Raw genomic sequence first — 47786 nt, 5'->3', positions numbered from 1 at the left:
ACCCGCACCGACATCACCGACCCAGCTGACTAAACTGCCAGCAACCGTTCACAATTCGAACGCCGAAACCGTTCAGTTTTCGAGCGCCGCCGACAGTGTTCATCGGCGATACCGACATCACCGAGCTCTCCCTAGATGCTGTCACGCGGTTCCGCCGGCGCCACGTCGGCTTCGTGTTCCAGTCTTACAACCTCATTGGCCACCTGACCGTCGGTGAGAATATCCAGCTGCCGATGCTGCTCGATGGACGACGCCCCGACGTGCAGTGGCAGCAGACTCTCATCGACTCCGTCGGGCTGAGCGGCATGACTGAGCGGATGCCGAGCGAGTTGTCGGGAGGCCAGGCTCAGCGGGTTGCTATCGCTCGCGCGCTCATCACGAGGCCGACCGTCGTCTTCGCCGACGAGCCGACCGGTGCGCTCGACCGCCGCACTGGCGATCAAGTGCTCGAGGTGCTGCGCGGTGCGGCCAAACGGTTCATGCAGACGCTGGTTCTGGTTACCCACGACCCGCATGTCGCCGCCACCGCGGATGAAGTGCTTTTCCTGGCTGACGGACGACTCGCTGGCAAGCTCGTGGCGCCAACCTCGAGTCAGATCGCCGCCCGTCTCGTCGACCTGGGGCGATAGCACCATGTGGTCCTTCGCCCGCTCAGCAGTACGCGCTTATCGTGCAAGCCTCGTCGGTAGCTTCCTTATTGTGGTCTCGGCCGCCGCTCTGCTCACAGCGAATGGTGTGCTCATGGAGACCGGCCTTCGCGGCGACGCCCCTCTGCTCACTACTGCGGCCGCCTCGTTCGCGGGCACGGCGATCCTCGTTGTTCTCCTCGTCGTCGCCTCCACCTTCGCCTCGGCGTTGCGACAGCGGACCGCTCAATTTGCACTTCTCCGCGCCGTGGGTGCCACCCCGCGGCAGGTGCGCTCGATGGTCACGGCGGAGGTCGTCATCGTGTTCGCGCTCGCGGCGCCACTCGGCGCCATCCCGGGACTGTTTGCTGCGAATCTGCTCATGCCAGCATTGGTGTCTGGGGGTGTCGTGGCGGGCGGGCTCGATCTGGTGATCTCGCCACTTCCCGTGATCGGTGCGCTACTGCTGCTGTTTCCGACCGCGCTGATCGCAGGACGGCTCGCGACCCGCAAGACAACGAGGGTTAGCCCGACCGAGGCCGTTCGCGGTGGTTCGGCTGAGTCATCCGATCTTTCTGCCGCACGGCGGATCACGGCGCTCACGCTTCTCGCGTGCGGTCTCGTCGTTGCGGGTACGCCGTTCGTTGTGCCGGGCACGCTGGGTAGTGCTGCCGGAGCGATATCCGCATTCCTGATGCTCGCCGCCGCCGCGCTGGCAGGTCCGGCAATTGTCGGCGCGATCGCCCGACGGGCAGCGCGCGCCACACGCTCGTCGAGCAACGCGGCGGCCATGCTCGCGCTCGTGAATAGTCGCGGTTTCTCGCGTCGACTCACGGCAGCGATCATCCCGCTCGCCCTCTTCATGGCGCTCGGCACTGTGCAGACAGGGGTGAACGGCACTGTGGTGGATGCCGCGGGTATGCAGTTGCGTGCCGGTCTGGGGTCGGATGTCATCATCATCACTTCGCCCGACGGCGTAACAGCCGAGCAGGCAGAGGCCGTCGCATCCACTCCGGGTATCGACGCAGTGGTTGCCAGTTCGACGGTCCTCGCGGAGGTGAAGCTTGAGGGCGGCAACGCACCTGATTCTCTCTCGTGGGAGCAGACTGGCCTGCGCGCCGTGACCGGCAGCACTTCGCGACTGATCGATGTCGGTGTCACGGCCGGCTCGCTGGACGATCTCACCGCTGCCAACACGATCGCCGTGAGCGGCGACAGCCAGTTCGGCACAGGTAAGGGCGTCGGCGACACCGTGCAACTGCGCTTCGATGGAGGCGCCGAGATGTCGCGGACAATCGTGGCCGTCTATGACCGCGGTCTGGGATTCGGCGACTACATCATCAGCGAGTCGTCCGTGCCCGGCCCCAATAGGCCGGCGGTCGCTGATCAGGTGTTCGCGCTGGGGTCGGCAGATGTGTCCTCGCTCGGATTGCAGGCGGTGTCTGTCGACGATTACGTGGATGAAATCGTAAAGGGAGCGGCATCGCAGCAGCAACTGGGGGCGATCCTGTTGTTCGTGCTCATCTTCTTCATCGCGACCGCTGCGGCAAACACCCTCGTGATGCTCACCAGCGCGCGTAGGCCAGAGTTCGCCCTCCTGCGCCGTATCGGCACGACCCGCAGTCAGCTGACCGGGATGATCTCGATTGAGTCAGTGTTCGTCATGGCCACGGCCTTGGTGATCGGCACTCTCTCCGTGGTTCCGGCACTTGTGGGCGTGGCCTACGGCATGCTCGGCATCTTCTCGTTGGCGATCGACTGGCCAGTGTACGGAACACTAGCTGGCGCAGTCGTGCTGATCGCAACAGTGGGGATGCTCGTGCCCGCAATGGTGGGGACTCGAGGCCGGGCATGACCGAAACTGATCCAACACGAAAGCCCCTGGCCTACTGAACTGCTCCTCGGGAGTTGGACTGAGAAATTCAGTTCAACTCCCGAGGAGCAGTTGTATGTGCGTAAGAAGTTCGTTGTCGGTTCAGCAGCGCGAGGCGGCGGCAGCGTGGTTCGAGCGCGATTGGCGACAAAGCTGTCGCGACGAAGTTAGGCATGTCGCGGTGGCCGATCAAGCGCCTGTATCAGTGCTGGCAGATCAACGGTCGAGGAGCAGTGGCAATGAAACCCGCGAAGACGTCCTACTCGTTCGAGTTCAAGCTCGCAGTGGTCGGTCGGTTCTTCGCTGGGGAGGACGCGACCGAACTCGCACAAGCGCTGGCGCTCTTTTCACCGGTTCTGGTCAGGAACTGGGCGTCGACCGGCCGCTCGGAGTTCGAGGCAGGCACACTAAGGGTGACGGTGTGTCTCGCAGCCTCGCCGAGATCGCGAGACTGCCCGTCCGGCCATGGCTCTACGCAGAAGTCTTTACAGATCGAGATGACGTGTAAGGATCTGCCGCATCTTCTTACACGTTCGGGCGCTACTTCGATGCATCATGCTCGGCTGACCGCTTTCAGACCGGGGCGACTCAGTGAGCTCCTCCGTCGTCGGTCCAGACGTTTAGCTCGTTCATGAAGAGCTCGTCGAGCATAGGCGCCTCGTAGCGTCCGTTGGCAACGTCGTGACCGTTGCGGAAACTGAGCCCGGCCACGTGATGGTCTTCAACGATCCACCGCAACTCATAGCAGGCTCGATAGCTCGGCGGCCAGTAGGAGCAGAAGCGTCCCTCGGAATCGACGTGCCACTCTCCTTTAGTCGGTCGGCCTCTCTCGACATATGTGGTCCCGCCAGCGGCATCAAATGTCTGCGTCGATCCGTCTTCGTAGTGGAGTGGCCCCCTGGTCACCGCGTAGGGGATCTCCTTCGGTGAGACGGTGTCCTCATCCTTCATGGTTGGTTCCTCCCATGGTCTGCGGCATGCGACCGCGCTTGCGGGGTCGCATGCGGTTGTCATCAGACGACTGCCTCCTCGATGAGCTGGTAGATGTTCGCGCGGCGCAGGTCGGCAGCGTGGAAGACGAGCCCGTCGCCCCTCTCCGGCGGCTCCACTGCGACATGTCGCACGCACGTTGCGGCGAGATCTCGCTCCCGCTGCGACATGATGACAAGACCGATCACTGTTGTGTCGGAACCGACAGCGTTGGTTGCCGTCCCGCTGATGTCGCGAGTGACGTGTCTCGCGATGCGGTCGACACGTCGTCGAGAAGCGCCGTCGGCGCCTTCGAACGCCATCACAACCGTCCGGGGCATAACCTGGTGTAGGGCAGCAGTGACTTCCTGGCGGATCCGAGCGACCTCGGACCTCCGGGATCGAAAGCCAAGCATTCCTCTGATTCGGTACGCGGCCAGCACCAGCCGCTGGTCCTTGGCTGTGGGCATGTCGGACGCCAACGGGACCAGTGCAAGGAGGGCAGCGTCGTCCCCGATCCGGATCGAGCTCATCTCAGACATCGCGAGATCCGATCTGAGTCATCGGCCACGCCAACGCAAAATTGCTGCGCGAGAACTTAGTTGCAGCAGACAGTACGCCGCTCAGTCCTGCACTTCCGCCAGCATGCATCGTCAACCTTCGCAAAGAATCTTGGGTCACTGCGTCACGCCTTCCCGCGCGATTGGCGACCATGGCCGTCAGCCCGCATGCGGTTCGCGATCCACTGCAGCGACTACGAGTGAACGTGACCAGGCTCGTGCGCGTGGCTGTCGAGCTCGGCCCGGACGTGGTCCATGTCCAGCGCTCGAACCTGAGCGATCAGGTCCTCCAATGCCGGCTTCGGCAGTGCGCCTGCCTGGAAGAACACCCGGATCGAGTCACGGTAGACCGCCACGGTGGGCAGCGCACGGATTCCGGTGACCTGGGAGAGCTGGGTAGCGGCCTCCGTGTCTACCTTGCCGAACACAATGTCCGGATGCTCCTCAGAAGATGCCTCGTACACAGGCGCGAACGCCTTGCACGCCCCGCACCAGGTCGCCCAGAAGTCAAGGATGACGATCCCGTCGCGTCCTGTGATCTCCTGAAAGTTCTCGTCCGTAACTTCGATCGTCGCCATCTTCTAACCTCTCGCGTGACTCAAACATGACTGGACCTGATGGTCCGTTTTCAATCTTCGTCGATCATACGCCGATCCGCAGCTGAAAATGGGGAATGCCAGCACACTAATGGACCTATGGGGCCAGTGCGGATTCTTTGGGATCTCTCTCCTGATCGATAATGGCATCATGACGTCGCCTCTAGCTCCCACACACATCGACGGCCTTGTGCCCGACACGACGCACACGCCGTTTCTCGCGCGGACGGGCAGGGGTCGCAGCCTGAGAGTGATGTGCGGCGCCGTCAGACGTGGCGGCTACTTTGCTGGGCGTGGTTGATGCCGGGGTCATCAGAGGCTGCCGTCGAGGCCCCGGGCGGCGAGGTCTTTGATCAGAAAGCGGTCCGGCTGGCGAAGCGGGAGCGGCTGATCGCTGTCCGGACGGATGCCGCAGGAGGCGCTTACCCGGTGAACGTTCCGGTCACCGACACGATTCCCGAACTGCGTGCGCGGTTTGGAGCTCTTGAGGCCGGTGCAGAGACGGGGGTGACCGCCGCCGTCTCTGGCCGTATTGTTTTCAGTCGCAACACGGGCAAGCTGTGCTTTGCGACCCTGCAGTCCGGTGACGGCAGCCGCATTCAGGCGATGGTGTCGCTCGCGGTCGTCGGCGAGAAGTCGCTGCAGGCGTGGAAGGAGCTCGTCGATCTCGGCGACCATGTCTTCGTGTCGGGTCGGGTCCTCTCGAGCCGCCGCGGCGAGCTGTCGATCATGGTGTCGGAGTGGCGCATCGCGGCGAAGGCGATCCTTCCGCTGCCGAACATGTACTCGGAGCTCAGCGAGGAGAGTCGGGTGCGTAGTCGCTATCTGGATCTCATCGTGCGCGATCAGGCGCGCGTGACCGTGGTAGCCCGCGCCATGGTCAACTCGAGCCTGCGCACCACCCTCGCCGACCGCGGGTATCTCGAGGTTGAGACACCCATGCTGCAGGTGCAGCCGGGTGGCGCCAGCGCCCGCCCGTTTGTAACGCGCTCGAACGCATTCGACACCGACCTCTACCTGCGTATCTCCCCGGAGCTGTTCCTGAAGCGCGCTGTCGTCGGGGGCATCGACCGGGTGTTCGAGATCAACCGTAACTTTCGCAATGAGGGCGCCGACTCGACGCACAGCCCCGAGTTCGCGATGCTTGAGGCGTACGAGGCCTATAGCGACTACCAGAGCATCGCCGACCTTACCCAAGAGCTGATCCAGAACGCCGCGATCGCAGTCGCGGGTTCGACGACTGTGACATGGACGGACGGCACGGAGTTCTACCTCGGAGGTGAATGGGATCGCGTCTCAATGTATGAGTCGCTCTCGCAGGCCGCCGGCCGTGAGATTACGCCCGATACGTCGCTCGCCGAGCTACGTGCCCTCGCCGCGGTCGAAGGCGTCGAGGAGCCGGCGCACGTCATCCATGGCAAGCTCGTCGAGGAGTTGTGGGAGTACTTCGTCAAGGGCAACCTCGAGCGGCCCACGTTTGTGATGGACTTCCCGATCGATACAAGCCCGCTCGTGCGTGAGCACCGCTCGATCGCAGGCGTCGTCGAGAAGTGGGACCTGTATGTGCGAGGCTTTGAGCTCGCGACGGGCTATTCCGAGCTCGTCGACCCGGTCATCCAGCGTGAGCGCTTAGTCGAGCAGGCCAAGCTCTCTGCGCGTGGTGATGCCGAAGCGATGCTGATTGACGAGGAGTTCCTGCGGGCACTGGAGTATGGGATGCCGCCGACAGGCGGGATGGGGATGGGGATCGACCGGCTGCTCATCGCGATCACCGGGCTTGGCATCCGCGACACAGTCCTCTTTCCACTCGTCAAGTAGAGCGCACGCCTGCGCCGCGGGCGCGACGCATGGTTGACGTGTGTACTCGATTCCGGTGGACGCGGGTGGCGTTCGCGTCACGGGTCTGATCCCGCCCTGCGCGCATGCATCAGGCGGCCCTCTTGAGCTCTGGCTTGCAGGGCTCAAGTGCCAGCAAGCGACGCCAGTAGTCCGGCAAGTTCACCGTTACCGAATCATGGTCAAGTCTGGCGATCACGAGGTCTCGAGGACGTTCACCTATCGCGTGACGACAACCTTGCCGACGCTGTGGCCAGACTCCACTAGTTCGTGGGCTCGGCGCAGATTCTCGGGCGTAAAGCCGTCGAATCGGCTCGTAAGGGTGCTGACTATGCGACCGTCGTCAACCAGACGAGCTACGGCTTCCAAGAGTTTTCCCTGCTCGCCCATATCGGGCGTCTCGAACTTGGACCGGGTGAACATCCACTCTTGGTGCCAGGTGATGCTGGTTTGTACGAGCTTCGAGCTCGCAATCTGCGACGAGCTGTCAATCGTGGCGAGTTCGCCGAAGGGGACCAGCAGGTCCACGTAGGCATCGAAGTGGCGAGCGGTCTGCGGCGAGAATATCCAGCGAACTCCGTCAGGTGCGACTTCGCGCACCGCCGCGGCGAGATCGGTGGAGTGGTCGACGACGTGGTGAGCGCCCATCAACGTCGCGTACTCGATGGATTCCGGGCGGGACGCAGTCGCCACTATGGTCACGCCGGTGAGCTGTCGCGCGAGCTGTGTCAGAATCGATCCGACTCCGCCAGCGCCGCTGACCACGAGGAGGACCCCCGCGCTTGATTGGTCGAGGCGTAACTTGTCGAAGAGGGATTCCCAGGCCGTGATGGTCGTGAGGGGGAGGGCTGCCGACGCCGCGAAGTCAAGAGTGACGGGCTTGTGCCCGACGATCCGCTCGTCGACAGCGTGGTAGTCGGCGTCCGTGCCGTCGCGAGTAATGTCGCCGGCGTAGTAAACGTCGTCTCCGACCGCAAAACCAATTACATCGGAGCCCATCGCGACGACCGTGCCGGCCGCGTCGAATCCGAACAGCCCGGTCTGGCCAGCAGGCAGTCCGGCACGTCGCTTAGTGTCGACGGGATTCACGGAGACGGCCTCGACTCGCACGAGGAGGTCACGGGGACGGATCAGCGGAAGGGATCGTTCGACCTCTGTAAAGGCAGAGTCAGCCGCGATAGGGCCGTGCGAGACGATGAGCGCAGACATCCGAGAAGGAAGGTCGGGGGTGGTAGAGGATTGCTGATTCACGGTGTTTCGCTTTCTGAATCGCCTCGGGTTTACATGAGAGCGGGTTCTCCTAGTAGCGGCTGCAATTGAGATCTGATCTCCGGTCCTGCTTTTTCGAATCTCTCGATTGAGACGTCCGACCGGGTCTTGCAGACCACCTCAAAACTGGTCCACAAAGTCCAAAATTGCAGGCTTCTCCAACTAGTCTTGAGCAATGGCCACAATGACATGTTCCCGGATCGTCTCGATCGCCTCGGACTATCTCGACGGCGTACTCCACCCCGAGGAACGGGCAGAGGTTGACGCACACCTGGAAGGCTGCGACGCCTGCCCGCAGCACCTCGCCCAACTGCGGACCACCATCAAGATTCTGGCCGAACGACCAGATGTCGTGGTGCCTGACGAAATACGGCGTGTACTCGCCGAAACGTCTGCCAACGAATCTCTGGCTGATGTGGCAGCTCAGGCTGCAGCTGACCACACCGGGTACCTGCTCAGGCTCGCTCGGGCCTTCCGGCCCGAGGCGCCTCAAGACGCGATCCAGTCCACGTGGCTGCGCGCCCTGAACGAGGGTCCGGAAGCGTTCACCCGCGAACGCCTGACCCAGTTACTGCTAGTCCAAGGCGATAGTGACCCCGAAGTACGGTCCTGGAACGATCACGACGGCGGCGCAGATGCAACCGTCGAGCAACTTGATGCCGATGCCGACGAGGCCGAGTTGTTTTACCCCGCGTTCTACGGCGAGGGCCCCGACGCTGGGGCGTGGATCGACCAGCCCAACGCGTGGCCCGATCAAAACCGGATCCTCAGCCCGGAAACGGATCTGACAACCACCGAGTTGTACGGCGTCGTCGACGATGCGCTTGGCGACCTGAGCCCACTGCAGGCTACGACGGTCAGTTTGGTGGACTTCGAAGGTGTCAGCAGTGAGCGCGCAGCGACGACCCTCGGCGTCGGGGTCGTCGATCTCCGCCGTGCGCTGAACGCGGCCCGCAACCACCTCCGTGGTTCTCTGGACGGCTATTTGGTCACCGACACCTGAGCAAGCACGGGTCAGCTACCGGCTACCAGCACGCGGGGAGCGCACCTGACGGGTGTGACGGTGTCGATCAGGGTGATGACGGCCGGCGGTGGGTACCGGTATCTGTTGAACTCTGTCGTGATCGGTGATGGTGACCGTGATGCGGCGTCAGCGCTGACGCGCTACTACTTGGAGTCGGGCACACCGCCGGGCATATGGACAGGATCCGGGCTAATCGGACTCTCAGGCGGCGTGGCCACGGGTAGAGCGGTGAGTGAGGAGCAATTGCGGCGGTTGATGGGGTTCGGGCTGGACCCGAACTCTGGTGAGCCGTTGGGTCGTCCGTACCGGAAATTTGCGACTGCAACGGAACGAGTCAAGCGGCGCGTTGAGAAGTTCTCTGACACGCTTACCGACGAGGAGCGCGCCGCTCAGGTTGCGCTGATCGAGGCTGAAGAAGTGGGGAAGCCAACCGGTGCGCCAGTGGCGGGCTTCGATCTCACGTTCTCCGCACCAAAGTCCGTCTCCACCCTGTGGGCTGTGGCCGACGGTGGCACCCAGGCGCTCATTTCCCATGCGCACCACGCTGCGATGCACGATGTGATTGCGCTGTTGGAGCGCGATGTCGCGATGACCCGGGTAGGCGCAAAAGGGCCACGCGGCGCGGTCGCCCAGGTCGACGTTCAGGGCGTGATCGCGACCGCCTACGATCACTACGATTCCCGGGCGTTGGATCCGCAGCTCCACACCCACGTTGTCGTCGCGAATCGTGTGCAGGCCGCCGACGATGGGAAGTGGCGAACCCTCGACTCCCGCGCCCTGCACTCCGCGGTCACTGGCTTGTCCGAGTACTACAACGCTGTTTTGTCGGATCATCTCGCGCGCGGGGTTCGCGTGTCGTGGGAAGGGCGCGAACGCGGTGCGGGCAGGATGACGGTGTGGGAGATCGCCGGAGTGCCGCAGGAGTTGATGGACGAGTTCTCTTCCCGCACTCGTGACATCGAACGGGTCAAGGACCGTCTCGTCGATGGGTACGTCGCCAAGCACGGCCGTCAGCCTTCCCGGTCCCGGCTATGGCACATCCGCCAGCAAGCGACTCTCGAGACTCGTCCCGCGAAAGAATTGCACTCGCTCAGCGACCTCACCTCTGGGTGGCGGCGGCGGGCGTCCGCCTTCCTCGGCCGTGACGCCACCGGGTGGGCGCGTGAGCTCGTCCAGGCGGGCACGGACGAGGCATTGCTGCGCGCCGATGATCTCCCACTCGACGAGATCCAGCAGATCGCAGACGTCGTCGTCGCGAACGTCGCCGACCGACGCTCGACGTGGCGGCGGTGGAATCTTCACGCCGAGGCAGTCCGCCAGACCATGCCGCACCGATTCGCGTCCACCACCGACCGTGAAGCCGTCGTCGGGCTGATCGTCGACGCGGCTGAGACCGCCTCCCTGCGGCTCACACCGCCGGAGCTGGCGAGCAGTCCCACCGTGTTCCAGCGCCGCACGGACAGAACGAGCGTGTTCCGCCCGAAGGCATCCGCGGTGTATTCGTCCGAGAGTGTCCTCGCTGCCGAAGATCGTCTCCGTGCCGCCGCGCAGCAGCGCGATGCCCCGACCGTCCCGCTCGCGATGATCACTGCCGCCGCAGGAGCCCGACGGGGCAACAATCGTCTGCTCGGCGCAGACCAGGCCGACGCGATCGGGAGGATCGCAGTGTCCGGCCGGAGGTTGGACGTCCTGGTCGGGCCCGCCGGGGCGGGCAAGACCACGACGATGAAAGCGCTGCGTCGGGCGTGGGAGAAGCGGTATGGGAAAGGGTCCGTGGTCGGACTGGCTCCGTCTGCCGCGGCGGCGGCGGTCCTCGGGGAAGAGCTCGGGATCACGACGGAGAATACCGCGAAGTGGATCTATGAGCACCGGCAGGGCAACTGGGATCTGAAGGCACGCCAACTCGTCATCATCGACGAGGCCTCCCTCGCGGGCACCTTCGCGCTGGACCGGATCACGGCGCACGCCGTTGACGTGGGAGCGAAGGTCCTGCTGGTCGGCGACCACGCGCAGCTGCAAGCAGTCGACGCCGGTGGCGCGTTCGGGCTGCTTGTCCGCGACCGGGACGACGCCCCGGAATTACTGGACGTGAGGCGGTTCCGCAACGACTGGGAGAAGCAGGCTTCCCTCCAGCTCCGCCTCGGCGATACCGACGCGATCGACACCTATATCGCGCAAGAACGTGTCGTCGATGGCGCCCACGAACAGATCCTCGACACCGCCTACCGGGCATGGCTCGCCGACCGTACCGGCGGAAAGGTGTCGGTGCTCATCGCCGAGACGACGGACACCGTCACCGAGCTGAACGACCGTGCCCGCGGCGACCGGATCCTCATGAGAGAGGTCGACGAGGGCGGCGTCCGGCTGCGCGACGGTACCCGAGCATCCCGAGGTGACGTGATTATCACCCGACATAACGACCGCCGCCTCGCCCTCGGCCGGACATGGGTCAAGAACAACGACCGATGGCTCGTCACCGCCGCCCACGACGACGGGTCCCTCACCGTGCGACGAGAGCGATCGCGGTGGCGGACTGCGATCACCCTCCCTGCGGACTATGTCGCCAAGAATGTCGACCTCGGGTATGCGATCACCGCCCATCGCGCCCAAGGCGCCACCGTTGACACCGCCCACGCCGTTGTTCCTCCGGAGATGACCCGGGAAGCGCTCTACGTCGCGATGACCCGCGGCCGGGAAGCGAACACCGCCTACGTCGCGACCGACGAGCACCACCTCGAAGTGCATCAGCACCGCGACGACTTGCAGAACACGTCCCGCTCCATCCTGTATGGCATCTTGCAACACACCGGAGCCGAACTCTCCGCGCGTGAGACCATCACTGCGGAGCAGGAGGAGTGGGCATCGATCGCGCAGCTGGCGGGCGAGTACGACACGATCGCACAGGCCGCGCAGCACGACCGCTGGCTGGCACTGCTGCAGCAGGGCGGGCTCGACGAGACCACCATCGACGACCTCATCGACACCGATGCCTACGGGATCCTCGCGGCCGAACTGCGCCGGCTGGAAGCCGAAGGGCACGACATCGACACGCTCCTGCCTCGCGTCATCCAAGCCGGTGGCATGGCAGATGTCGAAGACCTTGGCACGCTGCTGCGCTACCGCGTCCAGGCCGTCGCCTCCCGCTACACCCCGCCGGCCCGGCGCCGCCAGTTCATCACGGGCCTCATCCCCAGAGCCGTCGGGGCGATGGATCCGCAGATGCAGCAAGCCCTCACCGAACGCGAGGAACTGATCACCGCGCGTGCCCGCACCCTCGCTCTCCAAGCACTCAGCGCACCGGAACCGTGGGTGTTGAAGCTCGGCTCGGCGCCGACCGACCCGGGCGTGGTAGCGGATCAGACCCGACTACTGGCCGTCGTTGTGGCCTACCGGGATCGCTATGGCATCACCACGGCCGGTGATGCGCTCGGCCCGATCCCGGACCGCGATGCGCAGCGCATCGACTACGAACGCGCCCGCGCCGCCGCCGCTGGGCTGCGCGACCAGACAGCCACAGCCACAAGTCCCGCGCCGCCGCCGTCTCGTGAGGCGACCGGCCGCAGCCTGTGACCACTGGGACTACCGATCGCCACCGGCCCGGCGTATCCTTGCCGTAGCGGCAGGAAGATAGTTGGGCTGAGTCGGATCTTCGGATCGGATGAGGCAGGGCCCCCTCTTCGGGAGGGGGAAGGATCGCGCATTTTGGGCCTCGCCGCACACCGATATCGGTTGTACCTGAAATGAGGACCCATGCTGATCCACTTGCTCTGGAGCCTGAGCATCCGCACCCGGCGTTTCCTGCGGACCTGGGCGCCCACCAACATCCTTCTTGACTGGTTCCGCAACCGTCTCTGGTCCGGCACCGTCGCCCTCCTCGTGCCCATCGGTGTCGCGTACCTCGCGGGCGCATGGGTGGTCACGGCCGTGATCGGTCAGGGCTGGCCGGAGTGGCTGTACCTGCTGTTCTTCCTGTTCCTGTGGAACGCGGGAAAATTCCTCTTCTTCCTCCCCGTCGAAGGGCTCAGAGCTCTCACTCACGCACCCCGTCGCGCAGCGGCTGCGGTTCGGTCCCGTCGTGAGCAGCGCCACGCTGCGCAGCGATCGCAGGCCCAGCCGGACGAGGTGCTCCGCTAGGCGCTCAAACGGCACGAAGCCGAGGACCGCACCGCTTCGACCGTTGAGGTGACGTCGGTGCGGGTGCGGCCCTACGCGTCGCGGTCCTGCTCCAGGCGGTACTCCCACTCCTCCGGTCGGACGATCTCGAGCTCGTCGAGGGCGAGGTCGGTCGTGTCGATGACGTACTCGCTCTCGCCGCGGGTGTCGTTGAAGTGCGCGAGCACTCGATCGCGGGGGACGTCCATCTCGAAGATCTGATGCCGGTGCCCGGCGACGGCGCCCACCCGCGTGGCGAACCAGTGTGCGCGTTCGAAGCTCGTTGTCCACGACATACCCAGCTCGTGCCCCTCGGTCGCGGCCCGATATACGGTCAACTGCTCGGGCAGCGTGGAACGCTCCCGCAGCTCATGCTCGTGAAGGTAGTGGTCGTCGGCACCGGCGAGCTCGAAGGCATACAGCCACACGTCGTAGTCGGCCGCGCGACCTGGCCATTCGCACGTCGTCCACGCATCCTCCAGGCCGAACCGTATCTGCTGCGGGTCCGTCAGTCGGTCCATCGCGATCGCGGTCAGCAGGAGCGCGGGCTTGTCGTTGCGCCCGGCACGAGCCGACAGGTCTTCCCACCTCATCGGCGGGGCCTGGTCCGCAACCCGGCCACGTATGAGGGCTCCTCTTGCCAGATCATGCGGATGAATCTCGTACATCCCGCGATCCTGCTCGTCTTGGGGCCCACCGGGCAGCGACTGATCCATAGCCAGAAGGTACGAGGGCGACGCGGTCTGGAGTGGCAGGTGCGACGAATGTTCACGCAAATAGGTCGGACGGCCCCCGGTAGTCCAGCTCGACGAAGCCTCCCACCCCGATCGCGGTGACTTTCAGTAGTCCCTGACGACGCGGATTCAGGTGCGCTGTCAGCACTCCGACTTGCCGGGCATCTGCTGCCTCGAGCACGGTTGTCTCGTCGGATTGGGAGATCGCTCGGTATGGCTCATCGGCGCTGGGCTGATAGCCAGAATTCCAACTCGCCGACGCCTTGTGCACTTCGTGAACCCACGTTCGCTGTCGGAGGGCGACAGTCCGAGTGGCGAAGCTCATCCACAACTCGCGGGTGGTCGGTGTGGGCCACGAGGCGTCCCTCGCCGCGGCTTGTGTTGCCTCGGAGATCATCCACTCGTGTAGGCCGCCGGGGGTTGTGAATGCGGCTTCGGTTGACTCTGCCGCGGCGAGCGATCCCGACCGGGAGGCGAAGCCTGCTCGCATCAGTGTCGACGCGGCCCTGTTGAGGGTGCCGGCTTCTACAGCAGCGACGCTCAGTCCGGTCTCGGGACTGGATAGGTCCCAGGGGAATGCGTCGGGGTTGGGGTGTGCTGCAGCTCGGACACGGACGGCCTCGAGTGCCCACGGGAGACGATACGCCAGGGTGTCTTCGATGAATTCAGCCGTTTCAAGGCTGTCGTCGGCCGCGATCTCTGCGACTGGGCGCCCTTGCAGCCATCCGACCAGGATGTCCTCCCAGTTGTCTGGTCGAGACTTCGGAGTGAATGGGAAGATATCCAGCACGATCCTGCCGAAACGGGTGATCGCGTCGACCGCTTCGTCGTCCATACCGAGTTGTATGGACGCTTCGGCGATTTGCAGGTGACGGTTGAGTTGCTCAGCGTTCGAATCGAGTTCCCGGCCGGTCGCGAGGCCAACGCCGGCCAGGTAATAGCCGCGCCGCTGATCCGGTGTGGTGCTCCGCCAGATAACTCCAGCTCGGGCTACGAGACCTGTTCGTAGGGCGTTGCGCACGGGTTCCTGGGAGCGAGCGATCGTCCGTGCCCATAGCGATGAAGCGAGAACTGCATCGAGCGCGGCGCCGAGATCCTGCTCCGTGACAGACGAGTCACTGAGCAGGCCGAGGATCGCACAATCCAGACTTGCGAGCTGGCCCGGCCAGGACTTCAGGGCTTCGCTCGTGGTCTCTTCGTCCTCGGCGGCGATCACTGGGAAGGACCAGTCGGCAAGCCCGGTCACGTACGCGGTGAACTCGTCCCAGTCGACCTGGCCGAGACTGTCGGACATCCTTTGGAGCATGGTGGACAGGAGTCGGACGAGTCCGCTCTGCATGTCCCGCAGCTGAGAATCTTCGACGAGCTGTTCCCAGTTCTGTCTTGCTCGTCGGGTGGGCTCGAACATCGGATGCACCACGAGTCCGGACGAATCGACGAATGCTCGTCCTGCCCGGCCAACGATATTGCGGAACTCGGCGGCGTCGATGATCTTCCGGTTGCGCCACAGACTGTGCACCACGAGCGAGCTCGCCGAGAGGTTCAGTCCTTGCGCCAGCGTGGGGGAGGAGATCGTGATCTTCAGCTCTCCCTGTTGCAGAAGCTTCTCGACTTCTCTGCGGTAGGGACCCGGCAGAGAGCCGTGATGGATGGCGACGCCCATGCGCAGGCAGGCAAGGAGAGGATGGTCGGCTCCGAACCATTCTTCGCCGATGCTGAGTGCGGTGTTCAGGACGGTCGGGTCGGCGTCGAAGACACTGTGGAGCGCGCCTTGCCGGGCCAGCTTGACGATCAGTTTGGCGAAGGCGTTGACAGAGGTCTTCAGCGGGCAGAACACCAGGACGGTCTGGCCGTCATCGACCAGGCGCCAGGCGGTGGCCAGCGTCAGCTCTTGCGCGTCTTTCGGGAACGGGAGCTTGCGTTGCTTGCTGGGGACGGTCTCCGCGGTGAGGAACCGGGGGACATAAGGTTCCTCACCGCCGACAGTGATGTTCAGCCTCGCGTTGTCTTCGCGCCAGACGACTTCCCCGTATCGGAGGATGGTGGGACGCCAGTCACTGCTGATCAGTCCGTCGGGTTCATCGTCTGTGAGCCAATCGACGAAATCCTTCACCTCGTCGCCCTCGGGCAGGATCGCTGAGAGGCAGATGATGCGACGAGTCTTCGCGTCGGGGCGGCGGAGGAGTCGCTGGATCTGGATCTCGTACCGCACTTCCCGCTCGTTCGCTCCGATCATGTGTCCCTCGTCGAGCACGATCAGCCCGACATCGTTGAGTAGATCCGGGTCGTTGCGGAGGGCGAAGTCGAGCTTCTCGGGAGTTGAGACCACAATGTCGCGCTCCTTGAGGATGCTCTCGTCGACATCGCTGACCCCGGTGGTGCCGTACAAGGATGAGATGGTCTTGCCGAGAGGGACGAAGGTGCGTTCCAGAGCGGTCTCGGTCTGTGCGGAGAGCGCCCGGAGCGGGGTGACGAACACCACTCGTTTGCCTACGGCGAGGGTCGCGAGGATGCACAGTTCGGCGATGCGGGTCTTGCCGGCGCTCGTGGGCAGGGATAGCACGAGGTTGTCTTGCGTGTTGAGCACCCGTGACGCGGCTTCCAGTTGGGAGGGCCAGAGGTCGATCTCGGAGCGTCGTCGGCGGAAGAGCGAGGCGATGAATGTGGCGCGCAGGCGATCCCAGTCGCCTGCGTTCCCGCTTCCAGGACCTGCTGGCAGGACCACGTGGAAGCTGGACTCCCACAGGCCCCGCAGCAGGTGGATCGCCAGCCGATGACACCACCACTGCGGCACCATGCTCAGGGCGGCCGCGCCGCGCATTCCCGCCTCGAGCCGTGCAATGGCGTCCGTGAGGAGAGCGGGCTCGCCACGTTCGAACGCCAGCATGGCCGCGCTGATCGCACCCATGAACGCGTCGGTCATCGCGGCATCGACGACATCCAGGACATCGACCCCGCCCTCAAGGTCATCATTCCCGTCACCCGGGTCGAGCGTGGAGCGCAACTCCTCGGCAAGGCTCGCATCCGCCGCCTTGTCATCCGCGCGGCTTCCGGAGACGAGCCTCGTCAGGGTGTCCAGATCCCGGAGCATGAGCAGCACCAAGCATCTCTCGGTGGGGGAGACATTCTGATCGTTGCGCGTCGCGGCCAGAAGTGAATAGGCCCGTGCTGAGAATCGGGCGAGATGAAAGCTAGCTGCGGCCACCACCCGATGAAAACCCAGTTCTGGCGTTATCTCCCCTCGGGCGATTACGGATTCGATCGCTGCCGCTGCGTTCTCGAATGCCTGCCGGGACACTTCGGCAGATCCCTCCAGTTCGCTCAGTTCCAGTCCGTGCTCCAGAAGCGCGTAACCGTAGGAGAGGAGATCGTGGCTCAGAAGGACGTCAAATGGGGGAGCGTCCTCCGGGAGAGCCCCATCGCGCCATATCATTGCGCGCGCTTCCCCGCGGGCCAGGAGTCGCCCACGGAAGCCCGCCGCCGTTGCCCGACCGATCGCGGTTTCGAGATCCTCAACGCGCCCGGGCATCACGGATCACCTTCTCGAAGACTCGACGGATGAACGCCTGGTGATCCGGGACCTGTAGCCCCACACCGAGGCGGCGGATCTTGCCCGTATATGCCTTGGTGTGACTCCGCAGCAATTTGAGAGGGTTGTTGCCGGAGAACGTGAACAGCAGATGCAATACATCGCCCGGACGGACGCGTCCACGAAGCTGGACGGCGAGGATCTTCACGTGCAGCTTCGTTTCGCCCATCTCGCGTAGACGCGCGGCGACGAACATGAGCGCGTGGGGTGTCGGCAGACCGTGTTCGCTCAGCAATGCTGTTTCTGCCTCGTCCAGTGTCGAAGTCGACAGACTCGCGCGACTCTTCGCCTCGCCCTTGAGGAACTCGAGCTTGTCGTCGTCCACCATGCGAACGCCGAGGAGATCGTCGCCGCGCATCGGCATATCGCGGCTGTCCTTCCACCGCAGGCGCGCGATCATGCGGTAGCCGAGCTCCCGCGCCACGTACTGAGTGCCGAGGATCTCCCCGAGTTCGCCCGACCGGGTCCGCTTGCTGACCGGTAGCTTTCCGTTGAGGACCTCTGCCGCCTCCGGCTTGCCGAGCTCGCGTAGCACGGTCGCGATCTCATCTGCAGACACGTAGTGACGGGGCACAGCAGCAGCGGCCCATGTCACCCCCGCCTTCACCGCAGCCTCGTCAGGCGGCACCATCCGCACAACTTTGTGAGAGCCGACGTCCTCCCGGGTGGTGGTCACCCACGTCTTAATCCGAGCCATCCGAACAATCCTCCAAAAGTGGCCAGGTCAAACGAATAATCCGGCCTGTGGGGCGCCTGAAATTGCGCATGGTGAGACATCGGCAGAGATGACTGCTCATTCGAGTTCCCATCGACGCGTCGATGGTTCCCACACGGCTTCGCCGTCGAGTCCGTCGATCACGGGATCAATGAACGCAACGACAGCGGCGATCGCATCGACGAACCGCTGTGGAAGTCCATGCACAGTCGATACCAGGCCGTTGCGGTAAGCGGCATACGTTGTTGCTCGCAGCGTTCCCAGACCTTCGGTGGCCTGCGACAGGGGAGTCAGTGCGACGCCACGGAAAGCCGCCGTCGCTTCGACCGCCGCGCGTACCGCATCGCAGCGCACGGCCTGCGTGCCGGTGAGGATGTGAATGTCGGCGAAGTCCCGCACGCGAGTGTTCGCCCGACCCAGGTCGATCGCGGTGACCAGCTTCTCGGCCAGCACCGTTTCGATCGGGTAACCCAAGATTCGAATCGGTGCAACATCTGGCCGCAGCGCAGGCAGCTCCACCAGGCGAGGTGCCGGGGTCACTGGGTCTCCGAAATTGATATCGAGACGCAGCTTCACCTGGGCGGTGGCAAGCTGCGCGCCCATCGTTACCCGAACGCCCGAGTAGAGCGCGTCGTCACGGATCACCGCGGTCGTCACCGTGTCGGGAAGGAACTCCACACCGTCGTCCGGATCCTCAAGCGACGCGATCTCGGCGACACGCTCGGCGACCGTCGCCTCGTCAGATGCCATGTTCCTCGCCAGCGCGTCCGCATCGACGGTGGGACGACGAGTTCCGAAGGACGCCAGCAGCATCCCGCCCTTGAGAACAAAGTCATCCGCGTACGACGAGTGGGACAGGCGCGCCAGCCACCGTTCCACGACATACATCGTCAGCAGCTCCTGTGTGCCACGTTTCTCCCGGCGGGCACGGTTCTGCAAATCCAGATACGCGCGTCCTGCCGCACTGTCTCGCGTCGGCCGGCTCACCGGGCGCTCGCGACGTCGAGAGCAGCACGCACCGGCCCGAACGTGCCCAGCGCCTCCGCATACTCCAGAAGCAGCGCGGGTCGCGCCCCACGGGAAGATAGATAGCGGTTGAGAGCGGCATGCGCGGTCGGCTCGCCAAGTCGACGGCGGAAGCGCATGAGATCCACCACCGTGCGCGCCGCGTCGTAGATCCGCACCGCCTCACCGGGCCCCGCCTCGAACGACGACAGGCCGAGCTCGAACGTGGTCTCCTCGAAGCGGAACACGGTCACTGGCGGGTAGTCGATCACAGGGGTGTGCGAGCGTTTCGGCACCGCGATCTGCACCGCGGGCGGCATCTCGTCGGTCAACTCGTGGAGCGCAGCCGCCGACACGCAGCACACGATCGCCCGCGGCGACCGATACGCGACCGCCAGCACATCCGGATACGACGCCGGTGGTGCGTCCGCGCGGCGAAACACGCCGCGGGAGAGCTCCACGATCTGCCCCGCATCCCGCCACGCATAGAGGTCACGCGGATGCACCCCCTGCGCCCGCGCCGTCTCCGTCGTGAACGTCAACGGCAAGCCCTCACCGATCGCCTTCATGGACAAAATCCTTGCACACAACAGGCCACTGTGTGCGTATTTTATCCGAGCCGAGTGTTGCCGCTCGACCCTGCGCGGCGACGGGGAAGCGGTCTCGCCCGAGCAGACTGGACGGATGTGTACTGAGCACCATCCCAATAGTCCTCACCGATCTGCATCCTTTTCCAGAGGGTCCCGACGCTACGCAACCGGTGCGCTCCGCAGAAAGGGGGACGTCGTTCGTGGCTAGGCCCCGCACCCCGATCGGCACCCACGGGGTCATCGCGCACCGAAGGCTTCCCGGCGGTCGGCACGAGGCCCGCACACGCTACCGTGACTGGGACGGCAAGAGCCGCCACGTCCAATGCACCGCCGATACCCGGCCGGCCGCGGAACGAGAGCTCAAGAAGAAGCTCTCCGAGCGGTCCCTGTTCCATCCCGGCTTCACCGGGATGAGCGCCGACAGCTCGTTCCCCGCACTCGTGGACTACTGGCTCGAGGACATGGAAATCGAGGACAGGCTCTCGCCCACCACCAGACAGCTCTACGAGCGGAACATGCGCACCCTGGTGCTGCCCTTCTTCACAGACCTAACCCTCCGAGAGATCGGCGTTTCCCGCTGCGACCACTACCTCAAGCAGCTCGCCAAGCTCAGCTACAACCGAGCACGCCAAGCACGCGTCGTGCTGCGCCTCGCCCTCGGCCTGGCCGTGCGGCACGAGATCATCGCACGCAACCCGATGGACTACGTCTCCCGGCTACGCCGACCACCGCGCATCCCTGACTCCTTCACCCCAGAGGAAATCAAGAGCATCCGCGCCGCGATCCGCAAGTGGGAGCAGCGCGAGATCCTCGCCGGACCCCGACCCGACGAGCAACTTGGGCACATCGTCGAGGTGATGCTCGGCACCTCCGCACGCATCGGTGAGGTCCCTGCAATACGCCTACAGGACCTCGACCTCACCGGCCCGATCCCGACGGTGCGGATCGCCGGCACGATCGTCAGCCGTCGCGGCGAGCCCACCCACCGGCAAGACCATCCCAAGACCGCCCGCTCAGTGCGGCGCGTCGCGCTCCCCGCTTTCGTCTTGCGCGCCGTGCGTGCCCGCCTCCAGCGGGTATCGAGCATCGATCCTGACGAGTTGCTGTTTTCCACGCGGGCAGGGACGCCGTTCACCACGAACAACGTGCGCCGCCGTCTGCGCGACATCATGGACAAGGCCGGCATCGCCGGCGTCACCCCGCACCGCTTCCGACGAACTGGTGCGACGACGATCAACGATGCCGCCGGCATCAACCTCGCCGCCGATCTGCTCGGCCACTCAGACCCGATCATCACCCTGCAGCACTACGTGCGGCGCAACGAGGCCGTCAACCCCGCTACCGCCGACTACCTTGAGGAAGCCTTCGGGTTGGCGAGCTAACCGACTACCGAACCCAATCTCGGTCCAGGTCCCGCGCCGCGTCGCCCGGGCTGGGCAGGGGTGAGGAACCCGGCCCCGCGTGCGGCGGCGATCCAGTCGCGGACTGTGGCCTCGGGGCGAGCGAACCGTGCCGACATTCGGCGCAACAGACCGGCGCCCGCGATGGCTTCCTCCAGATAGGCGTGCGCGACAGCTTCCAGCAGGTCGTCCGGCAGTGGCGGGCGCCCGCGCTTGGTTTGTCGGGCAGCTTCCACGGCTGACTCCAGCGCTGAGGTCTCCTCCGAGGTGAGCTCGTCCGGGCCTCGGTCATTACCCATCAGCACCATCACTCCCTCGGTGCGCCATTCCTCCTGAGCGAGACGCTGCTGCGCCAGAGCGATGATGCGGCCCAGCGGGATCCGCCTGAGCAGATCGCTCGTGATCAACTGGCGGGACTCGGCCTCGCCAACCTCGTCCTCCCCAGCTGGTGCGGTGTCATCGATGAAATCGCCCCACTGGTCGAAGTATCCCCACGATGTTCGGAAGAGCTCAAGTTCGGCGATCTCAAGGCCCTTCCCGCGGTTGATCAATATCCCGTAAACGATCACCGGGAACTCCTTCGATCGGAACACGAAGTCGCTGACGTAGTCCTTGCCGCGGGACCGCTCCTTCAGATAGAGCTCCAGACGCTGTGCCTGAGGAACGAACTCGTCCTCGTCGTCGGACTCCTGCCGCTCCCAGCCGGGCTCGAACATCGAGCCCTTGAACAGATCGGCCAGCTGCCGATCGCGACTGCGCTCGTAGGATAGATCGCGAACAGCCGGGTGGTCGGCCCGGAGCCGCTGCTCGTCCTCCGGAGCATCAGGGTTGACGAAGTCATCGGGACCGAATTCGGGGCGCGGTGTCATAGAACCACCGTAAATCAGCATGTACGCGAACAAAATGGAAAAACATACCGACTTGGTCAGCAGGGATACTCGGCAAGTCCGGCCATCGATCTATGGCTCCGCACGAGAGAATCAGTTCGTGAACGAGGACGACCAGATCGCGATGCAGGTACTCGCCGACACCCTCTTCGGCAAGGGGTGGAGCCGCGCGCTGCCCGCGAGCATGATTGAGGTCTTCACACAGATCCTCTTCGAGCAACCGCCCACGCGCGCCGAACTCGATGCCCGCCTTCGACAGTCCCGGCACTCCCCGGAAGGGCTCGACTCGTCAGCGTGGGAGCCTCTTCACGACTGGACTGACGAAGAGATCGCACGGCTGGACGAGGACTTCGGACAGCCAGACGATGAGCCGCGCGCCGCGTCTGAGCTGAACGCGAAGGAAGCTGCCCAACGCGAGATTGACCTTGCGACGTTCGAGCGCTACCTCGCCGCGAAAGAGGTCCCCGTCGCACACACGATCGGTGCTCTCCTAGACCTTCTCATCGCATGTGACGTGGTTAACATTGACGACAGCGGCATGCACTCGATCAACCCGCTAGCGCCTTTACCTGGCGAGGCTCTGCCCCTCGATGCCGATGAAGCCGTTCTGCAGGACAGCATGCGATGGGAACGACTGCACGAAGCCACCGCTCAGGAGATCATCCACCTCTTCCGTCCCGAAGGAGCGGAGGTCGACCACCTGCTCACCGACCTCGGCCAGCTTGCCAAGCACCTCGACCAAGACCCCGAAGACGTCCGCAGCGCCCTCCTTGCCCTGCTCGGCAACGGCGACTTCTCCGCCGGTGTCAACATCGAGACAGTCACCGTGCACGACTCCTTCATTCTGCGCATCGACTGGGAGGCGTTCCGCGCCTCACGCATCTCGATCCGCCACGGAAGCCCAAACGCCGACTGAGCCCGCACGAACGCAGTCCCGCTGAGGCCGCCGCCTTCCGTCTCGCGACTCGAGGACAGTCCAGCTCTGAATGAACCTCGCCATCTCGCGCGAGTCGGGTGCGCCGGGAAGAAGCCGTCGACCTCGCACAGCGGGGTGCTTGGAGGAAGCCCCCGGGTAGCGGGCCGACGCAGGGACCCATCCACCCACAGATCCCGGTCACCGGGCTCTCGCCGCGTGTCGAGATGGTGGGTGGAGCCTGCAATGGGAACATCGAACTGAACCCAATCAAATGACGGGTGTCACTTTCATGTGCCGCCCTCCAAACAAGGAGGGCGACAAGCTCACTGTCGCCTCGCCTCAAACGAGCGTGAGGAGGCGCCATGACAGCCACAGAGGATCTCCGTGGACGGCTTTGGTCCGACGAGCCATCCAAGATCGACTTCCTCGCAGCGCGCGCGATCGCGGAAACCGTGTCTGACGCCGTCCTCGACGATGCGCTCGATCCGCTGGCAATCGGCCTCTCCGGCCCCTGGGGTAGCGGCAAGACAACTGTCCTTGAGCTCATCAAGGCGGACCTCGACGCTCGCAGCGAATCCGAGAAGGCCAAGATTCTCACGGTGCGCACGGACCCCTGGCGTTACGACCCCTCGGTCGGAGCAAAGGAAAGCCTGATCGGTGAGGTCCTCGACGCCATCGCCGCGGAGCTCGCGGAACGTCTCGTCGGCGTAGACGAGTCCAAGAGCGCCAAGATCAAGAAGCTGCTGAAGAAGCTCTCCGATCGCATCGACTGGGCGAAGGCCGTGAAACTCGCAGCCAAGTCCTCACTCACATTGCAGATTCCGGGAATTGACGACGTCCTGGGGTTGATACGAGAACCCAGCAAGGACGGGGACAACGGTAAGGACGAACCGCGCGGGCTTGCTGGCTTCAAAACAGAGTTCACCGAACTGCTGGGATCCGACGAACTTGCTCACGTTCGTCGGATCGCAGTGCTGGTCGATGATCTTGACCGGTGCCTTGTCGACACTGTGGTTGAGACGTTGGAGGCAATACGCCTCTTCCTCAGCGTCGAAGGCATGGCGTTCGTCATCGCGGCGGATGAGGACAGGGTCGCCGACGCGATTCGTACCAGGCTGCCCGAGTGGACCATGCCGACTGAGCGTGACGGGGGCGAGGACGCGCTGCCCACGGAGTCGCCGTCCAAGCTGTACTTGCACAAGATCGTACAGACCACGGTTCCGTTACCGGCCCTCGGCGCCTTCGACACCGAGTCCTACGTGCTGCTGCTCCAGCTACAGAACCGCATTGACAGTCGCTTCACTGACAATCAACTTCAAGGAATCATCGCCGAGTGTCAACGACTTCGGGCGGTCGGGGCGCTCGATGATCTCAAGGCGCCCGACGGGCTCGATGTGCAGCAGGAGCTATCCTTCGCTCGACGACTGACCACGATCCTCTACGAGAAGTTGCGCGGAAACCCGCGGCGCATCAAACGCTTCCTCAACGACCTGAACATCCGACGTTCGATCGCGGCGCGGCGCGGAATCGAGCTGGAGTTCGATGTCGTCGCCAAACTCATGGTGCTCGAGGTTCTGTTGCCAGATCAGTTCCAGGCGGTCTTGTCCTGGCTCCGCACTGGCGAACTTCGCGATCGTCTCGAAGCACTGGAGACGCAGGCTAACCGGCCGAAGCAGGAGAGTCCGATCGAGTCCGACGGTACTGATGGGAGAAATGAGCCGATCGCACCGGAGGCGATCGGTGAGTCCACCGACACGGACCTCGACGATGAAGCTGATGACAAAACGGAGGTGGATGCAACAGTTGCGCCGAGCTCCTTGACCAGCGTCGCACCGCACTTCGCTGATGACATGATTCGTTGGGCGAAGCTACCGCCCGATCTGCACGACCTTGATTTGAGCCCATATCTTCACCTCGCGGCATCGTTCCGGGGCGATCTACTTGTCAGCGCCGAACTGTCCCAGCACCTCCGCGATCTTGCTGCGCAGCTGGCGTCGACACGGACCGTGGATCGGCGCCAACTCACAGACGACAGCCTCCGAGCGCTCACGATCGACGACGTGAGCCAACTTGTGCGTCACCTCGCATTGCGCGCCCGTGACCGCGTTCAGGAGCAACGCGGCGCGGTCTCGGGAATCGTTCGGCTCGCGGGCATTCATCCGTTTGCGCAGTCCGCTGCTCTCGACGCGTTCCGTCGTCTTCCGGCGTCCGATCTGCAACCAGGCACCGCCGTGATCCTCGCGGGCACCGACATCCCCGGGATCAAGGACGTAATCAACGGTCTTGCAGCGAGGCTGCCGGACGGCAACATCAAGAAGGCACTCACAACGCCTCCGCCCAAGGGAGGACAACACTAGTGGGCACGAAAGGCTCTTACTCCGGCAGTCCCGCTGGCGGTGAGGTTCGCGACGGCCTCGACGACTGGCTCGCCAGCCTTCCAGGCGCGGGTGGCGCACCACCGCCAACAGGTGACGGCCAGGCCCAACCCACATTGCTTTCACCGCTGAAGCCGTCCTCGAACACGCCTGCGGGTCGCGTGCTTCCCGCGGCAAGGCTCTTCAGCTCATCGCGCGGAGGAGGAGCTTCCGCCCGCGGACGTCGCAGCACCGACTCACTCACGCGCTCAGTCTCCGGCTCCGCACGATCAGCCGGTCGAGGTGCCGCCGCGGCGTATGCGTACCGCACAGGTGACGCACAGACGCTACGGGATCTTGGTCTCGACTATGACGCGTTGCGTGCAAACCCGAACGTCTTTGACGTCGTGCATCAGATCGCCCAAAAGGTCTGCGAGGATCTTCCGCCGGGAACGATCGATACCGCGGAGCAGATGGAGGTCGTCGGTCGACTTGCCGAGTGGCTTGTGGAGAGTGACATCGCCGGCGCCCAAGTTTCCCTTGGCCAGATCGCCGAAGAAGCCGTCGCACTGATCCTTGCAGAGGCTTACCTTGTGGAGACAGCCTCGACACTCAACGCCAAGGAGATGACCGGAGCCCAGCGCGCCGAGTTCGAAGACGGCGTTCGCCAGGCCGCCGAGGAGCTTGCCGCACATGCCAATCTCACTCCGGCTGGGCCGAGTCCTGACGAGTTCACCAGGGCCATCGAGGACGGCCTCGAATACCTCCGAACGATCTACGAGGGGCACTGATGGCCGAATTCGACCTCCGCTTCCAGATTCCTGGAACCGTGACCCGTCAGGCTGCTGAGCACACCTTCTACTGGCCTGCCGATGGTAAGGGCACTTTCAACACTCCGCTCGGTCCGCGGCTGGGCAAGCTCGGACCGGTGCGACACGAGAACATCGAACTCTTCCGCCTGGCCGCGATGGTCTACGCCGCAGATCGCTCCGTGCCCAGGCAAGTTGGGCGGGTGAACTGGACCCAACGTCGCATCGCGCTCACCGTCCCTGTTCACAATCCAGACTCTTGGAACGCCCTGGCCGGTGACCTCCAGAGTCTCCTGGACTTCCTGTCTGGCGACGCATGGCAGCTCACCTTCCGGCGTGCACGCATCCCGCGAGAAGAGATCACAGCGAACGGCTACCCGAACGCGCAGCGGATCGTGCTCATGAGTGGTGGGGCTGACTCCGCAACTGGCGCGTTCCTCGCGCGCACGAGACCAGAAGAGCATGTCCTCGTGTCTCACGTCGGGGCCACATCGATCTCACCGATACAGAAGGACGTCGCTAAACGAATCCGAGAGCTGCGACCGGCTGGCTCCGTTCAGCACCATCAGCAGATCGTATTCACGCGTCGAAACGCCCAACCCGGAGGACACTCGTTCCGAAACGAATTCACAACTCGCACGCGCTCCTTCCTCTTTCTCGCGCTCGGTCTTGCTACCGCCTCGATAAACGGTGCGGAGTTGTGGATACCCGAGAACGGCTTCGCCTCGTTAAACCCGCCTCTCGGGCCAGACCAGCTCGGGAGCCTCTCGACTCGCACGACCCATCCATGGTTCCTGGCCGAGCTCGCGCGGCTTGCCAAGCAAGCTGGTGCATGGGCCAACCTCTCAAATCCGTTCGCTACTCGGACCAAGGGCGAGATGTTCCGGTGGCTCGCTGACGAGGTCGGCGATGACGCCGCTTCCGAACTGCTCAGTGCCACAAGCTCGTGTGCCTTTACGAACAAGAGGTGGCTCGGCGTCGCCGCCACCGATCACTGCGGAACCTGCTTCGGCTGCCTTGTCCGCCGAGCTTCCTTCGCCGCCGCACGGATCGGCGACCAAAGCACCTACGTGATCGACGCACCCCCCAACGACACTGCGAAGGCGCAACTCGAGAGAACATCCATCCTGCCGAGCATCAAGGCGTTCGTCGCTCGGGGAATCAGAGTCAGCGATATAGCGGCCATGCGCCTACCCGACGGTTACAGCGCCGGCGAAGCGCGCGACCTGTGCCTGCGCGGCTCCAAGGAGTTGGGCTTGCTCACATGACCAGTTGGCCGGCACTTGACGTCCACGCTCATATCGATACGGCAATAAGCGCTCAAGACCTGCTCAGCCTCCGCGCAGTCATCTTCGCGGCTAGTCGGAGCCTGGAGGAATCACGCATTGCGCTTAAGCGACAGCACAAGGATCTCCTCACGGTCTGGGGTGTCGGAGTTCATCCCGGCGTGAAGGCCGCTCTAGACAGCTACGATCCCGGCGAGTTCGAGGCTCTAGTTGGGCAGACAGCGTACGTGGGCGAGATCGGACTAGATGCCAAGGTGCCATCCCGACTCGGCAAGCAGCGTGAGGTGCTGGAGTCACTCCTCACCCGACTACAAATCACGCCACGCCTGACATCAATCCACAGCTACGGCGCGACAGCAGAAGTTGTGGACGAGCTCGCGCGCACACCCATCACTGGCGCGGTCCTGCACTGGTGGCTCGGCGATAGAACAACCACCATCCGAGCTCTCGACCTCGGCGCATACTTCTCCATAAACGCCGCTACCGTCCGGCGTGGCGAGGCACTCGACCTGGTTCCTACCGATCGCCTGTTACCAGAGACCGACCATCCCGATGGCAACCGTAGCGGCGCGCACCCTCGCCAGCCCGGGAACGTTGACGACATCGAATCATCGCTGGCAGAGAAGCGCGGACTCAGCACCCCCGAATTCCGTCTACAGACGTGGAAGAATCTCGCTTCGCTGACGACAGACACGAACACGAAGCACCTCCTTCCGGTACGCATCGCGGCCATCATCGACGCGGCTGCTTCCAACGTCTGATGACACTAGGCCCACTAGATGCGACGACGATCGCGCCCTCCGGGCGTCGTACATGATGTAGAACCAGGTTGAGATGCTGGCTGGTGGATTCCGACGCAAACCCCGCGTAAACGTCGGAAGCGAGGAGTCCATCGCTCGCTGACCCTGCGTTGACCGGGACCAAACCGGGACCAGATCCATGCAATTCATGCAATGCAGGACGTGAAAACGGGCCTTCTGCAGAGCGGAGAAGCCCGGAAAATCAAGGAAAACTGCTGATCCGGGTACCTGGGGGTCAAGGGGTCGCAGGTTCAAATCCTGTCATCCCGACAGAAAAGCCCAGGTGAGAGCAGGCTTCTCACCTGGGCTTCGTCGTTTCTGTTGTCCTTTTCGGAGGGGTTTATGGAAGCATCCGACCGCGGACACTGATGCCATCCGGGACGCTTCGATTGCGGCCGTTGTGACGAGCCGGGACCTGGCCGGGACCTACAGTCCGTTTTGGGTCGCGATCGGCAGCCTCTTTCGTCGCCGAGGTGCTGTCGTTCGGCTGGACATGACGAAGCTGTCGCGGTCGTGGTTCTCGTGTCCGTCGAGGAACGCGTTGGCGCGTGCGGCGGCGTCGGTGAGGTGCCTGGTGTCGGGGTGGAGGTAGCCGCGGATAGTCTCGATCGATTTGTGGCCCGAACTCAGTACACGTCGAGAACGTGACGAAAGTCAGGTCGATTCAGTGCGGGCCGGGGAAGTCGCTTGTCTCCTGGACCTTTTTGGCGGGGAGCTTATAGTCGAACCAAATGCGGTGCGTCCCATCCGCGTCGACTGCGATTCCGCCTCCGCCCGAGATTCCTGTCAACTCCCCAGTGCCGCTCGAGGGGATAATGACCAACGACTCGTCACTCCGGACATCTCCGACCGTCGTTGCCGAATGTGAGAAATTGAACGTACCCGACCGGCCGCCGAGCACGCCTTCGAAAGACTCCATTGCGACATACCCGCCGACGTCGGTGGCCGCGTCAAGAGCGTACGTGAATACCGTCACCGAGCGTCCGGCGACATCTCCCGTGAACTGCTTCTCCATTCTCATTACCGCCACGGAGGTGGCAGTCACCGGCCCGGTATCCATGTGCGGGTCGACGGGGGAGAACGCTTCTACAGTGAAGGTCCCTGAGGCTTGCATGTTGCTCCTTTGATTCTCTGAACTCCATAGTCACGCCCGAAGCAGGAGCGCGGCGTCACGGTCGTACTCGTCGGCTTCGTCGCGCAGCTCAGGCTTGCTCAGTTCGTCGGCTTTCGCGCGTGAGAAGACGGCAAGCTGGTAGAGCCGGCGGATCGCCACCTGAACGACGGCGTCGACGGTGAGAGGGATGCTCCCGACATCCGGCCCGTAAGCGTCTATCAGTAACTGGATGCGTCGTGACACGTCGCGCCCGGTCGGCGCCCCGACCGGCGGTTCGCCCGTGAGTGGAACCATGCGCGTGGCGAAATAGGCGATGTCCCAGATTCGCGGGCCGGGCGAGCACATGTCGAAGTCGATCGCACCGACGATCGTGCCGTCGTCGAACGCGAGATTGTGCGGGGAGAAATCGTTGTGGCAGATGACCTCCACGGGCACCTTGGTCGCCGACTGCCAGGTGCTCTCATCGAGCGGGAAGCCGATGGATGCATCGTGCAGTTGGCGCAGCATCCGCGCACCCTGCTCGAGCGCGGCATCCGTCCAAACCCAGTTCGGCAGCGGATAGGCGGGAACGAAAGCGTCGATGAAGCTCAGGGTCTCGTGCGTTCCGTCGAACCCGATCGGCTCCGGCGCCCAGTCGATTCCTCCGCGTTCGAGGTAGCGCAGGTAGCGGTGCACGGTCGGTGTCCACGGCCCGCCCACGCGACGGACCGTGTCGCCGTCTCGTACGACGGTGTTCATGTTTCCGCCGGACATCGCCTGCTGCATGTCGTTCATGAAGTTTCCTCTTCTAGTCGTCGGTCTCGGGGATGAGCACGGTCGCGAACGCTATCCGGCGCTGCCCTTCCTTGCGCTTCTCCAGATAGGGCGTGAGCACGGCCATGAGTTCAGCCTGCAGTTTCTCCAGGTCCTGAGTGTCGAGGTGGAGTACCGCGCGGGCGAACCCCAAAGAGCCCCGCAGATCCGTGCGGTCGTCGTCGAGGAGCCGCTCGAAGTCGTTCGAGAGTCCGCTGAGGAACATCGTGAACGCCGAGCGCAGTTGTACCGCGTCCATCGCCTGCAACTCGCCGTGGCCCACGTGCGCCATTCGGTCGCCCAGTGCGAGCGTGCGCTCTGTGGCGCCGCGGACATGTCGTTCCTCGATGACAGCCAGGATGTCGGCCTCGAGCAGCGCCGCGACGTGCCGATACAGGGTGGCCTGCTTGACCTCGGGCAGCGCTTCACGCAGCTGAGTCGTCGTCATGCTGCGGCCCCCGAGTTGCTGAATGATCTTCATGCGCACTGGATGGAGGACGATGTCAGCGATCTGCTGCTCTTCAGCCACGAGTGTTCTCCCAACCATTCTCATCATGATAATGTTCTCATCACGACAACAACCATTGAAGCAGAGGTGAGCGCGATGACGCAGGTGAGCTACGGGCCAGAGGGAGTGGACATCCGATTCCCGGGCTGGGAAGCGACGATGGCCGGCCGGGGCTTCCTGCGCGTGCCGCTCGCCGCCCTCCGGTCGGCTCGGGTCGAGCCAGGCTGGACGTCGGAGATCCTGGGCATGCGCTCAGGACTCGTCGTGTCGGGCTACCGCAAGCTCGGTACCTTCACGCATCCCTCCGGGGTGCGTCGGCTGGTCTCGATGAAACGCGGCCTGCCGCTGCTGCGGCTGAGCACGGTCAGAGGCGAAACCGGATTCGACGAGATCCTGCTCAGCACTGAAGACGCGGGCAGCATCGCGCAGGCGATCTACGGGAGCGTCGCCCGATGAGTGTCGCACCGATCGAGATCACGGGGCTCGCCAAGCGCTTCGGCACTGTCGACGCCGTCACGGATGCGACCTTCAGTGCGGCGCCGGGGCGCGTCACCGGTTTTCTCGGGCCGAACGGCGCCGGAAAGAGCACCACACTGCGCATGCTGCTCGGCCTGATCCGTCCCTCCGAAGGGACAGCGCTCATTCTGGGGAAGCACTATCGGGATCACCGCCGTCCGGCCCGCCTCGTCGGAGCGGTGCTCGACATCGCCGGTGCGCACCCGAGAACGACCGCCCGGCAGCACCTCCGCACCTACAGTGCGCTCTCTGGCCTCTCCTCGAAACGCGTCGATGCGGTGCTCGAAGAGACCGGCGTCGCCGAGTTCGCCGATCGTCGTATCGGCACGTTCTCCACCGGGATGCGTCAGCGCCTCTCGCTCGCGACCGCGCTCCTCGGGGATCCGGAGATCCTTGTGCTCGACGAGCCCTCGAATGGCCTGGATCCCGTCGGCATTGTGTGGCTGAGGACGTTCCTGCGGACTTTCGCGGCGACAGGTCGCACCGTCCTGCTGTCCAGTCACGTGCTCGGTGAGGTCGAGCAGACGGCCGACGACATGGTCCTCATTGATCGAGGCCGAGTGACGCGAACGTGGCCGCTCAGCGAACTTCGCTCGAATGGGGATTCGCTGGAGGACGTGTTCCTTCGCGCCACACAGGAAGGGGCACCGCTGTGAAACTGATCCACGGTGAGCTGATCAAGCTCGTCACTCTCCGCCTTGCGCTCTGGACGATCCTGCTCGCGGCGATGTGCGGGATGCTGCTGACGGGTGCCCTCGCTCTGATCGGCCCCGAGAACGCGACCCCGCCGATGCCCGGACTCGACACCGTCGAAGGCGTCGAGATCGTGCTCGGCCTTCCTGCTGTGCTGCTGTTCGTGCCCGCCCTCATCGGCACCATTGCCGTCACCTCCGAGTACCGGCACCGCACCATCGGCACGACGTTTCTCGCAGCGCCGAGACGCGGGCGAGTGCTCGGTGCGAAGCTCGTCGTCTATGCGCTTCTCGGTCTGAGCTACGGCATCATCTGCTCGGCCGCATCCGGAGTGGCGTTATACGCAGGCGCCGCGGCGCGAGGAGTCGCGATTCCGGTCCCGGTCGGAGAGATCGTGGTCCCGCTGCTCCAACTCGCGCTTGCGGCTGCCGTGTACATGGTGCTCGGAGTCAGCATCGGCGCGCTCGCCCGCAACCAGCTGATCGCGATCGCCATCGTGCTCGGCTACTTCTACTTGCTCGAGTTCGTGCTCATGATGATCCCCGGTGTGAACTCCCTTTACCCGATCCTGCCCGGCGGAGCGACAGCCTCGCTGACGAGCTTTTCCTTCCTCACGGATGCCCTGGCCGAGCAGACCTCCCTCGGAGCTGCTTCCCTCGCGTCTCCGGTGACAGGAGCCTTCATCCTGCTCGCCTACGCGGGCGTCGCCGGTCTTCTGGCCATACTCGTTCCCCTTCGCCGAGACCTCAGGTGACGAGTCAGTAGCATTCAGCGGCGCGAGTGCACCCTGCATCCGGTCGGGGAGCGACACGCTGGGAACGACGAAACCTGTGCTCGCCTCGCCACAATGGGAAGGTGGAGCGCTACCAGCGGATCCTGGCCGAAGAGCTGCTCCATGCCCGAAATTTCACCAGCGAGGACGTTCGCTCAGCGCCAATCGGTGTCCGGAACATCCGTTACAACTACCTCCCCCGCCACTCGGGAGCAGGCGGGCAGCCCCCGGCGTCCCGATTGCGAGAACACGACACCAACGTCCAGCCCACACACGCCGGGACCTGGAGCCTGTTTTGGGTCGCGATCGGCAGCCTCTTTCATCGCCGAGGTGCCGGCGTTCGGCTGGGCATGACGGGGCCGTCGCGGTCGTGGTTCTCGTGTCCGTCGAGGAACGCGTTGGCGCGTGCGGCGGCGTCGGTGAGGTGCCTGGTGTCGGGCGGAGATAGCCGCGTGTGGTCTCGATTGATTTGTGGCCGAGGATGCCTTGAAGGACATGGAGCGGGATGCCTGCTTCGGCGAGCCAGGTTGCTCCGGTGTGGCGGAGCCCGTGGCGGGTGAGGCTGGGTAGCTCGAGTTCGGTGACGAGTTGGTTCCACTTTGTCGCATCCCGCACCGATGCTGTGGTGAGCACGCCACCGCGAGGGCCGGTCAGGAGCCGCTCGTCGGGTTCGCGGTTGTGGGTGAGTCGTTCCAGCACAGGGGTGAGGGCTTGCAGGATGGGGACGTGGCCGATGTCGCGCCCTTGGTTTGTTTGGTGACGAGGCCTCCTGCGCCGGGGTAGGTTTGGCGGCGGATCGTGACGATGCGTTGATCCCAGTCGATGTTGCCGACTTGGAGGCCTGAGATTTCGGAGCCGCAGGCGGCTAGGAGAGCGCCGAGCATGACGAAATCTGAGTAGCTCTGATGCACCTCCCCGCATCTATCGGCCAATGTGGTGAGGTGGCGAGCGACAAGCCTCTCGTCGAGTCTCGGGTCGTCGTGGTGATCGACAGCATCCTCGGATTCCCGGGTGACAGCTCCACGCTCGTCGAGCATCTCGCGGGTCTGCACTCACTGGGGCGGGCGGAGCTCGATGTGGCATCGCTCTTCGCCCGTCCACGGGCCCTCGTCGAATCGCGCCTGCGTTCAGCGGATGTGATCCTCGGCTACGGTGGCAGCAACCTGTGGGCGGCCCACGCCTGGCACGCGACAGGTCTGGCACCGGCGCTCGCGGAGCTGCTGACCGAGAAGGTGTACATCGGGTGGAGCGCCGGCTCGATGATCTTCGCTCGCCGATGCACCGCTGGCCCGCCGACTTCGACGATCAAGACGAACTCGAGCTGTTCGGACTCGAGTCCGTCGCACCCGCCGTTCCCCTGTTCGACTGGTTCTTCGCCGGCCACCTGGGCGCGGACTGGATACCCGCCGACGCAGAGGAACGGTTCGCACGAGGCGCTGAACGCTCGAGCCAGGAGGTCCGGTTCGTCGACGAAGACACCGCGCTTCTCATCCGCGATCCGACACAGGAGCCGACCGTCATATCGTCTGGCCGGTGGCGACGCCACGGCGTCGACGGTTCGCTCATCTCGGCCCGTTGATGGCCGGCATCCGGTCAACCAGTCGTCACGCCGCAACCAGCACCGAGATCACATTTCCTGCGGGATCCTTGAACCACGCGATCTCGGGGCCCGACGCGCCGTCCGGACCCATCCGCGCGATGCCCTTGTCGTCAGTGCCGAAATCGGGGTCGGTGTAGATCTTGGTGACCACACCGCGGGCGTTCAGATCATCGACGGCGGCATCGATGTCGGCCACCGCGAAGTTGAGAACGGTGTACGTCGCCGGAACGTGGTCCGGCTTGTCGTACACGAGGATCGAGCCGCCCTGCGGCAGGCCGATCTCGAGGAAGCCCATCGGGTTGTTCGAGACCGGCATGCCGAGCGTCTCGCCGTAGAACGTGCGGGCGGCGTCGAGGTCGTCGACGCTGAAGCCGCTGAAGACCCGCTCGGGGGTGAATGCGCTCATGAGCCAATGGTGCGCTCGCAGACGGCGCATTTCCACCGCTTCTGAGACCGGCGCGCCGGCATCCCGAGATCAGCCCCGATCCACCGCCGACCGCTCGTCGACCCGCGTCTTCCTCAGGCTCGCGACCGTCGCCACCGCGATCGTTCCCGCGATGAACAGCAGCGACAGCCAGATCGGGATCTCGGGGATCACCGTGATCGGCTCGCCACCGTTGATGAACGGCAGCTCGTTCTTGTGCAGCGCGTGGACGAGCAGCTTCACGCCGATGAAGGCGAGGATCACCGCGAGTCCCTGGGCGAGGTACACGAGCCGCTCGAGCAGGCCGCCGATCAGGAAGAAGAGCTGGCGCAGCCCCATTAGCGCGAACACGTTGGCGGTGAAGACGAGGTACGCCTCCTCGGTCAGCCCGTAGATCGCGGGAATGGAGTCGACGGCGAAGATGAGGTCGACGAAGCCGATGGCGACGATCGTCAGCAGCATCGGCGTCACCCAGCGGCGGCCGTCCTTGCGCACGGTGAGCCTGTCTTCGTGGTACTCGTCCGTCACCGGCAGGTGCCGGCGGACGAAGCGCATGAAGCGGCCGTCGACGACGTTCGAGTCGCCGTGCGAGAACGCCTGCTGGTAGGCGAGCACCAGCAGCAGGGCACCGAACAGGTAGAAGACCCAGGTGAAGTTCTCGATCAGCGCGGCACCGACGGCGATGAAGACGCCGCGTAGGATGAGCGCGATGACGATGCCGATCATCAGCACCTTCTGCTGATAGATCTTCGGCACGGCGAAGCTCGACATCACGATCAGGAACACGAAGAGATTGTCGACCGACAGCGCCTTCTCGGTCAGGTAGCCCGCGAAGTACTCACCGCCGAACGTCCATCCAGAGACCACACCGACGCCGACACCGAACACCAGCGCGAGGGCGATGTAGAACGCCGACCAGCGCGCCGATTCGGCGATCGTCGGCTCGTGCGGTCTGCGGACATGCGTGAAGAACTCGTAGACGAAGAAGGCGACGGTCACCGCGACCGTGATCATCCAGACGAGGGGGCTGACTTCCAAGGGGTCTCCTGACCTGAGGCGAACGAATCGACGCCAAGGTCTTCTCCATTCCCGAATCGGGAACCGGTGGACCGGGATGCGAATGCATCCGTGGTGACGACCCACCGCGCGGGAGTACTCCCCTTGCGGTGACCAGTGTAACGGCTCCCGCAATGCATCTTGAATGCCCTCCTCGCACCCTGCGATCCTCACCTGCGAGACGACGAAGTTCGATAAGAGGAGTGTCAATGGAGATCTCACGACGCGGATTCCTGGTGGCGGGCGCAGCCTTCGGCAGCGCCGCGCTGATCGCAGGCGGTGCGCAGCCGGCCCTGGCATCCGCTTTGCACCTCGCCGGCGCTCTCGACCCGGCGGATGTCGAGGCGCGCGCTCTCGCGCTGTCGCCGCCGGTCTTCCTGCTCGAGACACACGTGCCGCGGCAGTTCTCGACCGGCAAGGGAAGCACGATCTCGATCAGCGCCGAGCGCGGCAAGGTGGGCGCCCACAGCCTGAAGTGGAAGCACGCCGCCCGCGGAGTGCTGACCATCAAGGAGCCCCTGCGCTACCAGGCCAGCCGCTACACCGCCGGCATGGATCAGGCGCTGATGGGCACCGTCGACACCTTCTCGATGTGGGTGTACAACTCCGAACCCACCACCGATCGCCTGCGCGTCGAGTTCGGCCGCGGCGCGACGACCGACACGGTCTTCGAGTTCGGGCTCGACTTCACCGGCTGGCGCACCTGCTGGGTGCGCCTCGGCTACGACACCGAGGGCACTGCGCACCACGCGATGAACCGGGTGCGCTTCATCGCTCCGCGACGCGCGGGCACCCTGTTCATCGACCAGGTGGTGCTCAACACCGAGATGCGTCCCGACCACCCGACACCCGACCGCCAGGCCCCGTTCGTGCAGCCCGAGATCGCCGAGGCCGACAACCGGCACTGGCTCGACCTGGTGCGCTTCGATGACGACCTGGCCGCGGCATCCCTTCCCGCCGCCGACGGTGCCGCTGATCTCGCCGGCATCCGTGCCGCGCTGCTGAAGTCCGCCACGGTCGCCGCCGACGTGACCCCCGCCGGGCTCGCCAAGGCGAAGGAGCAGGTCGCCGAGCTGGGTGTGCCCGAACGGGCATCCGGAATCCCCGCTGCACCCGGCTCGTACATCAACGGCTACCAGTCGGCGATCCTGCCCGCTGAGATCCGCGCCGACGTCATGACGCTCGCATCCGCGGTCGCGCTGCGCGCCTACGGCACCCGCATGCGAGCGATCGCTGCGGCGTCGGCGAAGGCACGGGCCACCGGGGCAGCCACGGCGCCCGAGTTCGACGAGCTCTACCTGCGCATGTACGCACACCTCGAAGACCAGGGCTTCGCGAAGGACAGCGCGCAGGGCACGATCCACCACATCGGCTACCAGTACCGCGAGGCCGCCGACTCGTTCCTCGTCGCGCAGCCGCTGTTGACCGAAGCCGGACTGTGGCGGCGCGCGATGGACAACCTCGCCTGGTTCGTCGGACTGGGCCGGCTCACGCACGACTTCAGCGACCCGGCGGAGTACGGCGGCATCATCGACGTGCAGAACACTCTGCTCAAGCCGATGGCGATCTGCGCGGTCGGCGCCGGGACCGTCGACGAACAGTGCCGCCTGCTGGCCGCGCTCACCCGCTTCACCGAGCGCTCGCTGAGCACCTCGCCGGGGATCGAGGGAGGGCTCAAGCCCGACGGCACGATCTTCCACCACATGGGCCCGTACCCGGACTACGGCCGCGATGCGCTGGTCGGGATGGCACCTGTGGTCGCCCTGCTGCACGGCACGGACTTCGCCCTGGGCGCACCTGCGCGCGCCGCGCTGCGCCGGGCGCTGCTCACCCAGCGCCTGCACGCCAACACCACGCAGTGGCCGATCGCGCTCACCGGCCGCCACCCCGACGGCGGGCAGGGACTCTCACTCAACCCGTTCACGGCTTTGGCGGCGACGCCGATGCCGGGGGAGGACGGCGCATTCGACCCGGAGGTCGGTGCGGCCTTCCTGCGGCTGCTGCCGCCGAACCCGTCGGCCGCGCAGCGCAGCCTCGCCGCCGATCTGCGCGAGGCGGGGATCGAGTCCGAGCCTGCGCCGAACGGACACTGGGCGCTGGGCTACGCGGCCTGCGGGCTGCACCGGCGCGGCGAGTGGCTGGTCGCGCTGCGCGGCCACAATCGCTACCTGTGGTCGAGCGAGATCTACGCCAGCGACAACCTGTACGGTCGTTACCTCGCCTACGCGTCGGTCGAGGTGCTCGCCCGAGCCGATGAGAGCGGGCAGATCACGCATCCGGCGAACGGGTACGTGCACCCGGGCTGGGACTGGAACCGCATCCCCGGCGCGACCACGAAGCACCTTCCGTGGGAGCTTCTGAAGGGCGACCTGAGCGACACGATCGAGATCATGCCGCTGACGCGCTCGGCGTTCGGCGGGGCAGGTTCGTTCCAGGGCGAGCACGGTGTCTTCGGGATGCACCTGATCGAGCATCCGAGGTTCGATCCCACCCACACCGCGAAGGTGTCGCGGTTCAGCTTCGACGATGTGATCGTCTGCCTGGGCAGCGACATCGCGAACGACGACCCGCAGCACAGCACCGAGACCACGCTGTTCCAGGTCGCCGTGCCGACCGCAGACGGCACCGACGACGCGACGCAGCTGACCCAGCCCACCGGTGTCGTCGATCCGCTCGGCAACGGGTTCCACCTGCCCGCCGGGCAGCGCCTGCGCCGCATCAGCGCGGTGCAGACCGCCCCCGACGAGAAGGACACCACGACGGCATCCGTTCCGTACGCGACGGCGCTCATCGATCACGGAACAGCACCCCGCGGCGCCGGCTACGAGTACGCCCTGCTGGTCGGCGCCGGAGAGCAGCGCACGGCCGACTTCACCGCGCGGATGAGCACCGACGACGCGCCCTACTCCGTGGTGCGCAAGGATGCCGCGGCGCACGTCGTGCACCATCGCGACACCGGCATCACCGGTGCAGTCGTCTTCGCCGACCTGACAGACCTCGACGCGGCGATCACCGCCGTCGACGCCCCGTGCCTGCTGATGTGGCGCAGTGACGAGCAGACGCTCGCGCTGTCGGTGACCGACCCCGACCTGCATCTGTACGAGGGCGACGATCCGGACCAGTTCGCCGCCGACGGCAGCTACGTCGGGGCGAACACGAGCTATTCCCGCCCGTGGCGGCGCAACACCAGCGCGCCGTCGCAGATCACCCTCACCGTGCCGGGGAGATGGTCGTGCGCGGCGGAGGGCGTCACCGCGCGTGCGGCCGGCGACACGACGACGATCACCGTGACCTGTCGCGACGGCGCCTCGCGCGATCTCACCCTGACCGCCATCGGGTGAGATCGGGCGCGGGCCCGTCGTCGGGGATGCGGTGAACCGCGGCGAGACGCTCGGTCTGGCGTCGATGGGATACTGGCGGCACCATGACGACCACGACGATGCTGCTGCTCGCCGACACGCACATCCCGGCGCGGGCGAGACGACTGCCGCGTGCTGTGCTCGACGCGATCGATGCATCCGACGTCGTGGTGCACGCGGGGGACTGGGTCGACATCGCCACCCTCGACCTCATCGAGTCGCGATCCCGAGAGTTTCACGGCGTCTACGGCAACAACGACGGGCCCGAGCATCGCGAGCGGCTCCCCGAGATCGCGCGCTTCACCGTCGGGAACCTGCGCTTCGCGGTCATCCATGAGACGGGGCCGACGGCGAAGCGCGAGCAGCGCATGGATCAGGTGTTCGCCGACACTGACGTGCTGATCTTCGGGCATTCGCACATACCGTGGGACACCGTCACGCCACGCGGCATGCGTCTGCTCAATCCCGGGTCGCCGACCGATCGGCGCCGTCAGCCGGCGTGCACGATGATGAGCGTGCGGATCGACGGGGGAGCGCTCGACGTCACGCTGATCCCGGTGAACCGCGACGAGTGAACCGCGACGGTGAGCCGCTTTCGGTGAACCGACGCCGATCATCGAGATCGATTCTCTGAAAGCGCGACGAACCATATCACCGCGGGTCATTCCGTGATAATGGTCGCCCGAACGCGGCATCGCCCAATAGGCTCCAAGAAGCGGAGCATTCTCGAGCGGCTCTGCATGTGTATCGCGCTTCCGGGGGGACTCTCTACCCGCGTCTCTCCTGCGCGGGTGATGGGCGGACGGATGAGTGGGCAGGCTCTGCTGACGGTACCGGCGATCGGCATGCGCGCCGCACAGATCCGAGCGGAAGACCCGCCGGCCCGGAGGGAAGGCGCGGTGCCGCGACTCACGTGGGTGCTGTGCGCTGCGCTGCTGCTCTGCGGGTGCATCCTCGTCTCGGCGGCGACCACGACGGATGCCGACTGGTGGCACCTCTACTTCAGCAGACTCGGCATGATGGGCGACTTCTCCAGCTTCGCCTTCAACGGCGGCCTCATCGCGAGCGGGGCGATCATCGCCGGCTCGTCGTGCATGCTGCGGGTGCGCTTGACCGGTGTGATGCCGTTCGCCCGACGCTCGCGCATCGCCATGCGGGTGATGCCTCCCGCGATCGCGGGTCTGGGCGTCAGCCTGCTCGCGATCGGCGCCTACCCGCTGTCGGTCGACCCGATCGCGCACGAGCAGGCCACCAACGGCGCCGTGCTGTCTTTCGCGTTCCTGCTGCTCTCGCACCGGGTGCTGCTGTGGCAGCTCGACCCCGCCCTGCGCCGCGCGACGATCATCAGCGCGGTCACGATGATCGTCGCGCTCGCCGCGTTGAAGGCCGAGGTGATCTCGCTCACCGTGTTCGAGGCGATCGCTTTCGCGATGATCCTCTGGTGGGTGCACCTGCTCGAGCAGATCGCGCACCGTCACGCGTCGCAGACCGGCACCACGTTCTCGGGGTGGCGGCGCCGACGCGGTCGCAAGCGGGAAGCCGTGCACGCGGATGCCGTCGAACCGACGGCGGGTCAGGATGTTGCGGCGCGCCGCGCTCGTGCGACGACGATGCCGCGCCGCGACGTGGCGAACCCCTGCAGCATCTCGCGCAGCTCAGCCGCGCCCACGTCGGCGCCGAACGCGTCGGCGCCCGGCTCGAGCATGATCCCGGATGCCAGGGGCCCGGCGATCACCGGATCGAAACCGAGGTCGTCGATCAGTCGCGACACGACATCGAGATCGTCGGCTGCATCCCCGGCGATCGCGATCGCCTTGCGCCCCGGTGCCCCGGCGCGGCGAGCCTCGTCCTCGAGGTCGTGGTACCCCATGTGCCCCAGCCCCTTCACGACGCGCGCGCCCGCGAGGTGCCGCTGAACCAGCTGGCTCGTCGAGGTGCGCGGGTCGTCGAGGTCGGGCCGATCGCCGTCGGCACCCCACCAGTAGTTCATGGCGTCGACGACCAGCATCCCGCGCATCTGCGTCGCCGGCAGCGTGCGGTACCGGCCGAGCGGCAGCGCCAGCACCACGGCATCCGACACCGCGACCAGGTCGGAGACGCTCATCGCCTCGGCTCCGATCGCGGCGATCGCGCGGGCGATGGGAGCGGGATCGCCCGAACGCGCGACGACCACCCGGTATCCGGCATCCACCGCGAGCGACGCCAGCACACGCCCCAGCCGGCCGGCGCCGATGATGCCGAGCGTCCGGATCGGCGAGGTGACAGTCACCCCGTCATCGTACGGCGGCCCGCCCTGGCGCCGGCGCGGCGTGCTCAGTGGTCGCGCAGCATGTCGATGAGCTCGGCCTTGCGCTTGCCGGAGTATCCCTCGATGCCCAGCTCCTTCGCGCGCTTCTTCAGCTCATCGACCGTCCAGTCGTCGTAGTCTCCGGACTTCCCTCCCCGACGTCCGACCGTCGAGCGGCCGTCGCGGGCCGCGGCGTTCGAGATGCGCGCCGCCTTCTCCTTCGATGCGCCGTCATCGCGCAGCTTCTCGTACAGCTCTTCGTCCTTGAGCTCTGGCTGGTTCGGCACGGCCGCCTCCTCGGGTCGTCGGACGTCGCGGTCAGCGACTGGGACGACCGTACGCGCGGCCGGCGCCCGGCCGAACGGCCTTGACACCACCACAGGCCGCGCCTATCCGCTCACCGCCAGGCGGCTTCGTCGACGCGCGGCGGATGCTCGCCCGCGTCGTGCACGCGCATCCGGTTCACGTAGACGGCGAGGATCTCGAACCCGTCGTCCAGCGCTCTCGAGTCGGGGAAGCGCTCGCTGTACACCTCGCCGAGACGCCGGCGCTCCTCGTCGCGGGTGATGCGCGCCCTGCCCTCCAGCTGCACGGAGATGTCGGCTCCCGTGACCGCGACGGCCACCTGAGGGCGCTCGCGGATGTCACCGACCGTGCGCGAGTCGCCGGCGGCGTCGAAGATCAGGACGCCCTCGTCGGTGGCGGTGAGCCCGACGTACGCGGCCTGGGGTGCGCCGTCCCGCCCGACGCTCGCCACGACGCCCGACCCGCACACGCGGATGAAGTGCGCGACGGCCGCGCGATCCGACGCCCTGATGGTCATGTACCGACGGTACGCCCCTCGCCGCCGCACGGCGAGAGGGTCTTCGATCGCTCGATCAGACGGCCCGCTCCCACCGCTCCACCGGCCCGGGCACGACGGTGAACAGCGGGTGTGCGGTGGGTGTCGTCGCCCGCCACCGCACCGCATCCGCCGGACTGCGCTGGTCGAGCTTCGCGCCCAGGTGCTGCCACTCCAGCATCAGCTGGCCGTCGGTGACCGGGATGACGTCCACGGGCGATCGGGGTGTGATGATCCGCCCCCGGTCGAAGCGGTAGCCACGGGCATCCGCGTCATCCGCGACCGAAGACAGATACGCTCCGACCGACGCGAGCGGGTCGGCCTGCGCACGGAACCGCTCGAGCTGCGGATGCCTGGTGTACCCCTTTGTGCGCCCCGCGAGAACCGCCTGAGCGAGCAGCGTCTCGCGCCAGCAGGCGACGAGAGCCGCCCGATCGAGGTGAGCGGGGTGCAGCGACCAGATCCTCACCCGCGGCCATGCTCCTCCGTGCTGGCTGCGCTGACGACCTGCTCATCCCGGTCGCCAGTCGGCTCGGCATCGCGCCGGCTGAGCTTCGACGGCCACCAGATCGCGCGACCGATGTCGTAGCCGAGCGCGGGCACGAGCAGCGAGCGCACCACGAACGTGTCGAGCAGCACGCCGAAGGCGACGATGAACGCCAGCTGCACGAGGAACAGGATGGGGATCACCGACAGCGCCGCGAACGTCGCGGCCAGCACGAGCCCGGCGGAGGTGATCACACCGCCGGTCACCGCAAGGCCGCGCAGGATGCCCTCGCGCGTGCCGTGTCGCTTCGACTCCTCGCGCACCCTGGTCATCAGGAAGATGTTGTAGTCGATGCCCAGCGCGACGAGGAACACGAAGCCGAACAGCGGCACCGCGGGGTCGGCGCCCGGGAACCGGAAGACGCCGTTGAACAGCAGCGCAGCCACGCCCATCGCCGAGCCGAACGAGAGCACGGTGGTGAGGATCAGCAGCACGGGGGCGAGCACCGCCCGCAGCAGCAGCATGAGGATCACGAGGATCACGCCCAGGATCACCGGGATGATCAGGTTGCGGTCGTGGATCGATGCCGTGTTCGTGTCGACCGCGGTGGCCGTGACGCCTCCGATCTTGGCGCCGGTCTCGTCGAGTTCGGCGCGCAGCCGGTCGACCGTCGCCTCGGCATCGGCCGAGTCGGCGGCATCGGTGAGCGTGCCCTGCAGCAGCACACGCCCGTCGATGACCGTCGGCTCCGGCGCGGGGGTTCCCGGAGGGCCGAACGCGGTGATGCCGTCTGCGGTGACCGGGGCGCTGCCCGACGGCGAGTCCTCGGCGGTCACGCTGACACCGTCCACGCCGTCATCGGAGAGCAGCACGTCAGCAGCATCCTGCAGCCGGTCCTCGTCGCCGAGCACGTACGCGGGGCTGCCGGATCCGCCCGGGAAGTGCTCGCCGAGCACCTCCTGGCCGTCGCGCGCCTCGGAGGCGCCGAGCACGAGATCGGACTGCGGCACGCCCGTGGCGTCCAGCTGCACGACGCCCACCGCGGCGATCGCCAGCACGATCGCCGTCGAGATCCAGATGAGGCGCGGGCGGGTGCGGATGCCGCGCGCGAGCCGCGGCCACAGTCCGCCGCCCTCCAGGGGGCTCACGTCGGCGACCCGCTCGGGCTCGTACGTCGGACGCCGGGGCCAGAACGCCGCCCTGCCGAACAGGCCGAGCAGGGCGGGAAGCAGCGTGAGCGCGGCAAGCATCGCGAACACGATGCCGATCGCCGCCACCGGACCGAGCGTGCTGTTCGACTTCAGGTCGCTGAGCAGCAGGCACAGCAGACCGGCGATGACGGTGCCCCCCGAGGCCAGGATCGGCTCGAACGAGCCGCGCCACGCCGCCGCGACCGCCGCCCACCGGTTCTCGGTGACGTGCAGCTCCTCCCGGAAGCGCGCGACCATCAGCAGCGAGTAGTCGGTCGCGGCGCCGATGACGAGGATGAACAGGATGCCCTGCGTCTGCCCGCTGAGCAGCAGGATGCCGAACTTCGCGGCCCACCACACCACCAGCAGCGCCACGCACAGCGCGAACAGGCTGGTGCTGAGCACAACCACCGGCAGCAGCAGCGAGCGGTACACGATCACGAGGATGACGAGCACGGCGGCGAGGGCGACCAGCAGCAGGATGCCGTCGATGCCGGCGAATCCGGCGACGAGGTCGGCGGTGAAGCCGGCGGGCCCCGTGATGTACACGTCGACGCCGTCGGGCACGCTCTCGCGCAGGTCGGCCGAGAGCGCGCTGGAGATCTCGCCGATGTCGGCGTCGGCGTCGATCGGCACGAACGCCTGGGCGGCGAGTGCGTCGTCGGAGACGATCACGGGGGAGGAGCCGTCTTTCACGCCCTCGGCGGTCGTGGCATCCTCGAGCGCGGACGTCAGCTCGCCCTTCAGCGCGTCGTCGATCTCGGCGTCGGAGGAGAAGACGACCACCGCCGGGATCGAATCGGAGCCGAGGAAGTCGTCGAGAGCGCGCTGCACCTCGGTCGCGTCGGCCGAGTCGGGCAGGTAGGTCGTGCGGTCGTTGGAGGAGACCTCGTCGATCTTGCCGAACAGCGGGCCTCCGAGACCTGCCCCGGTGAGCCAGAGCAGGATGAGTGCGGCCGAGATCAGGACACGCCACACACTGCGCAGCTTCTTCTTCTGCTGCTGCTGCGTGCGCAGCTGCGCTCGTGTCGTCATGGGTGTCCTCTCGTCAGCACAACGGTACCGGCCCGAAGAAGGGCCGGCGGAGGACTTGACAGGCCTAGCATGAGGGCATGCAGAGAACGCTCGTCATCGCGGCATCCGCTCCGGTGCCGAGAGGCAATCATGTGGAGATCGCGCAGGCTGCCGACGGCACGGTGATCGCCGTGCGCGACCTCGACCGGGCCATTCAGTACGAGGTGCGGGACACGACGCGCGAGCAGCTCGACATCTGGCGTGCGGTCGTGCGCGACTGCCGCGTCACCGCGACGGCGCGTGAGCCGCGCACGGTGCTCGTCGTGGGCTTCTCGGACGCGGTGTCGGCTGCCGAGGAGGCACTGAGCGAAGCGGATGCCGCGGCCGAGGCGGCCAAGGCGGAATCCGACCGCTGGGGCGGGGCCGACAAGCCACCGGCCGAGGTGCCCGAGCGATTCTGGTGACCTGCACCCGGACGCGCGCCGCGGACTGACGGTCAGCGGAAGTCGCGCGAGCGGTGCGCGAGACCGGTGCGCAGGTCTTCGAACGCGTCGGCGAGCACGTTCGTGACGCCCTCCGGAGAGCGCTCGAGAAGCCCGCGCACGATGAGCGCGGGGGAGTCGCGGGCCACCCGGCGATAGCGGGCCCAGACGCCTGTCGTGCAGATCACGTTCACCAGCCCGTGCTCGTCCTCCAGGTTCAGGAAGGTGACGCCGCTGGCGGTCGCCGGACGCTGCCGGTGCGTGACCACTCCGGCGACCTCGATGCGCCGCCCCGTCTCGTGGGTGCGCAGCCGGGCGGAGGTCAGCACGCCCCGCTCGTCGAGCGCGGCTCGCAGGTGCGACATCGGATGATCGTCGATCGAGACGCCGGTCGCCCACAGATCGGCCGCCAGGCGCTCGTACCCCGACTGGTCGGAGAACAGCGGCGGCTGCACCGAGAGCGCCGTGCCGGGCAGGAAGCGCGCCCGGTCTTCGGCGGCGGCGCCCGCGAGCCAGATCGCCTCCCGTCTGCTGAGTCCCAGGCACTCGAAGGCCCCGGCGGTGGCCAGCGCCTCGATCTGCGCCGTGGTGGCGTCGGTGCGCCGCACCAGGTCGTGCAGGTCGCGGAACGGTCCGTGCTCGTCACGTGCCGCGACGATCCGCTCGGCGAGCTTCACTCCGATCCCGCGCACCCCCGACAGTCCGAGCCGCACGGCGAACCGACCGTCGCGGCGGTGCGCCCCCGATTCGTCCGGGGCGGAGATGTCGAACCGCTGTGGAGTCGGCTGGTCGAATGACGCACAGGACTCCCGGCCGGTCGGTCCCATCCCGGCACCGGCATCCGGCCCTGCCCCGGAATCGGGCGCGCCGACCGGTTCCAGCCCGTCCATCACGCCGGACGCGTGCAGGTCGGGCCGGCGCACCTGCACGCCGTGATGGCGGGCGTCCGCGGTGAGGGAGGCCGCCGAGTAGAACCCCATCGGCTGCGCCCGCAGGAGCCCGGCCAGGAACGCGGCTGGATAGTGCAGCTTGATCCACGAACTGGCATAGACCAGCAGCGCGAACGACAGCGAATGCGACTCGGCGAAACCGAAGTTCGAGAACGCCTGGATCTGCGCGTAGATGCGATCCGAGACCTCCGTGCTCAGGCCGCGCCGGCTCATGCCGGCGTACAGCTTCGCCCTGACCCTCTCGATCTTCTCCAGCCCGCGCTTCGAGCCCATCGCCCGGCGCAGCAGATCCGCCTCGTCGGCGGTGCAGTCGCCGATCGCGGTGGCCATCTGGATCAGCTGCTCCTGGAAGATCGGCACGCCCAGCGTGCGCTTCAGGATCGGCTCCAGATCGTGGTGCGGGTAGGGGATGTCGAAGGGCACCGGCTGCTCGCCACGGCGCAGCCGCTCGCGGTTCTCGGCATCCACCCTCTCCTTCTCGATCTTGCGGCGCACGAACGGGTGCACCGCACCGCCCTGGATGGGGCCGGGGCGGATGAGTGCGATCTGGATGGCGAGGTCGTAGAAGCAGCGCGGCTGCAGCCGGGGCAGCAGACCCATCTGCGCCCGCGACTCGACCTGGAACACCCCGATCGAATCGGCCCGGCAGAGCATGTCGTACACCCCCGGCTCTTCCTTGGGGATCGTCTCGAGCGACCAGTGCTCCCCGGTGGACGCACGGATGAGATCGAAGCAGTGCTGGAGAGCGGCGAGCATCCCGAGTCCCAGCAGGTCGAACTTCACCAGCCCCATCGAGGCCGCGTCGTCCTTGTCCCACTGGATCACCGTGCGCTTCTCCATGCGGGCGTGCTCGACCGGCACCACCTCGCCCACCGGACGGTCGGTGAGCACCATCCCGCCGGAGTGGATGCCGAGATGCCGCGGCGCCCGCAGCAGGTCGTCGGCATAGCCCAGCACGTCATCGGGGATGTCGTGGCCCTCCACCGGCTGCAGTCCCGAGCTCCACCCGTCGACCTGCTTCGACCAGGCATCCTGCTGGCCGGGGGAGTACCCCAGCGCTCGTGCCATGTCGCGCACGGCGTTCTTCGGCCGGTACTGGATCACGTTCGCGACCTGGGCGGCGCGCTCGCGGCCGTAGGTCTCGTACACCCACTGGATGATCTCCTCGCGGCGGTCGGAGTCGAAGTCCACGTCGATGTCGGGCTCTTCGGTGCGGGTGGTGGCGAGGAAGCGCTCGAACGGCAGCCCGTACAGGATCGGATCGACCGCGGTGATGCCCAGCAGGTAGCAGACCGCGCTCGCCGCGGCCGAGCCCCGCCCCTGGCACAGGATGCCCCGGCGCCTGGCCTCCTGCACGATGCCGTGCACGATGAGGAAGTAGCCGGGGAAGTCCTTCTCGTCGATGACATCGAGCTCGCGTTCGATCCTGGCGCGCCCCGCAGCGTCGAGACGCGGATACCGTTCGGGCACGGCCTGCCAGACGAGGTGACGCAGCCACGTCATCGGCGTGTGCCCGGCGGGCACCTCCTGCTTCGGCAGCGCGGGGCGGGCGGATCGCAGCGGGAAGGCGCATTCGGCGGCCAGGCTCAGCCCGTGCTCGATCGCCCCCGGATAGCGGCGGAACCGGGCCGTCATCTCGGCGCCGCTGCGCAGATGCGCGCCGCCGTGCGCGGGCAGCCACCCGTCGAGGTCGTCCATGCTGCGCACCGCA

The 47786-nt window shown here is 65.8% G+C and carries 41 protein-coding genes and 4 pseudogenes (1 of these 45 only partly in view); 22 read left to right on the top strand and 23 right to left on the bottom strand.

Translation table 11 applies throughout. The annotated features are described in order from the left end of the window. Positions 1-95: 95 nt before the first annotated feature. Positions 96-629 carry an ABC transporter ATP-binding protein gene (locus tag ACWIDW_RS04335; protein WP_454123212.1) on the top strand — a complete coding sequence of 178 codons (534 nt, stop codon included), beginning with the start codon at positions 96-98 and terminating at the stop codon, positions 627-629. Positions 630-741: 112 nt separating this feature from the next. Further along, complete coding sequence (locus ACWIDW_RS04330; protein ID WP_454123211.1) at positions 742-2481, top strand: FtsX-like permease family protein; 1740 nt, start codon at positions 742-744, stop codon at positions 2479-2481. Between the two features lie 606 nt (positions 2482-3087). Here ACWIDW_RS04330 and ACWIDW_RS04325 read toward each other — a convergent pair. The 3 genes from ACWIDW_RS04325 to ACWIDW_RS04315 form a co-directional block, all read right to left on the bottom strand. Next, the gene (locus ACWIDW_RS04325) at positions 3088-3450 is read right to left on the bottom strand and encodes a hypothetical protein (protein ID WP_454123209.1); all 363 of its coding nucleotides are present in this window, start codon (positions 3448-3450) and stop codon (positions 3088-3090) included. 62 nt (positions 3451-3512) lie between these two features. Continuing rightward, the gene (locus tag ACWIDW_RS04320; RefSeq protein WP_454123207.1) at positions 3513-4010 is read right to left on the bottom strand and encodes a hypothetical protein; all 498 of its coding nucleotides are present in this window, start codon (positions 4008-4010) and stop codon (positions 3513-3515) included. 212 nt (positions 4011-4222) lie between these two features. Then, the gene (locus ACWIDW_RS04315; RefSeq protein ID WP_454123205.1) at positions 4223-4606 is read right to left on the bottom strand and encodes a thioredoxin family protein; all 384 of its coding nucleotides are present in this window, start codon (positions 4604-4606) and stop codon (positions 4223-4225) included. 318 nt (positions 4607-4924) lie between these two features. Between ACWIDW_RS04315 and lysS the strand changes: the two genes are divergently transcribed. Further along, positions 4925-6442 (top strand): lysine--tRNA ligase, encoded by a 1518-nt coding sequence (gene lysS, locus ACWIDW_RS04310; protein ID WP_454123203.1) that lies wholly within the window; start codon positions 4925-4927, stop codon positions 6440-6442. A gap of 237 nt (positions 6443-6679) precedes the next feature. Here the strand turns inward: lysS and ACWIDW_RS04305 are convergent, their stop codons facing one another. Beyond that, positions 6680-7669, bottom strand: coding sequence for a zinc-binding alcohol dehydrogenase family protein (locus tag ACWIDW_RS04305; RefSeq protein WP_454123201.1), 990 nt, complete (start codon positions 7667-7669; stop codon positions 6680-6682). Between the two features lie 235 nt (positions 7670-7904). Between ACWIDW_RS04305 and ACWIDW_RS04300 the strand changes: the two genes are divergently transcribed. From ACWIDW_RS04300 to ACWIDW_RS04290, 3 genes are all read left to right on the top strand, one after another. Further along, positions 7905-8732, top strand: a complete 828-nt coding sequence (locus tag ACWIDW_RS04300) for a zf-HC2 domain-containing protein (protein ID WP_454123199.1) — start codon at positions 7905-7907, stop codon at positions 8730-8732. A 75-nt stretch (positions 8733-8807) separates the two neighbouring features. Next, on the top strand, positions 8808-12323 hold the full coding sequence (gene mobF / locus ACWIDW_RS04295) for a MobF family relaxase (protein WP_454123258.1): 3516 nt from the start codon (positions 8808-8810) through the stop codon (positions 12321-12323). Positions 12324-12503: 180 nt separating this feature from the next. Beyond that, positions 12504-12887 carry a sulfate permease gene (locus ACWIDW_RS04290; RefSeq protein WP_454123198.1) on the top strand — a complete coding sequence of 128 codons (384 nt, stop codon included), beginning with the start codon at positions 12504-12506 and terminating at the stop codon, positions 12885-12887. Positions 12888-12958: 71 nt separating this feature from the next. On the opposite strand, the gene ACWIDW_RS04285 is transcribed toward ACWIDW_RS04290, so the two are convergent. From ACWIDW_RS04285 to ACWIDW_RS04265, 5 genes are all read right to left on the bottom strand, one after another. Further along, positions 12959-13498: a hypothetical protein gene (locus ACWIDW_RS04285; RefSeq protein WP_454123197.1), complete on the bottom strand. Its 540-nt coding sequence runs from the start codon at positions 13496-13498 to the stop codon at positions 12959-12961. A 175-nt stretch (positions 13499-13673) separates the two neighbouring features. Then, positions 13674-17168, bottom strand: coding sequence for a DEAD/DEAH box helicase (locus tag ACWIDW_RS04280; RefSeq protein ID WP_454123256.1), 3495 nt, complete (start codon positions 17166-17168; stop codon positions 13674-13676). Then, the gene (locus ACWIDW_RS04275) at positions 17152-17859 is read right to left on the bottom strand and encodes a Hachiman antiphage defense system protein HamA (RefSeq protein WP_454123195.1); all 708 of its coding nucleotides are present in this window, start codon (positions 17857-17859) and stop codon (positions 17152-17154) included. The genes ACWIDW_RS04280 and ACWIDW_RS04275 overlap by 17 nt, the downstream gene beginning before the upstream one ends. 162 nt (positions 17860-18021) lie before the next feature. After that, entirely contained in the window at positions 18022-18930 is a 909-nt protein-coding gene (locus ACWIDW_RS04270) for a nucleotidyl transferase AbiEii/AbiGii toxin family protein (protein ID WP_454123193.1), read from the bottom strand. Continuing rightward, entirely contained in the window at positions 18927-19517 is a 591-nt protein-coding gene (locus ACWIDW_RS04265) for a type IV toxin-antitoxin system AbiEi family antitoxin domain-containing protein (protein ID WP_454123192.1), read from the bottom strand. The genes ACWIDW_RS04270 and ACWIDW_RS04265 overlap by 4 nt, the downstream gene beginning before the upstream one ends. A 431-nt stretch (positions 19518-19948) precedes the next feature. Here ACWIDW_RS04265 and ACWIDW_RS04260 point away from each other — a divergent pair, with 431 nt between their 5' ends. Next, positions 19949-20920, top strand: a complete 972-nt coding sequence (locus ACWIDW_RS04260; protein WP_454123191.1) for a tyrosine-type recombinase/integrase — start codon at positions 19949-19951, stop codon at positions 20918-20920. Here ACWIDW_RS04260 and ACWIDW_RS04255 read toward each other — a convergent pair. Next, positions 20917-21807, bottom strand: a complete 891-nt coding sequence (locus tag ACWIDW_RS04255) for a hypothetical protein (RefSeq protein WP_454123189.1) — start codon at positions 21805-21807, stop codon at positions 20917-20919. The two genes, ACWIDW_RS04260 and ACWIDW_RS04255, sit on opposite strands and share 4 nt — an antisense overlap. A 118-nt stretch (positions 21808-21925) precedes the next feature. Here ACWIDW_RS04255 and ACWIDW_RS04250 point away from each other — a divergent pair, with 118 nt between their 5' ends. From ACWIDW_RS04250 to ACWIDW_RS04230, 5 genes are all read left to right on the top strand, one after another. Continuing rightward, entirely contained in the window at positions 21926-22741 is an 816-nt protein-coding gene (locus tag ACWIDW_RS04250; RefSeq protein WP_454123188.1) for a DUF6042 family protein, read from the top strand. A 362-nt stretch (positions 22742-23103) separates the two neighbouring features. Further along, a complete protein-coding gene (locus ACWIDW_RS04245) occupies positions 23104-25098 on the top strand; it encodes a KAP family P-loop NTPase fold protein (protein ID WP_454123186.1) in 1995 nt (664 codons plus the stop codon). Positions 25099-25472: 374 nt separating this feature from the next. Next, a complete protein-coding gene (locus ACWIDW_RS04240; protein WP_454123184.1) occupies positions 25473-25886 on the top strand; it encodes a hypothetical protein in 414 nt (137 codons plus the stop codon). Further along, complete coding sequence (locus ACWIDW_RS04235; RefSeq protein ID WP_454123183.1) at positions 25886-27172, top strand: hypothetical protein; 1287 nt, start codon at positions 25886-25888, stop codon at positions 27170-27172. Before ACWIDW_RS04240 ends, ACWIDW_RS04235 begins: the two co-directional genes overlap by 1 nt. After that, positions 27169-27951 (top strand): TatD family hydrolase, encoded by a 783-nt coding sequence (locus ACWIDW_RS04230; protein ID WP_454123181.1) that lies wholly within the window; start codon positions 27169-27171, stop codon positions 27949-27951. Before ACWIDW_RS04235 ends, ACWIDW_RS04230 begins: the two co-directional genes overlap by 4 nt. Positions 27952-28654: 703 nt before the next feature. Here the strand turns inward: ACWIDW_RS04230 and ACWIDW_RS04225 are convergent. Genes ACWIDW_RS04225 through ACWIDW_RS04215 form a run of 3 tightly spaced genes read right to left on the bottom strand, consistent with a single transcriptional unit; the run spans position 28655 to position 30377 of the window. Beyond that, a complete protein-coding gene (locus ACWIDW_RS04225) occupies positions 28655-29104 on the bottom strand; it encodes a DUF3224 domain-containing protein (RefSeq protein WP_454123180.1) in 450 nt (149 codons plus the stop codon). Between the two features lie 30 nt (positions 29105-29134). Next, a complete protein-coding gene (locus ACWIDW_RS04220; protein WP_454123179.1) occupies positions 29135-29878 on the bottom strand; it encodes a phosphotransferase in 744 nt (247 codons plus the stop codon). Positions 29879-29891: 13 nt separating this feature from the next. After that, a complete protein-coding gene (locus ACWIDW_RS04215; RefSeq protein WP_454123178.1) occupies positions 29892-30377 on the bottom strand; it encodes a helix-turn-helix domain-containing protein in 486 nt (161 codons plus the stop codon). Positions 30378-30386: 9 nt separating this feature from the next. Between ACWIDW_RS04215 and ACWIDW_RS04210 the strand changes: the two genes are divergently transcribed. The 4 genes and pseudogenes from ACWIDW_RS04210 to ACWIDW_RS04195 form a co-directional block, all read left to right on the top strand. Then, entirely contained in the window at positions 30387-30860 is a 474-nt protein-coding gene (locus tag ACWIDW_RS04210) for a hypothetical protein (RefSeq protein WP_454123176.1), read from the top strand. Further along, positions 30857-31576, top strand: coding sequence for an ABC transporter ATP-binding protein (locus ACWIDW_RS04205; protein WP_454123174.1), 720 nt, complete (start codon positions 30857-30859; stop codon positions 31574-31576). The genes ACWIDW_RS04210 and ACWIDW_RS04205 overlap by 4 nt, the downstream gene beginning before the upstream one ends. After that, the gene (locus tag ACWIDW_RS04200) at positions 31573-32367 is read left to right on the top strand and encodes an ABC transporter permease (RefSeq protein WP_454123173.1); all 795 of its coding nucleotides are present in this window, start codon (positions 31573-31575) and stop codon (positions 32365-32367) included. The genes ACWIDW_RS04205 and ACWIDW_RS04200 overlap by 4 nt, the downstream gene beginning before the upstream one ends. 53 nt (positions 32368-32420) lie before the next feature. After that, positions 32421-32660 (top strand): annotated as a pseudogene (locus tag ACWIDW_RS04195) (integrase core domain-containing protein); the annotation flags it as partial. A gap of 220 nt (positions 32661-32880) precedes the next feature. Here ACWIDW_RS04195 and ACWIDW_RS04190 read toward each other — a convergent pair. Both ACWIDW_RS04190 and ACWIDW_RS04185 read right to left on the bottom strand, forming a co-directional pair. Next, positions 32881-33084: pseudogene (locus ACWIDW_RS04190) on the bottom strand (site-specific integrase); the annotation flags it as partial. After that, positions 33036-33422 carry a hypothetical protein gene (locus tag ACWIDW_RS04185; RefSeq protein WP_454123262.1) on the bottom strand — a complete coding sequence of 129 codons (387 nt, stop codon included), beginning with the start codon at positions 33420-33422 and terminating at the stop codon, positions 33036-33038. The gene ACWIDW_RS04185 and the pseudogene ACWIDW_RS04190, both read right to left, overlap by 49 nt. Here ACWIDW_RS04185 and ACWIDW_RS04180 point away from each other — a divergent pair. Then, positions 33327-33608: pseudogene (locus ACWIDW_RS04180) on the top strand (hypothetical protein); the annotation flags it as partial. The gene ACWIDW_RS04185 and the pseudogene ACWIDW_RS04180 sit on opposite strands and share 96 nt — an antisense overlap. 53 nt (positions 33609-33661) lie before the next feature. Next, positions 33662-33964, top strand: coding sequence for a hypothetical protein (locus ACWIDW_RS04175; RefSeq protein ID WP_454123172.1), 303 nt, complete (start codon positions 33662-33664; stop codon positions 33962-33964). Between the two features lie 25 nt (positions 33965-33989). On the opposite strand, the gene ACWIDW_RS04170 is transcribed toward ACWIDW_RS04175, so the two are convergent. Together ACWIDW_RS04170 and ACWIDW_RS04165 are read right to left on the bottom strand one after the other, a co-directional pair. Continuing rightward, the gene (locus ACWIDW_RS04170; protein ID WP_454123171.1) at positions 33990-34391 is read right to left on the bottom strand and encodes a VOC family protein; all 402 of its coding nucleotides are present in this window, start codon (positions 34389-34391) and stop codon (positions 33990-33992) included. A 69-nt stretch (positions 34392-34460) separates the two neighbouring features. After that, positions 34461-35447 (bottom strand): TerC family protein, encoded by a 987-nt coding sequence (locus ACWIDW_RS04165; RefSeq protein WP_454123169.1) that lies wholly within the window; start codon positions 35445-35447, stop codon positions 34461-34463. Positions 35448-35674: 227 nt separating this feature from the next. Between ACWIDW_RS04165 and ACWIDW_RS04160 the strand changes: the two genes are divergently transcribed. The 3 genes and pseudogenes from ACWIDW_RS04160 to ACWIDW_RS04150 form a co-directional block, all read left to right on the top strand. Beyond that, the gene (locus tag ACWIDW_RS04160; protein WP_454123168.1) at positions 35675-38806 is read left to right on the top strand and encodes a chondroitinase family polysaccharide lyase; all 3132 of its coding nucleotides are present in this window, start codon (positions 35675-35677) and stop codon (positions 38804-38806) included. A gap of 83 nt (positions 38807-38889) precedes the next feature. Further along, on the top strand, positions 38890-39399 hold the full coding sequence (locus ACWIDW_RS04155) for a metallophosphoesterase family protein (protein ID WP_454123166.1): 510 nt from the start codon (positions 38890-38892) through the stop codon (positions 39397-39399). A gap of 99 nt (positions 39400-39498) precedes the next feature. Next, positions 39499-40218 (top strand): annotated as a pseudogene (locus tag ACWIDW_RS04150) (DUF998 domain-containing protein); the annotation flags it as partial. 179 nt (positions 40219-40397) lie between these two features. On the opposite strand, the gene ACWIDW_RS04145 reads toward ACWIDW_RS04150, so the two are convergent. The 5 genes from ACWIDW_RS04145 to ACWIDW_RS04125 form a co-directional block, all read right to left on the bottom strand. Next, the gene (locus tag ACWIDW_RS04145; protein WP_454123164.1) at positions 40398-41093 is read right to left on the bottom strand and encodes an NADPH-dependent F420 reductase; all 696 of its coding nucleotides are present in this window, start codon (positions 41091-41093) and stop codon (positions 40398-40400) included. Between the two features lie 44 nt (positions 41094-41137). Further along, positions 41138-41398, bottom strand: coding sequence for a DUF7218 family protein (locus tag ACWIDW_RS04140; RefSeq protein WP_454123163.1), 261 nt, complete (start codon positions 41396-41398; stop codon positions 41138-41140). Between the two features lie 110 nt (positions 41399-41508). Further along, positions 41509-41934 carry a pyridoxamine 5'-phosphate oxidase family protein gene (locus ACWIDW_RS04135; protein WP_454123161.1) on the bottom strand — a complete coding sequence of 142 codons (426 nt, stop codon included), beginning with the start codon at positions 41932-41934 and terminating at the stop codon, positions 41509-41511. 55 nt (positions 41935-41989) lie between these two features. Further along, positions 41990-42421: a pyrimidine dimer DNA glycosylase/endonuclease V gene (locus tag ACWIDW_RS04130; RefSeq protein ID WP_454123159.1), complete on the bottom strand. Its 432-nt coding sequence runs from the start codon at positions 42419-42421 to the stop codon at positions 41990-41992. Continuing rightward, entirely contained in the window at positions 42418-44664 is a 2247-nt protein-coding gene (locus ACWIDW_RS04125; protein WP_454123157.1) for an MMPL family transporter, read from the bottom strand. Before ACWIDW_RS04125 ends, ACWIDW_RS04130 begins: the two co-directional genes overlap by 4 nt. A gap of 77 nt (positions 44665-44741) precedes the next feature. On the opposite strand from ACWIDW_RS04125, the gene ACWIDW_RS04120 reads away from it, so the two are divergent. Further along, positions 44742-45107, top strand: a complete 366-nt coding sequence (locus ACWIDW_RS04120) for a hypothetical protein (RefSeq protein WP_454123155.1) — start codon at positions 44742-44744, stop codon at positions 45105-45107. A gap of 32 nt (positions 45108-45139) precedes the next feature. Here ACWIDW_RS04120 and ACWIDW_RS04115 read toward each other — a convergent pair whose 3' ends face one another. Then, on the bottom strand, positions 45140-47786 hold the 3' portion of the coding sequence (locus ACWIDW_RS04115) for an error-prone DNA polymerase (RefSeq protein WP_454123154.1). 890 nt of this gene lie beyond the right edge of the window; only the last 2647 of its 3537 coding nucleotides appear in the window; the start codon falls outside the window, past its right edge; its stop codon occupies positions 45140-45142.

It is taken from the genome of Microbacterium sp. NPDC055312 (assembly GCF_053645675.1).
The sequence above is the reverse complement of the archived record's forward strand: the minus strand, read 5'-3'. Positions and strand labels throughout refer to the sequence as shown.

Excerpts from the sequence above, each read along its gene's own strand:
- ACWIDW_RS04330 (WP_454123211.1), top strand. The coding sequence starts at position 742 with ATGGAGACCGGCCTTCGCGGCGACGCCCCTCTGCTCACTACTGCGGCC.
- ACWIDW_RS04325 (WP_454123209.1), bottom strand. The coding sequence starts at position 3,450 with ATGAAGGATGAGGACACCGTCTCACCGAAGGAGATCCCCTACGCGGTG.
- ACWIDW_RS04320 (WP_454123207.1), bottom strand. The coding sequence starts at position 4,010 with ATGTCTGAGATGAGCTCGATCCGGATCGGGGACGACGCTGCCCTCCTT.
- ACWIDW_RS04315 (WP_454123205.1), bottom strand. The coding sequence starts at position 4,606 with ATGGCGACGATCGAAGTTACGGACGAGAACTTTCAGGAGATCACAGGA.
- lysS (WP_454123203.1), top strand. The coding sequence starts at position 4,925 with ATGCCGGGGTCATCAGAGGCTGCCGTCGAGGCCCCGGGCGGCGAGGTC.
- ACWIDW_RS04305 (WP_454123201.1), bottom strand. The coding sequence starts at position 7,669 with ATGTCTGCGCTCATCGTCTCGCACGGCCCTATCGCGGCTGACTCTGCC.
- ACWIDW_RS04300 (WP_454123199.1), top strand. The coding sequence starts at position 7,905 with ATGGCCACAATGACATGTTCCCGGATCGTCTCGATCGCCTCGGACTAT.
- mobF (WP_454123258.1), top strand. The coding sequence starts at position 8,808 with ATGACGGCCGGCGGTGGGTACCGGTATCTGTTGAACTCTGTCGTGATC.
- ACWIDW_RS04290 (WP_454123198.1), top strand. The coding sequence starts at position 12,504 with ATGCTGATCCACTTGCTCTGGAGCCTGAGCATCCGCACCCGGCGTTTC.
- ACWIDW_RS04285 (WP_454123197.1), bottom strand. The coding sequence starts at position 13,498 with ATGAGGTGGGAAGACCTGTCGGCTCGTGCCGGGCGCAACGACAAGCCC.
- ACWIDW_RS04280 (WP_454123256.1), bottom strand. The coding sequence starts at position 17,168 with ATGCCCGGGCGCGTTGAGGATCTCGAAACCGCGATCGGTCGGGCAACG.
- ACWIDW_RS04275 (WP_454123195.1), bottom strand. The coding sequence starts at position 17,859 with ATGGTGCCGCCTGACGAGGCTGCGGTGAAGGCGGGGGTGACATGGGCC.
- ACWIDW_RS04265 (WP_454123192.1), bottom strand. The coding sequence starts at position 19,517 with ATGAAGGCGATCGGTGAGGGCTTGCCGTTGACGTTCACGACGGAGACG.
- ACWIDW_RS04260 (WP_454123191.1), top strand. The coding sequence starts at position 19,949 with ATGAGCGCCGACAGCTCGTTCCCCGCACTCGTGGACTACTGGCTCGAG.
- ACWIDW_RS04255 (WP_454123189.1), bottom strand. The coding sequence starts at position 21,807 with ATGACACCGCGCCCCGAATTCGGTCCCGATGACTTCGTCAACCCTGAT.
- ACWIDW_RS04245 (WP_454123186.1), top strand. The coding sequence starts at position 23,104 with ATGACAGCCACAGAGGATCTCCGTGGACGGCTTTGGTCCGACGAGCCA.
- ACWIDW_RS04235 (WP_454123183.1), top strand. The coding sequence starts at position 25,886 with ATGGCCGAATTCGACCTCCGCTTCCAGATTCCTGGAACCGTGACCCGT.
- ACWIDW_RS04230 (WP_454123181.1), top strand. The coding sequence starts at position 27,169 with ATGACCAGTTGGCCGGCACTTGACGTCCACGCTCATATCGATACGGCA.
- ACWIDW_RS04225 (WP_454123180.1), bottom strand. The coding sequence starts at position 29,104 with ATGCAAGCCTCAGGGACCTTCACTGTAGAAGCGTTCTCCCCCGTCGAC.
- ACWIDW_RS04220 (WP_454123179.1), bottom strand. The coding sequence starts at position 29,878 with ATGAACGACATGCAGCAGGCGATGTCCGGCGGAAACATGAACACCGTC.
- ACWIDW_RS04215 (WP_454123178.1), bottom strand. The coding sequence starts at position 30,377 with ATGAAGATCATTCAGCAACTCGGGGGCCGCAGCATGACGACGACTCAG.
- ACWIDW_RS04210 (WP_454123176.1), top strand. The coding sequence starts at position 30,387 with ATGGAGGACGATGTCAGCGATCTGCTGCTCTTCAGCCACGAGTGTTCT.
- ACWIDW_RS04205 (WP_454123174.1), top strand. The coding sequence starts at position 30,857 with ATGAGTGTCGCACCGATCGAGATCACGGGGCTCGCCAAGCGCTTCGGC.
- ACWIDW_RS04185 (WP_454123262.1), bottom strand. The coding sequence starts at position 33,422 with ATGCTCGACGAGCGTGGAGCTGTCACCCGGGAATCCGAGGATGCTGTC.
- ACWIDW_RS04175 (WP_454123172.1), top strand. The coding sequence starts at position 33,662 with ATGCACCGCTGGCCCGCCGACTTCGACGATCAAGACGAACTCGAGCTG.
- ACWIDW_RS04170 (WP_454123171.1), bottom strand. The coding sequence starts at position 34,391 with ATGAGCGCATTCACCCCCGAGCGGGTCTTCAGCGGCTTCAGCGTCGAC.
- ACWIDW_RS04160 (WP_454123168.1), top strand. The coding sequence starts at position 35,675 with ATGGAGATCTCACGACGCGGATTCCTGGTGGCGGGCGCAGCCTTCGGC.
- ACWIDW_RS04155 (WP_454123166.1), top strand. The coding sequence starts at position 38,890 with ATGACGACCACGACGATGCTGCTGCTCGCCGACACGCACATCCCGGCG.
- ACWIDW_RS04135 (WP_454123161.1), bottom strand. The coding sequence starts at position 41,934 with ATGACCATCAGGGCGTCGGATCGCGCGGCCGTCGCGCACTTCATCCGC.
- ACWIDW_RS04125 (WP_454123157.1), bottom strand. The coding sequence starts at position 44,664 with ATGACGACACGAGCGCAGCTGCGCACGCAGCAGCAGCAGAAGAAGAAG.
- ACWIDW_RS04120 (WP_454123155.1), top strand. The coding sequence starts at position 44,742 with ATGCAGAGAACGCTCGTCATCGCGGCATCCGCTCCGGTGCCGAGAGGC.